Consider the following 57,671-nt stretch of genomic DNA (forward strand, 5'->3'; position numbering starts at 1 on the left):
AACCCGGCACCTCAATCGAATGGACCGACCTGCACATGCCCGTCTTCAACACCTGAACGAGAAGTCTAAAGCAATAACTTTGGTTCCTATATGCCTATTTATCGGCTGCGCGGTTGTGGTGAGGCTGCGTGGCTGTGGGGTTGTGGGGCTGTGGGGTTGTGGGATGAGGGGTATGGAGATGTGGGGCTGCAGAGCTGCGCGGCGGCTGTGGTGCGGCTGCGGGATGACATGGGGACGGGCGAAAACAAACGACGGTCAGAGAAACAGATAGGGAAACAAATAGCGGCTTGACCGCTAGGGTCAAGCCGCATGAATCATCAGGATTTTGTTCGGCAATCAGTAGCTGCCGTTGGCAATCCAGTGATTGTAGGCTGCCGTGATGCCGCCGTAACGACCGTTGCAGTAGCCAACGAACCACTTGATCTGCGTCTGGTAATTCGTCTGCCAATCGGCGCCGGCGGATGACATCTTGGAGCCAGGCAGTGCCTGAGGCAAGCCATAGGCGCCGGAGGATGCGTTCGTTGCGTTGACACGCCAGCCGGATTCATGGGAGATGATGAAGACGAGGGCGGTGAAGTCGTTTTCCGTGTAGCCGTTGCTGATGAGATAGTCATGCGCCCACGACTGCATTTCGCTGGCAGGTGTCGTCACGCCCAGCGATGCGGAGCTGGAGCTGCCGCCTGATGTCGTGGATGCGCTGCTCGTCGTCTTCGTGCCCACGAGCACGACGCGATCTTGCGGAGCGGTCTTCACATACGAGCTCAGCGTGTTCTTCGACGTCACGGTGTCGCCGGTCTTGCTCACGAGGCTCACGGTTTCCATGACGCCCTTGGCGCCTTCGGACTCCACCTTCGTCGTGCCCTTGTCGAGCGTCGGGTCTTCCTTCGTGACCGTATTGAAGTCGATGTCGGAATCCTCGGTCACCACATCGGAGTCTGCGCTCGTGATGGTGATAACCGTCGATTCATCGACCGCTGCGTCGAGCCCGGGCGAGACGGTGTCGCCCTTGGCGAGCGTGATGTTGCCCGCTTCGAGCACGCTGCGCACGTCCGTGAACGCCGTGTCGGACGAGACGATTTTCGTCTGGCCGTCGATGACGACGGTGGCGAAGACCGTTGCGTCGGTGGCGCCGTTCTCATGCTTGGCGATGGCTTCACGAATTGTGTCACGGGATGCGGCTCCGGTGATGTCATTCACCGAGTAGGCATCCGCGGAGGAATCCGCAAGCACCGTGGTATGACGCGTGACCGCCGCTTCGCTGGAGGCTCCCATGGCGAGCACCGCCACGAGCGTCATTGCCGTGACACCCGTCACCTTCCACTGCCGAATGCTCAGCCGTTTGTAGAAAGGCTGCTTGGGAAGTCGATGGCTGGTAGACATATAGGTAAACTCCAATCCTTGCAGATCCTGCTGCCTAGCAGGTCTAACTGCCGGTGTTCCCGTTATCCCTGTGTATTTCGCATCAGCGGTTATCTGTACTGGTCAATAATCCTAAGCTCAACGCGTGACGTATGCAAAAAATGACGCGACCCAATGCTTGAAAACCGTTGGAATTTCAATGGTTTCACGCAGTGAATCGCGTCAGTGCGTTACATATGCGCGTGTTGCGCCGGCTGGATGTTTGCAGGCAACCAGCCGAGCGTTCACTGGGCGTCGGCGGCGTCGTCCGCTGCCTCGTCGGGAATCTCCAAGGCGATGGCCTGGCCGATCAGATCCTCGAGCTGCTCGGAGCCCAAGGCGCCGGCGCCGCTGTAGACGACCTGCCCCTTCTTGAACACGATGAGAGTGGGCACGGCGCTGATCTGCGCTTGCGCGGCAAGCTCTTGCTGCTGATCGACGTCCACCTTGCCGAAGAACACGTCCGGGTGCTGCTCGGAAGCCTGCTCATACACGGGGCCGAAGGCACGGCACGGCGGGCACCAGGTGGCCCAGAAGTCCAGAAGGACCACATCGTTTTTCTCTACGGCATCGGCAAGATTGGCGCTGGTGATCTCGTGGGTTGCCATAATCGCTCCTTACTACTTACTGCAACTACATACGTTTGCTTGTTCATTGCATGCGCGGCATGCATGTCTTTGATTGTGCTGTTGTGTTTGCGCGCGGCTGTGTGTTGCGGGCCATGCCCGGAAGCGCGGCCAGGCGTTGCTCCACCGCTGGGACAATCACTGAGGTCAATGTTCCTCGGCGGTCTGGGAAAAGTCAATGAAGCACTCGAAATTACGCTGCCAGCGGCATACGTGATGTCACGGCAACGATATTTGTGGCTCGCGCTATGAACACGGATAATGGGGACATGGCTGTTCTTAATGATGAAGTGCCGGATGATGATGACTTCGACGCCAAGCGCAAGCGCGGCGAGTTCGACCACATCACTCCGGACGATGTGGTGAATGCCGGCGGCACGCCCCCGGGGTGGCTCAGCGACACCGAGATTTCGCGTGTGCGCGGCGAAATCCCGATTCCCTACGTCGTGGTGGTGCCTGTGCGCACTGACGAAACGGGGCATGTGACGCAAGTGGGCACGCTGCTGGCGGTGGACGACGATGGCACCATCACGCGCACGCTCGTGGCGGGGCGCGTGCTGTTCCACGAGACGATTCGCAACGCGGTGCGCCGCAACATCGCCCGTGATCTGGGCGACCTCGCGCTACCCGTGCTGCCCGCCACCATGACGCCGTTCACCGTGGCGGAGTTCTTCCCGACTCCTGGCGCCAGCGATTATTTCGATCCGCGCCAGCATGCGATTGCATTGTGCTATGTCGTGCCGATGGCCGGCGATTGCAAACCGCAGGATGAGGCGCTGGACGTCGAATGGTGCAATCCGGAAGACGCGATGCAGCCGGACTTCTACGAACAGGTGCCCAACGGCTGCGGGCGCATCATCCGCGCTGGGCTTATGTGGGCGGGCATCGTCTGAAATTCAAGCGGTTTCCATGCTGGTGGGTAAAGTTGAAGCGATTGGACTCAAGCCTAAGGAGGGCACTTCAGGATGCGCATTGCTACGACCTCGTACCGAGACGGCGGCTCCATTCCTGTCGTTCTGCTTCATGCTTTCCCCATCGACCATCGCGTGTGGGATGATTGCGCGCAGGCTTTGATAGAGCAAGCCGACGCTCAGGGATTCGAGCCGTTCCCCATCTATGCCCCTGACATGCCGGGCGCCGGCGAGAGCCCGGTGCCGTCGATGCAAGACACCGGCGCCGTGGATGACGATGGCGCGTATGCCGAGGCGATGGACAACATGGCGCGTGCCATCGTCGATCAGGTGCTCACCGCCAATGGTCATGAGCGTGCTTTTTTCGTGGGCATTTCGATGGGTGCGTATCTGGCGCTCGCGATTCACCGTCTGTTCCCGCAGGCAGTCGCCGGTTTGGCAATCGTGGACTCCAAGTCTGCCAACGATGGCCCCGAGGCCCGCGCCGACCGCATTCGCATCGCCCATGAATGCTGGGAAACCCATAGCGTGGCATCGGTCATGCATTTTGCCCAGCCCCATGAGGGCGACTCGGACTTCAAGAAATCCGACGCGTTCATCAATACCTTCACCCGGTGGATCAATGAACAGACCCCTGCAGGCGTGGCATGGCGCGAGCTCATGGCAGCAGGCCGCCGCGACGAAACCGATCAGTTGGAAGCGTTGCGAGTGCCTGCCGGCTTGGTGAGCGGCGAAAGGGATCCTTCGAGCAACCCGGCGATGATGCGCACGCTGGCGCCGCTGATGCGCAACACCCACGTGGACTTCACGCAAATCGATGACGCCGGTCATTTCAGCTGCTTTGAAAAGCCCCGTGAGGTCGCGGCGGCATTGCTCACCACCTACCGGCGCGTGTGCGACGAGCAGATGCGTTTGCATCCGCAGGGTGATGATGTGGATGCTGCGCTCGCCCCGTTCACGAGCGCCACGGCGGATGGTGGCGCATCTGACGGAGGCGACGCAGCTGCTCCGACCGCTGCAGCCTCTGATGCGGCGCCAGTGTTCCGGGGGAGCCATCTTATTTCTCCGATTGCCATGATCCAGCCGTTGGCACGCCTGCCGCTGGCGCAGGATGTGGTGGATGACCGCACGGCGGACCGTGAGAAGCCTGGTTTCTTGGACGAGATCATGGCTGACCGCGCGACCCAGGTGTTCCTGGTGTCTCATGGACTGGTGGCGGTGCCCAAGGCGAGCCGCGCGAATCCGCGGCTGGCGATGCTTCCGGCGGATTATGTCGCCGACGCCATCGCACAGGCGCATGGTGCCGTTGTGATGTTCATGGGCACGCACACCGTGGGCGGGCAGCGCCATCATTATGTGGCGGTGGACATCTCCCGTTCGATGGACGCCGCGCCGGATGCGCGACATGTGAGCGCCGACAACGATTTCGGCACCATCGCCGACGATTCCTCCGCACACAAGCTGATGTTTGCCGAATTGGCGAGCAAGCGTTTCGATTGGTGCGATTTGCGTGATTTCGCGCCCGCCGCGCCGTCATTGGATGCTGGCCTCGCCGTGCGAGCGGTGAGCCTGGGCGCATGGCATGCCTCCCAGCGGTTCTGCCCGTGCTGCGCAAGCCCCGTGGAGCCAGCCAACTGCGGTTGGGCACAGCGGTGCACCAACAAGGCGGACGGCAACCGTCTGCTGTTCCCCCGCATCGAGCCTGCGGTCATCACGATGGTCATTGATTCGCATGACCGCGTGCTGTTGCAGCACAACACGGCGTTCCGCGGCAACCTGTATTCCGTGTGCGCGGGCTTCGTGGAGGCCGGGGAGAGCCTGGAACACGCAGTGCGCCGTGAGTGCGAAGAAGAAACCGGTGTGAAGCTTGCGGACGTGAAGTACATGGGGTCGCAAGTGTGGCCGTTCCCCGCATCCCTGATGGCGGGATTCGTGGCGTATGCGCAGAGCGAGGACGTGCATGTGGACGGCGTGGAAGTCGCCGACGCACGGTGGATGAGCCGCGATGACCTGACCGCCGCGATTGCCCGTGACGAAGTGACCCTGCCGGGTCGCGCCGCAATCGCACGATATATGTTGTCCCAATGGTATGGCAAGGAGCTGTGATGGGCGAGGACGAGAACAACGACTACCTGCAAGCCGGCCCCGCTGACAGCGGAACGCATGGCGAGGCTGCCGCCAAGGCGCCGGAAGAGATGCCGCCTGTTGTGCCGGTGAGTGCGAATCCTGATGCATCGGGGGCGGATGGCAGCGCTTTCGCTGTTCCTGAGGTGACTCAGGACCCTGAGGCAACGCAGGCCTACAATCCGTTCGAATTCATCGACGAACCGGCGCCGCCGGTCCCTCCCGCACAGCCTGCGGCACCGCTGTCGGTCCCGCCTTTGACGCCGTCGGAGCAAGCGTCGCGGCCCGTGCCAGCCGCACATCCTGTGCAACCGGCGCAGCCGGTGTTGCCCGCGCAACCGGTGCCGCCTGCACAGTCGGGACAACCGTCGGCATTGGAGGAGACGCAGGCCTTTGTGCCGTTGTTCGCTCAGACGGAATCATTTACGCCAGCGGCTGACGAGCAGCCCCAGTCGTTTGCACCCACGGTTCCTCCGGTTCCCCAGGCTCCTATCCAGGCTTCGGTGCCTCCGGTTCCTCAGGCTCCGGTTCCCCAAGCTCCGGTTCCCCAGGCTCCGGTTCCCCAGGCCCCGCTGACACAGCAGGTTCCCGAGCCCACGCCTGCTGAGCAGACGCAAGCATATGATCCTTTCTCTGATGAGTCGTTCGCTGGTTCCGCGGTGACGGATTCTCAGGATGCGAACGCGCACCTCGCGGATTTCCAGTCCGAGACCCCGCACAGTGCCGATGCGTCGGAAGACCAGATGGCAACCGGCGTTCAGAGCATGGCTGATCTTCGGGATACGTCTGATATTCAGGACGCCTCCGATGAGTGGAATTCGATCATGAATGAGCCGGAAGAGGCGACAAGCCTTGCACTTCCCGGCAAGCAAACCACCCAGCGCAAGCGCATGACCACGTGGGCGATCATATTCGCCGCAATCGTGCTGGTGATGCTCGGCGGCATTCTGTTCCTCCATTTCCACTACGCCAATCGTGTGGCGCCGGGCGTGAGCCTGGGCGGAACGGACCTGGGCGGCATGACTGAGTCGCAAGCGCGTTCCGAAGTCCAGACGATCGCAGGGCAGACCACCGTATCGGTGACAGGCGGGGACACCACCGTCGTCTCCACGCTCAATGACCTGGGCGTGACAGTGGATGTCGACAAAACCGTGAGCGACATACTCGCCACCAAACCGGCGAATTCATTCGGTGGATTCTTCGAGCGCATCAATCCTTTCGCTCGCCGCAGCGCCGCCCTTGACGCTTCCATCGACGAAAGCACAATGCTCACCTACCTCACGGATGCGATGATTGACGAAGACCAGCGTTTGGAAAACGCCACCGTCGCCTACAACAAGGACCTGTCCCGCTACACCTACACCGACAGCAAAGACGGCAAGACCGTTGACCTGACCCCGGTGAAGGACGCGGTGTCGCAGGCGCTCGCCGATCCTGGAACCGCACATTCGGCGACGACCACCGTTCGGGATGGCACCGCCACCGTGACGACGCAGACCGCATCCAGCATCTGCGATCAGGCGAACCAAAGGCTCAACAATCCGGTTGTGCTGCGCACTGACGGCGGCACAAGCATGACGATTCCCGTTTCGACGGTTGCGTCGTGGATTACCTTGACGACGGATCTTGACCAAGGTTCGATTTCGCTGGATTACGATTCATCCGCCATCGACCAATACGTGGCGGATTCCGTCTCGGGGCAGCTCAACCGCGACGCCACTGATGAGATCATCGTCAAAGACAGCACCGGTAAGCAGCTGGGCACATTGCAAAGCGGCAAGAAAGGCGTGCAGGTCAACGACACCTCCACCGTCGGTTCGCAAATTCTGACCATTCTCCAGGACGGCAACGGTGGCAAGATCACCGTGGGCGCGCAGGTCACCGATTACAAGACGCAGACGCAGACACGCAATCTCACCGGCGCCAACGGTGACATGTGGGTGCAGGTGGACTTGACGCAGCAGACGCTCACCGTTTCCAACGGCAGCACCGAAGTCAAGAAGATCGACATCTCCACCGGCACTGCTGGTTCTGCTACGGTCACCGGCACGTATTTCGTGTGGGATCGCGCGGAGTCCGGCGCTGTTGTGGGCGAAGACACCGGGTCCAACAACCCGCAGTGGATTACGTATTACAACGGCGACGTGGCGATCCTGGGCGCTGACTGGGATCAGGAGTCCATTACAAAAGGCATGCCGTCCACGCACGGGTGCATCTACATGTCGTCAGCCGACGCCAAGTGGGTGTATGACAACGTGAAGAATGATGTCGTGGTGGTGGTCTCCGGTGGCACTCCCACCCAGCCGGCGCGCAACGACGACTCCGACAAAGACGACGATTCCGATAAAGACAACAAGGATTCCGACAACAAGGATTCCGACAACAAGGATTCGGACAACAAGGATTCGGACAGCAGCAAGGACAAAGACAAGGCCAAGGACAACAACAATAACAACACGCCGTCTGCCTCTGCGTCATCCTCGTCCGCGGCGCCATCGTCATCAGCTACACCAACGGCGTCATCGCATTGATGCCGTTGGTGTAGCTGACCCAATCGAGTAGGCTGGAGCCATGACACAGACACAGCAGCAGTTGCCCCAGGACCTTCTCTATTCGAAAGGCCATGCCTGGGTGCGAGAAGAAGCCGACGGCACCGTCACGCTGGGCATCACTGCGTATGCCGCGGACCAGTTGGGCAAGCTTGTGTACATAGACATGCCTTCGATTGGGGATGCGCTGGAGGCGGGCGAGGAATCGTTCGACATTGAATCGGGTAAGTCCATCTCGCCGTTTGTGAGCCCTGTCTCCGGCGAAGTGACGCAGGTCAACGACATGGCGGACGAGGATCCAACGATTGTCAATGCAGATCCGTATGGCGACGGATGGTTGGTGAAGGTCACGTTGGACGGCGGCGCGCCTACTGCTGATGACGGTCTGATGAATGCTGATGAATACGAGGAATTTGCAAAAAGCCAGGGATGAGGCAACGGCATTATGACACGATTGGGGAGATTTCACAGGAAGAGGCCTCACAAAGGCTTCTCCCTGCAGCCTGACTCCGAGACCCTTGCAAAGATACCCAAGGCTGAGGAGCTGGCTCGCAAACTGGCCGGCGCCAGTCTGCACAGCGACGATTCAAAGACCGGTGTGTCCCACGCCGCCGGTTCGTCTGACATAGCTGCACCGGACGCTGCATTAGGCGGGGGCAAGGGCGCGCCGGTCAAAGGCATGCCGGGTAGCAGTGCGTCGGAAGCGCCGGATGCCGCGGTGGCAGACGCCGAGCGCGGGCAGGCAAACGCTGCGGCGGATGCTGCGCAGGCGGCGGAATCGCCGACGATGGAATTGCCGATGACGAAAGCGCAGGATGGCTCCATCGTCGACCTGATGCCGGATACCCCGATTCTCGCTCGGCGCGTGGAGACGCTGTTCGACAACGTTTCTGACGAGGAAAGCATTGAAAACAAGCCGACGCCTGTGCAGTTGGCGCGTCGCGCCGCCACTTTCGGCTTTGGCCTGTGGACCCGGATTTCAGCGCGCGAAGCACGTCGCATGGGATGGATTCCGCGTGTGGAACCATACGTGGGATATGGCACGACGGTGTTTTCGCGGCTTATCTGCCGCACCACTTACGCGCCGCAAGGCCAGGAGCGGCGTCCGGTGCACGCAGGCATCCGGCAGGCATTCATGGTGCCGGCCGGGCATGTGCGCGTGGCGGTGAGCATCGACGGGGTTCCCGTGCTTGCAGTGCAGATCGGTTCGTCGGAGGCCTTCGACCATCTCGATCCGTCGCTGGTGCGCAGCAGTGCGTCCATCGCATCGGACTCCCAAGGCTACCTCGACCTTCTCATCCAACGCCGTCTGAAGCCCGGCGTGCATGATGTCGAGTACATGGTGGGCAACCGCAACGCCGTGCATTCCCAGCTGATGGTGATTCCCACCAATGCGAGCGTGGGAATCATCTCGGATGTGGACGACACGATCATGATTACCGACGTGCCGCGCCTGTGGAGCGCGGTGTTCAACATGCTGTTCCGCAGCCCCTACCGTCGCCGCGCCGTGCCGGGGATGCCTGATTTCTATCAAAAGATGCGGGAAGCGTTGCCAGGCGCGCCGTTTTTCTATCTGTCGACGTCGCCATGGAATGTCGAGAGCAGCATTCGCCACCTGATCCGTGCGAACGGCTATCCGCAGGGGCCGCTGCTGTTGCGTGACTTCGATCCGCGTCCCAAGACCTTTGTGCCCACGGGCGTGCAGCATAAGCTGGAGTTCGCCGATCAGCTCATGAGCGATTTTCCCAATATGCGTTTCATTCTGCTGGGGGATGACGGCCAGTCCGACCCCACGACGTATGCGACGATCGCGAAGAAATATCCCGGGCGCGTGGCGGCAATCGGCTTGCGCCAGGTGCGCCGTCGCGGTTGCATCGACTCCGCCCAGGCGATGCCTCAAGTGGATGTGCCCGTGTTTTATGGCACGACGGGCGATGTGCTCGCCCGCGCGATGATGCCGTTCATATATACGTTGGCGCAGGAATGGAAGCGATGACGCGATGAGCAATGATGATGCGATGAACAGCGGTGACGCGATGAATAGCGATGATGCGATGAATAGCGATGATGCGATTAACAGCGGCGATGCGATGGCCAGCAACGGTGATGAATCCACGCAACACGGGGCATTGCCCGCCGCCACCGCTGCAGGGTATCCCCAGGCGCGGCGTGAACCCAGCCGCCGCGAGGCGCAAGGCGATGTGTTCGTCGACTCCTATGAGTGGATGCGCGACAAGTCATCGCCGGATGTGACGCGCTACGTGACGGAGCAGAACGAGCTGTTCGCCCGCCGCATGGTGCCGTACCGTGATCTGACGAAGACGTTGACAGGCGAATTGCGCGGCCGTGTGCACGAAACGGATATGTCCGTGCCAGTGCGGGTGCATGGCTACTGGTACTTCGGCCGCACGCACGAAGGCGAACAATACGGCATGAGCTGCCGCGTGCCGGTGCAGGGCGACGATGACTGGACCGCCCCGCACGTCGACCCCGATGCGCCGCTGCCTGGCGAGGAAGTCATCTTCGACTCCAACAAAGAGGCGCAGGGGCATGATTTCTTCCGCGTGGGAGGCATGGACCTGAGCCGCAACGGCCGGTGGATGCTCTATGGGGTGGATGTGCACGGCGACGAACGCTATGACCTGCGCATACGCGACCTTGCCACGGGGCAGGACCTGCCTGAACACATCGATGGTGTGGCATCGGGTGGCATGATCACCCCGGACGGACAATGGGTGTTTTACACGAAAGTGGACGAGGCATGGCGCCCATATTCCGTGTGGCGGCATCGCGTGGGCACGCCCGTGTCCGAGGACCAGGAGGCGTGGCGTGAAAACGACGAACGCTTCTGGGTGGGCGTGGGAATGTCTTTCGATGAGACGCGCATCGTCATCGAGACCGATTCCAAGACGACCACCGAAGTGCTGCTGCTGCCGGTGGACGACCCCACTGGCGAATTTGTGCCATTCATTCCCCGTCGGCAGGACGTGGAGTATGACGTGAGCTTTGCTTCTTTTGAAGCTGAGGGTGCTGAGGGTGCTGAGGGGGTCGCTGGTGCCGGCACCATCCCCGTTGCTCTGGTCATTCACAACGTCACCAATCCCAATTTCGAAATCGACGTGATTGACATGCGGTCGCACAAACCGCCCTACGCCCTTGGCGAAGGGCAGGTGATTGCGGTCGGCAGTCCCGCGGGATGTGAGAAAGCTGACGCATCGCAGCGCGCGTTGCCGGTGGACACGCCCTTCACCGATCCGCGCAATCCGGCCATTTTGCAAGGGCTTTCCGGCTTGCGCATCGACGGCATCGGCATGTACCGCCATTTCGTCACATTGGAATATCGCGCGGATGGCATGCCGCATATCGCGGTCATGAAGAAATCAGCCGCGCGCCGTGCATTCCTTGACGGCAAACCGTGGGAGTTCACGCCCGTGTTGCCAGATGTCGCAGATTCCGCCGCGGACGCCAGCGCGTGTGAAACCAAGCTCTACAACATCGGTTTCGTAGAGAATCCTTCGTATGAGGCGCCGTCGGTGCGCTACTCCTTCATGAGTTTCACGACCCCGGTGCAGTTGCATCAGCTGGATGTGCTGACGGGCGTCGACACCGTGCTCCGAAAGCGCGAAGTGCCAACGTACGATGCGTCGGCATACCGTGAAATGCGCGTATGGGTGCGTGCCCGCGACGGGCAGAACGTGCCGGTGTCGCTGGTATGGCGGCGTGGCATGGCTCCGGCGCTCGACACTGCCGCGGATGATGTGCAGGCGCGGCGTGCAGCGGGTGCGGCAAGCACACAGGGATCTGCGGAATCTGCAGGGTCTGCGGAATTTGCAGGATCTGCAGACACCGCGCCTGCTGATGAGCTGCATATCGTGGCACCGTCCGTGGAATCGATGATTGCGGCGAATCGTGCGGCTTGTGCAAACGCCGCAGGGGATGCCCAGACGGCGGATGCGTGGCTTTCGCAGGATAATCCGCAGGCTCCGGCGATGTTCGTCACCGGCTATGGCGCTTATGGCATCAGCTCGGATCCGGGGTTCTCCGTGGCGCGCCCCAGCCTGCTCGATCGCGGCGTGGTGTATGCGCTTGCGCATGTGCGCGGCGGCGGAGAGATGGGCCGCGCATGGTATGAGCAAGGTCGGCGTGACCATAAGATTGCCACTTTCACCGATTTCATTGACGTCACGGCTGCCTTGCAGGCGCAAGGATGGGTGGCGCGCTCGCGCACCGTGGCGTGCGGCGGTTCGGCGGGCGGTCTGCTCATGGGGGCGATTGCCAACATGGCGCCGTACCTGTATGCCGGCATCGAGGCGGATGTGCCGTTCGTCGACGCGCTGACATCCATGCTCGACCCCGACCTGCCCCTGACTGTGACGGAATGGGACGAATGGGGCGATCCGGTGCACAACCCCGCGATCTACCGGTACATGAAGTCGTATTCGCCTTACGAAAACACGATGACCGCCGCCGAACGCAATGCCCGCTACGGCACGACGCACTTCCCGCACATGTTCATCACCACGTCGATGAACGACACGCGTGTGCTGTATGTGGAACCGCTCAAATGGATGGCGCGCCTGCAGGAAGGCGCAGTCGGAGCCGATGCAATCGCACGTATCGAAATCGAAGCGGGGCACGGCGGTGGCAGTGGCCGCTACCACCAGTGGGAGCAGGTCAGCGAAGAAAACGCCTGGACCCTCGCCACCATGGGCATCACACGGTGACGGTATGAGGGCTGCGGTGGCGCCACCGCACGCGGCATTGGTGGTGCTGCCGCGCGGCGCCGATGACGCTTGCGCGGCGTCTGATGGCGCCGCGTGTCCAGCAGGCGATACGTTTCGCCGCCGCACCCGCCGCCGCGCCTAAGCTCGGTGTTATGGCACAGAAGAAGACATACAACATCGCCGTCATTCCTGGCGACGGCATTGGTAAGGAAATCACTCCGGAGGCTCAGGCCGTGCTGGAAAAGGCCACCGAAGGGGTCGTGGAATTCAATTACACGAACTTCGACCTGGGCGCCGAGCGCTACCTCAAGGACGGCACGATTCTGCCGGACGAGGACCTCGAGCTCATCAAGAAGCAGGACGCCATCCTGCTGGGCGCCGTCGGCGATCCGCGCATCAAGGCAGGCATCCTTGAGCGCGGCCTGCTGCTCAAGCTGCGTTTCGCGCTTGACCAGTACATCAACCTGCGTCCCTCCAAGCTGTACAAGGGCGTCACCTCGCCGCTCGCCAACCCTGGTGACATCGATTTCGTCGTCGTGCGCGAAGGCACGGAAGGCCTGTATTGCGGTGCTGGCGGCGCAGTCCGTCGCAACACCCCGAACGAAGTGGCGACCGAGGTCTCCATCAACACGTGGTTCGGCGCTGAGCGCGTGGCACGCTACGCATTCCAGCTGGCCATGAAGCGCAAGAAGCATGTGACGCTCGTGCACAAGAAGAACGTGCTGACGAACGCCGGCGACATGTGGCAGCGCGTCGTTGACAAGGTCGGCGCGGAATTCCCCGAAGTCGAGCATGATTACCTGCATGTGGACGCCGCCACAATCTTCCTGGTCACCGATCCGAGCCGTTTCGACGTGATCCTCACCGACAACCTGTTTGGCGACATCCTCACGGATGAGGCCGGCGCAGTCGTCGGTGGCGTGGGCTACTCCGCATCCGGCAACATCAATGCGACGAACGAATACCCGTCCATGTTCGAGCCGATTCACGGCTCCGCTCCCGACATCGCTGGCAAGGGCATCGCCAATCCGACCGCTGCGATTCTGTCGACCGCCATGCTTCTGCGCCACCTTGGCTTCGACGAGCAGGCAGAGCGCATCGACGCCGCAGTGCAGGCCGACATCCTGGAGTCCGGCTCCACGAAGCGCAGCACGCACGAGGTCGGCCAGGACATCCTCGCCCGCCTGTAGCCTTAACCCCCACCATGCCCATGGTTCCTGCCTCCCGTCGCATGGCTTGTGCCGAGACTTGCACATCCGCTGCGTCTGTCACTCGCGGCGAATGCAAGACGCTCGGCGGCAAGCTCATAGGGGTGAGCCTGGGGTGGGGCAATGACATACGCCCGGAAAGCGCACGCATCGATGGCGATTTTTTCGCCACGACTGATGACGCCGCTTCCCGGGCGCTTTGCGTGCTGCAAGACGCAATCGTGGCGGCGCTCGCAGATCCCCATGCCGATGCCGTCGAGGCATTGCAAGCGCGTGTATTGCCTGCATGGCGTGAATTCGCCATAGGGCAGGTCTTGGTGGGCGTGGCTCCTGAGGCCGTGGTGATTGCTGCGGCGCGCGCCTATCTGGCAATGACGCCGGGTGGTGAAATGACGCCGAGCGACGAAATGGCACCGAGTGGGGCAACGGCGTCAGATGATGCGATGACACCAAGTGGTGAGACCGCGGATTCCGCGCAGCCGCTGCCTCAGTTGCTGTCGCAGCCGCAGCTGGGGCAGCCGTGCGATTCGTGCGACGACCACACCGGGCGAATGGCAGTCCCGACGCCATTGCAATCGCGGTGGCAGGAATCGCCATGGGGCGTGGTGACCGATCCTGAGCCATTGGCGCCTCAACGACAGATGGACCTCGATGCGACGCTCGCCCAGCGGGTCGCCGATGGTGAATTGCCGCCATTCGTGCGGTTTTGGCGATGGGGTGGCAAGGCGATTGTGCTGGGCGCCTACCAATCCGAGCAGGCGCAGGTCAATGTGCAGGCGGCGCAGTGCGAAGGATTCCACATCGTGCGCCGCTGCACCGGCGGCGGCACGATGGTGGTGGAACCTGCCGATACCATCACGTATTCTCTGTATGCGCCGCTGAGTTTCGTGCGCGGGCTTGACCCATTGCACGCCTACGCATTATGCGACGAATGGCTGGTGCATGCCTTGCGTGACCTTGGCGTGCACGCCTCCCATGAACCGGTCAATGACATCGCATCCCCCGCAGGGAAGATCGGTGGGGGAGCCTCGCGCCGTTTTCTCGCACGTTCCGGAACCGCTGGTGGCGGCTGTTTTCTGCATCATGTGACGCTTGCCTATGACATGGATGCGGCGATGATGGTGCGAGTGCTGCGCGTATCCGCCGAAAAACTGCGTGGCAAGCATGTGGCGTCGGCGGCCAAGCGCGTCGACCCGTTGCGCCATCAGCTTGCCGCAGCTGGCAATCCCATGACCTGCGCCGAGGCGACCATGGCTTTGCGTGAGCATGCGCTTGCCCTGCTTCCGGGCGCGCACGTGATTGCGGCGCACCAAATCTACGGGGCTACAATCGAAGAGAATGTGTGCACGAAACCCGACACGGCCTGACGGGGAAGTCAGGCGGCATGCCCCGCGTCTCGCCGCCACAAGCGGGCGAGAACCCGAGCCGAAAGGATTGATATGACAGCGTATACCGTTGAATCGCCGGCGAAGGATGCTTTCAACAAACTGAGCACCAATCTGTTTGCCTTCGGCTATCAAAAAATCGCGAAAAAAGCCCTGTTTGCAATGAAGCCGGATGATGCGCATTCCTTGATGATTGATTTCTGCCGTGCGGCGGGGCATAACAAGCCCCTCATGTGGACGTTGCGGCAGATGCTTGATTACACTGATCCGCTTTTGGAAACGACGGTGATGGGTGTGCCGTTCAACAATCCGTTCGGACTCACCGCAGGCCTTGACAAGGATTGCGACCTGCCCACCGTGCTTGATGCCGCAGGATTCGGCTTCGAAACCGTGGGAAGCACCACATCCCGTCCCTGCCCGGGCAACCCACGCCCTTGGTTCCACCGCCTGCCGCAATACCACAGCATGGTCGTGCATGCAGGTCTTGCCAACGATGGTTCGCGCACGGTCATCCGCCGCGCTGAGAAGGCGTGGACGCAGTGCGGCGAGATGCGCATGTCCATTTCGCTGGCCCGCACGAACGACCGTTTGTGCGGCGACCTGGACGAAGGCATCGAGGATTATTGCACGTCGCTGCGTCGCGCCGCCGGCCGCACCGACATCATCGAGATCAACGTGTCATGCCCCAATACGATGGCAGGGGAGCCGTTCACCGACGATCCGCGCAATCTCGACCGCCTCTTCACGGCATTGGATGGCATCGATCACCCCCAGCCGTTGCTGGTGAAGATGCCGCTCAACAAGACATGGCCGCAGATGCGCGATCTGCTGGATGTGCTCGCCGATCACAAGGTGCAGGGCGTGTCGTTGGCGAACCTGCAGAAGGACCGCACCGGGCTTGATGTGCCCAAGGATTGGCAGGGCGGGCTGTCCGGCTTGCCATGCAAAGGTGACAGCGACGAGCTGGTGGCGCAGGTGTATCGCGAGTATGGGCAGCGGTTTGTCATCGCCGGCATCGGTGGGGTGTTCACCGCTGAGGATGCATATCGCAAGATTCGCAACGGGGCGAGCATCGTGCAATTCGTCTCGTCGCTCATGTATCTGGGGCCGCAGAACATCGCCTCGCTGAAACGCGGATTGGCGCAATTGCTGCGGCTTGATGGCTTTAACAGCGTCGCCGAAGCAGTGGGCGTGGACGCATAGCCGTTTTCGATACGATGATGCCCGTCAGGCATGTGCTTGACGGGCATCATTCATAATGTTGCGGCGGCTGGTTTCCCGGTATTAGCGGGTGGTGCCGTAAGCCCCGCGCACATACTGCGGCTGGTACGGCGCATCCTGCTTGCTCACGCCCAGTTCGGCTGCGGCGCGCAGCGGCCAGTACGGATCGCGCAATGCCGCGCGGCCGATCTCGACGGCGCTCGCCTGGTCGGATCGCACGATCTTCTCAGCCTGCACGGCATCGGTGATAAGACCCACGGCAGTGGTGGGGATGCTCGCCTGATGATGCACCGCATCGCTGAACGGCACTTGGTAATTCGGCGCCGCGGGAATCGTCACACCGGCGATGATGCCGCCCGTGGACACATCCATCAGATCCACGCCATGCTCCTTGAGCGCATGCGACAGGGCGATGGTCTGCTTCAGGTCCCACGAACCCTTTTCGACGGACCAATCGGTGGCGGAGACGCGCACGAACAGCGGGAGCTCATCCGGCAGCACGCCACGCACCGCGTCCACGACCTCCACAAGCAGGCGGATGCGGTTCTCGAAGCTGCCGCCATACTCATCGGTGCGATGGTTCGACAGCGGGTCGAGGAATTCGCTGAGCAGATAGCCGTGCGCAGCGTGAATCTCCACCACTTGGAATCCCGCCCACACGGCGCGTTGCGCAGCGGCGCGGAATTGGTCGACGACAGCATGAATCTGGTCGGTCGTCATCTCGACGGGGATGGTGCACTTGCCGAACGGGATCGGCGACGGCGCCAGCGGCTGCCAGCCACCCTTGTCGGACGGCACGGTCTCGTTGATGTATCCCAGTGAGAACGAACCGGTGGAGGCCTTGCGCCCGCCATGGTTAAGCTGCACGCCGGCCACCGCGCCGGCCTTCTTCACATCCGCGACAATCCAGCGCCAGGCGTCGATCTGCGAGTCATCCCACAGACCCACATCATTGGGCGAGATGCGGCCTTCCGGCGCCACAGCGGTGGATTCCGCGATGATAAGGCCGAAGCCGCCCATCGCACGCGACACATAGTGCTGGTAGTGGAACGGCGTGGGCTTGCCATCCTGCGCGAACACGGAATACGTGTCCATCGGCGGCATCCAGATGCGGTTGCGGAACGTCACCGAACGCAGTGTCAGCGGTTCGAACAGCTTGGGGGATTCGCCGTCGGGCAGTTCTGCGGCATCCTCGTCGCGCGTGGCGAAGCCTTTCTTGGACTCCTTGGCGGCTTTGTCATCCTTGGTGTCCTTGGCCTTCTTGCCCTTCTTCGCCGCCTTCTTGGCGGCCTTGCGCTCAGCCTTGAGCTTTTCGCGTTCCGCCTTCTTGGCTTTCTTCGCTTTGCGTGCGGCTTCCTGCGCCAGCGCTTCCACGGATTCCACGCCGCTGGGCTCATCCACGGTCACGGTCTTCGGTGCGCCGCTGACCTCGTCGACGAGGTCCTGTTCATGGTGTTTGCTCATCGCATTCCTTTCTTACGCATTTCCCCACATAAGTATAGAGCCGGCGATTGTTCAATCACTGGAGTTCAACCGAAATTCACCTTGCGCGCAAGCGGCTGCGCAGGCGGTCGTGCGCATGGCGGCGCAAAGCCGGCAGGGGATGCGTCCACCATGCGCGGATATGCGAAGGGCCGCGCAACGGGGATTCGTTGCGCGGCCCTTTCATGGTGTCGCCGTTGTGCCTCAGGTTGCTGCCTCATGTTGATGCGCGGCAACCTGCTGGGTCAGCTGACCTTGACCTGCTTCATGCCGTAGCTGGTGGTGGTCGTCGACCACGTGCCGTTGGAGTTGGTGCTCAGCAGGGATTGGTCCGCCGTGCCGTAGTTGTCGTCATGCTGCACCTTGCCAGTGGCGATGTAGTTGTTCATGAATTCCTTCCAGATAGGCGTTGCGATGTAACTACCATCCCAGAAGGACCTCGTGCGTCCGTTGATCGTCATGCCGTCCCAGGATTCGAGCTTCTCCTCGTTGCCTGTTGCAACATAAGTGGAAAGCCCGGTGACGAATCCACCGGTCAACATGTACCAGTTATCTGCGGTACCGGTCTTGGCGAAGGTCTTGACATTGTTGTTGAGCTTGGCTGATGTTGCCGCGCCTCGCTGCACACCTTCGTTCATGATGTACGCCACGGTCTGCGCGACGTTCTCCGGAACCGCCTGCGAGCAGTTGGCGCTGGGCACGGCCATGTCCTGGCCGGAGGAGTTCGTCACGCGCGTGATGGCGATCGGATCGCAGTGCACGCCCTTGGCGGCGATGGTGGCGAAGACGGTCGCCATCGTGAGAGGCGAGGCGCCGTTGTGACCACCGATGAGGTCGGTCGGGGCGATCGTGTCATGGATGTCAGGCGTTGCCGCGCTGGAGTTCTTGTAACCCATGGACGTGGCGGTGTCGGCGATCTTGCACAGGCCCAGACGCTGGCCGAGCGTGGCCTGCGTGGTGTTGTGCGACATGATGAGTGCCTGCTCCGGGGTTTCGGGGTTCACGGTACCGCCGCCGAAGTTGTGCACGCTCCATGTGGTCTGTGCCTCATGGTTGCACTCGAATCCGCCGGTGTCATACGCCATGGCGGTCGGCAGGGGGACTCGTGCGCCATATCCGTTGGCGAGCCATGAGGTGAGGTTGATGACCTTGAACGTCGAACCGGTCTGCCAGCCGCCGCCGCCCCCGTCCTTCTGGTCAACGGCGTAATTGATGGCGGTCTCGGTGCCGTCGGCGGTCGCCAGCGCGTTGTATGTGCGGTTGATCGCCAGGGCGATGACCTTGCCCGTGCCTGGCTCCACGGACGCCAGCGCCGCTTCAAAGCCAGAGGGATCGTTTTCCGGAATTCCGTTGCGCACCGCTTGGTTGGCGAGGTTCTCGGCATCCACGTCCATCGTTGTGTAAATGGTGAGGCCGCCCTGATACAGCAGCTTCTGGCGCTCTTCGGCGGTCTGGCCGAATGTGTCGGAATTCTCGATCTGATGCACGACGTAATCGCAGAAGAAGGCAGCGTTTCCAGCGGTCTGGCAGCCGACGGGCACGTCCTTGACATGCAGCATGTCGCTCATGTTCTCAGCCTTGGCGGCGTTTGCCTCGTCCTGCGACACGAATCCGCATTCGACCATCAGATCAAGCACGATGTCTCGTTGTTTTTGCGCTGCGTCCGGGTTCACCGTGGGGTCGTATGCGGCCGGGTTCTTGGTGATGGACGCAATCGTTGCCGCCTCGCCGAGAGTGAGGTCTGCGGCAGATTTCGAGAAGTAATGCTCGGCGGCGGTCTCCACGCCATACACGCTCGTGCCGAACTGCGCGATGTTCAAGTATCCCTGCAAAATCTCGCTCTTGGAATACTTCTGCTCCAGTTGCAGCGAAATGAGCATTTCCTTGAGCTTGCGGGCAATGGTGTCTTCGGAAGCGTGATACGCGCCGATCGGATCGTCGTTCTCCGTCGCCTGGTTGATGAGCATGTTCTTGACGTACTGCTGCGTCAGCGTCGAACCGCCCTGCGTGTCGCCGCCCTTGACGTATGTCTGCACGAATGCGCGCAGCACGCCCTGCACATCAACGCCGGAATGCTGGAAGAAGCGCCGGTCCTCGCGTGCTACAACCGCCTGCTGCATGTACTTCGAGACATGAGACAGGTCCACGACGATTCGGTTCTGCGTGTAGAACGTCGCGATGAGCGTCGTGCCGTCCGCCGCATACATCTTGGACTGCTGCGGCAGGTTGTTGGGGTTGAAGTCGATGTTGGAGACGGCGAGCGACGGGCTTGCCGATTCCGCCACCTGGTCGGTGACCATCGCGAACGGCAGCAAGAAACCAGAGGTCACGAATCCGCCTGCCATGATGCATAAAACATATGCGAGCAGCAGAACGAAAACGTTCTTGTGTTCCTTGGCTTGCTTTTGCTTCTTCTTAGACATGTGCCCCATTTTATGGGTGGAGCTCTACCTTTTGAGTCGGGAAGAGGCAATTTTCAGCCAAATGCAAGACAAACGGCACAATCTCTCCACATTTGGCGTCGTATCTGGAACTCTCCGGGGAATTTGCGAAAATTTCGGCGAACGCCAGCATCACGCGCGGTGTCAGCGGTGTGCACGTCGGATCAATTGCCCGGGCTGATAGATGACGATGGTGCGGCCTTGCCGCGCAATCCATCCGCGATTCGTGAAATCCATGAGCGCCTTGTTGACTGTTTCGCGCGAGGTGCCCACTAGCTGCGCCAGTTCTTCTTGCGTGAGGTCGTGGGGCACGGCGATGCCGGCTTCCGTCGGCTTGCCGAAGCGCTTGGCAAGATCAAGCAGCGTTTTGGCAAGGCGGCCGGGCACATCCATGAACACAAGATCAGAAATGTGCTCGTTGTTGAGCCTCATGCGGTTGGCGAGCACCTGCAGCATGTCCACGGCCACGCGCGGATGGTCGTTGAGCCATGAAAACAGGGTGTCGTGATCCAGGGATGCGATGGAAACGCCGTCGATCATGGCGACGGCGCTCGCGGTGCGTGGGCCACCATGGGGGTCGAACACGGGGATTTCGCCCAGAATCTCGCCTGCCGCCGATATCGACAGCAGCTGGATGCGGTGGTCGTCGGATTCGCGCGTGAGCTTGATGCGCCCGCGTTCGATGACGTACATGCGCTTGTCGGTGTCGCCTTGGCGGAATATGAACTCCCCCTTGGCATAGGTGTGATGCTGCATGTGAGGAATCAGCTGGGCGGCTTCGTCGGGCGGCACTTGGGCGAACAACGCCGTGCCTAGCAGAAGATCGGCTTCCTCGAAGGGCAGTGCGTTGGGCGCGAGCATGTGCAGGGGCTGTCGTGGACGTTGCGTGTCGGAGCGCTGTGCGCTCGCTGCTGCCGTTGCGGTGCCCTGTTGCACTGGCGACGCGGCGCCGCGCTGCATCGCGGGACGCTGCATGGCTGCCTGGTGCACGGCGCCCTGCTGTGCTGCGTTGTGCTGCGAGGATTGTGACGAAGTTACCATATGTATGTTCCTCCGGAAGCCTGACTCATACCATCCTAGCGCCGGGGCGACTGGCTCAGCGTGTAATGCAGTGTAAAGTAGGGGAAGAATTTCCGCAGGTCTGCGGAGACGCTCGGCCTCACGCCTTCCTCAGCGCGACACAAGCGTGCGGCATAGGCGCGCCGTCGAGGCACGCCGTCCTGCGGAGGGGAAACGCCAGACCGGGGAACGAGACCAGGGAACCATACTTCGGAACCAGACCAGTGAAAGCAGGGATGGGCATGCCATACACGAGCACGCATCGCGTCATCGTCATTATGCCGACTTACAACGAACGGGAGAACCTTCAGCCCACCATCGGGGGCATCATGAACAATTGCACGAACGTGGAAGTGCTTGTGGTCGATGATTCCTCGCCGGATGGCACCGGCAAGCTGGCAGAGCAGATGGCTGCCAAGAATCCCCGGCTCCATGTGATTCATCGCAAGACGAAGAACGGTCTGGGGCCAGCGTATCTGGCGGGATTCCAATGGGCGCTGTTGCATCAATACGATGTGGTGTGCGAAATGGACATGGATGGTTCCCACCGCCCGCAGGACCTTCCTCAGCTGATTCGCACGATCGACCAGCGCCCGGATGTGGATTTGGTCATCGGGTCGCGTCGCGTGCGGGGTGGTTCCACCGAGAATTGGCCGGTGTACCGCGATCTCATCTCGCGGTGTGGTTCGTGGTATTCGCGTCTGTGCCTGGGGGTGCCGGTGCATGACATGACCGCTGGTTTCCGCGCTTACCGTGCCAGCATCATGCAGCGGCTTCATCTTGATACCGTGCGCGCCAATGGCTATGTGTTCCAGGTTGATATGACCAGACGCGTGCATCAGGCGGGCGGCACGATCGTAGAAGTGCCGATTGTGTTCGTTGAGCGCACACGCGGCAAGTCGAAGATGAGCAAGGCGATTGTGGTCGAGGCCATGTGCGCGGTCACGCATTGGGGATTGCAACGGCTGTTCCATGCCGGCGACTACAAGCGCGCTCGCAAGACGAGTGCCGCGCAGCGAAAATAGGCGTAGAGCCCAGTCCGTTTAGCTGACGATGACGTTGGGCACGAGCTTTTTCGTCTCTTCCAAGCTCGCCTCGGGCAGCGCCGAATCGGTGATGATCGTCTCGACGTCATCGAATGTTGCGAAAAGCGACAGCGAGGTGTTGGACCATTTCGTGTGGTCCGCCAGCATGATGGTGTGATCTGCAATGGCGATGAATGCCGCGTTTGTGCTGGATTCCAACGAATTGGGCGTAAGGAACCCGCGTGGCACCGATACCGCATGGGCGCCGAGGAACAGCTTGTTGACGCGCAGTGAGCCAATGACCTTGTTGGCGATGGGGCCGATCAGGGATTTGAAACGCGTCGTGACGCCGCCCGTGACAATCACTTCCACGTCGCGGTTGTCCAAGCCCTCGACGAGGTCGGCAACCGGCAGCGAATTCGTGAGCACGGTGATGCCTGCGGATTTATCGGATTCAAAAAGATACTGTGCAAAAAGGTAAGTGGTCGAACCGCCGCCGATGCCAATGACATCGCCGGGGGAGACGAGGTCGACCGCCGCCTTGGCGATGGCTTCTTTGTCTCCGATTTCTTTATGGTTCGTCGCTGCGAACATCGGTTCGCTCATGAGGGTGCCCGTTGTGACGGCGCCGCCATGCACGCGCTTGAGCAGTCCCTTGCCTTCCAGAACGGCAATGTCGCGGCGCACGGTCATGGGCGACACGTCCAAATCCCGCGCGAGGTCAACGCAGCGCACGGTGCCGTGCGTGCGCAGCCTGCGCAGAATATACTGTTGCCGTTGGGAGGAAATCATAACAGTATTATGGCACAGAGTCGGCACAGAAACGAACGTTTTCGCCCGTGATTCCACCAACACCGCACAACAAAACGCCCGGCGCCTGGGGCATCAGCCCATTCGCGCCGGGCGTTGCAACCTGCAGCAGCCTGCAGTCAGTCGCAGAGTGCAATCAGTGGCAATCAGTTCTTGAACGAGTGAATCGGTGCGGGAATCCTGCCGCCGCGGTTCACGAACTCCTCGCAGCTCACGGTGTTGACCGGCATGATCGGCGCATAGCCCATGAGTCCACCGAACTCAGCCTCGTCACCCACGCCCTTGCCGGCGACGGGGATCACGCGCACGGCGGTCGTCTTCTGGTTGACCATGCCGATGGCGGCTTCGTCGGCAATAATGCCCGAAATCGTGGCGGCGGTGGTGTCGCCGGGGATGGCGATCATATCAAGGCCGACGGAGCACACGCACGTCATTGCTTCGAGCTTCTCGATCTTCAGGCAGCCGGAACGGGCAGCGCGGATCATCGTGGCATCCTCGGACACCGGAATAAACGCACCGGAAAGACCGCCCACATAGGACGACGCCATGATGCCGCCCTTCTTCACCTGATCGTTGAGCAACGCCAGCGCGGCAGTCGTGCCGGGGGCGCCGACTTCCGCGATGCCGCACTTCTCCAAGATTTCGCCGATGGAATCATGCTCGGCGGGCGTAGGCGCCAGCGACAGATCGATGATGCCGAAAGGCACGCCGAGACGCTTCGACGCCTCCTGCGCCACAAGTTGGCCGACGCGCGTGATCTTGAACGCCGTGCGCTTGATCGTCTCGCACAGCACCTCGAAGCTCTTGCCACGAGCCTCATCCAGCGCGCGAGACACCACGCCCGGGCCGGAAACGCCCACGTTGATCACCGCGTCGCCTTCGGTCACGCCGTGGAAACCGCCCGCCATGAACGGGTTGTCGTCGGGAGCGTTGCAGAACACAACGAACTTCACGCAACCGTAGCTGTCGTTGTCGGCGGTGTTGATCGAGGTCTGCTTGACGGCTTCGCCCACCATCCTCACGGCATCCATGTCGATGCCGGTCTTGGTGGAGCCCACGTTGACGGACGAGCACACGATGTCGGTCTCGGTCAGTGCTTGCGGGATGGATTCGATGAGCAGGCGCTCCGCCGGCGTCATGCCCTTGCTCACCAGCGCCGAGTAGCCGCCGATCAGGTCCACGCCCACTTCCTTGGCTGCGCGGTCAAGCGCATGGGCGATCTGCACGAAGTCCTGCGGCGTCTTGCAGCACGCGCCGCCCACGAGCGAGACGGGCGTTACGGTGATGCGCTTGTTGACGATCGGGATGCCGAAGTCGCGTTCGATCGCCTTGCCGGTGGCGACGAGGTCCTTGGCATACGTGGTGATTTTCGTGTAAATCTTCGAGCAGGTTTCCTCGAGATTGTCGGTCGCGCAGTCCAGCAGCGAAATGCCCATCGTGATGGTGCGCACGTCGAGCTGCTCCTGCTCGATCATTTTGTTGGTCTCGTGGACCTCCATGATGTTCAGCATTGCAAATCCTTTCGCGAGGCTCAGTTCCGAGGCTCAGATTTTCAGACGCGGTTTGTTAGACGCGATGCATGCCCTAAGGCTCAGACGCTCAGACGCGGTGCATGCGCGTGAAAATCTCCTCGCGCTGGCAGCGAATGCGCACGCCGATTTCTTCGCCCAGCTTGTCGAGGTCGTTGACCACATCGGCGAAGTCCGCAGTGGAGTTCGAGTAATCCACAATCATCATCATGTTGAAGAAACCGTCGATGATCGTCTGCGAGATGTCGAGGACGTTGATGTCATGGTCGGACAGGTAGGTGCAGACTTTTGCGATGATGCCGACGGTGTCTTGGCCCACCACAGTGATGATTGCCTTGTTCATTGATACTCCTGGATTATGCCTAGATGGTGCTGTGCAATAAGCTGTGCGCACGTGAATTCGCGGGCGCATTGGATGCCGCGGGCGGTGCCGGTGCGTTGGCGTTGCAATAGGCGCCGTCGATAGGCGACCGCAGTGTGCGGCGCTCGCGATTTCCATGCTTTTCTCAGTATATCGGCACCGTTGCACACCGTTACGTATGCCGTTTTACGTGTCGTGTGCGAGGGTGCGCGGCGCACATGCGCGCGGCACGCTGTGCCTTACTCGCCGCCCTTGAACCCCAGCTGCCGCCACGCCTCATAGGTTGCGATGGATGCGCAGTTCGCCAGGTTCATGTCGCGCTTGCGGTGGGCGGCATTCGTAATCGGGCGCATGGGCAGGCGCACCTGCTCGGCGACGTGCGGCCCGAACATGATGTCGTGCGGCTCGGGCACATTGCCCGGTTCCGGCCCGAACAGAAGGATGTCATCCGGTCGATACTCCACGTCAGTGTAGAGTTTGCTGCCTTTTTCAGTGAACGCGATGATGCGTGAATGAGGCATGCTGTCGACAAGGCTTTGAAAATCCGGGTGGATTACCACATGCGCCATGTCATGGTAATCCAAGCCCGCGCGCCGCAGCTTGGTGTCTTTGAAATTGAACCCGATTGGTTCGATGATGTGCAAGATCGTGCCGGTCATGGCGCACAGGCGGATCGCCGATCCGGTGTTGCCGGGGATTCGCGGCGAGTAGAAGCACAGGTGCGGCGTGGATGTGGGCGCTATGGCGGCGTCTGCGATGCTCAGCATCGCGTCGGTTACGGTCACGGGGTTGCCGTGGGCGTCGGTCACGAGTTCATCCGGTCCGTAGTTTGATTTGCGGTAGCCGTATTCGAACATTGCATCCACGTGGTTTTCCAGTGCAGCGCTTTCCGTGGTGCTTCTGTTTTCGCCGTTTTCAGTCATATGAGACACAATAAAAAGCATGACAGACACGCAGCCGCAGAAAAATTCCGCGCAATCCAGCCACTTGACGGCAACCGCCCACCAGGCGCGATCCGTTAGCACAGTGGCACCAGACCAAGCGGAGCGCAATGCGCGTGCGCAGCGCTGCCTGCCATTGCTTGCGCAGTGGTGGGATGCGAACGCACGCCCATTCCCGTGGCGGTTCGGGCGCACGACCCCATGGGGTGTGCTCGTTTCGGAGATTATGAGCCAGCAGACGCCCATGCAGCGCGTGTTGCCGTATTGGACCGCATGGATGCGCGCGTGGCCGACTCCGGAAGCGCTCGCGGAGGCAACTGCTGCCGAGGTCATTGCGGCGTGGGGACGTTTGGGCTATCCGCGTCGTTCGCTGCGGCTGCGTGAGTGTGCGCAGAGTGTGTGCAAGGATTGGGGCGGCGAGGTGCCGCATGATTACGATGACCTGCTGGCGTTGCCTGGCGTGGGTGATTACACGGCGAGTGCCGTGATGAGCTTTGCGTTCGGCGAGCGGGCGGCGGTTGTTGATACGAACGTGCGGCGTGTGCTGGCGCGTGCGATTGAAGGGCGTGAATCGCTCGGCGGCGCTGCGAGAGTGAGCGAGCGGCGTCGGATTGATGAGTATCTGCCTGCCGACAAGCAGCAGTCGGTTGTCTGGAATCAGTCGGTGATGGAGCTGGGGGCAGTGGTGTGCACGGCTGTGCATCCTGCGTGTGACACGTGCCCGATCGCCAGCGAATGTGCGTTTCTCGCTGCCGGAAGGCCTGGGCTGGGGGAGCGCCGCACGCGTCCCCGTCAGCGGTTCGTGGGCACGGATCGGCAGGTGCGCGGCATTGTGCTCAAGGCGTTGCGCGAGGCGGGGCCGGGTGCGCGGCTGGAATATCGGCAGGTGAGCGCGTTGTGGCAGGACGCCGTGCAGCTTGATTCCTGCCTGGCGTCGCTTGATGAAGACGGGCTTATTGTGCTGGGTCTCGGCAAATCTGTGTCTTTGCCGGTGTAGCGCCGTGGTGGTTGTGCGGGTGCCCATAGTGGCTGTGCTTGTTGGCGGTGCCATGGTGGTTGTGCCGTGGTGGTTGTGCCGTGGTGGTTGTGCCGTGTTGATTGTGCCGTGATGATTGTGCCATGATGACAGCGCCGTGATGTCAGTGCATGGTGTCTTTTAGACTGGGAGTCATGCCTAGGAAATCCCGCTTTACCCCTCAGCAGCAGCGTATGTATCGGCGTCGTCGCATCATTGCGTTTTTTGCAGCCATCGTCGTGCTCGCGCTGGTTGTGTTCGTGGTGATTTCCGACGTGCGATTCGCCGGCGCGGTGGGGCATGCGGTTTATGGCAAGCTGCACGCCGATGAGGCGAATGCAATCAGCCGTTCCAACGTGCCTGCTCCGGATCCCACCCTTGCCAAGGCGCATACGGCGGGAATCCCTGATTGCACGTCGGATGATGTGACGCTTACACTCGATGAGGCATCGAAGGATTCAGAAACGGGCAATTCGGCATCGAGCAGCGCCTCCGCGTCGGACGGCGCTTCCAATGGCTCTTCCTCCGATTCATCTTCCGTAAGTTCTGGTGCTTCCTCTTCGTCATCCGCCTCTTCGGATGCGGACTCGGACGATACAACCACAGATAATTCCACTGCGGAATATTTAGGCACGGCGTCCTTCGGCAGCGGCATCACCTTCACAGCGGTATTGAACCACAAATCCAAGCAGAATTGCCTGGTGAACGCAGCGTCTGACAGTGAGTCGCTGGTGGTGACGAGCGTATGGACGGGTGACGTCGTGTATGACTCGAGCGTGTGCGACACGGACCCCGTGTATCTGCTCATGCGCGATTCCGACGAAGACCGTCGCGCCATCAGCTGGGGTGCGTATGCGCAGACAACGGAGTGCGTGACGAACCCCACCTCCAGCGATGCCGTGCCTGCCGGGCGTTATGTGGTGCAACTGAAACTTGCGGGCGTCGATGGTGTGCAATCCGCACAAGGCGAGGTGTATGTCACGGCTGCTGCCAGTGGCAGCGACAGTGCTAGTGACAGTGCCAGTGGTGACGCTTCGGACAGCAGCAGCGGCAGCAGTAGTAGCGACAGTGGCAGTGCAAGCGATGCATCATCTGCTGTCACAAGCAGCAGCTCCAGCAGCACAAGCGACGATTCCACCAGCGCTGCCACGGAGTAGTCGGCAGGAACAAAGTAACTGGCGGAACAATAGGAGCAGGCGGCAGAATATGTGCCAGTCTGCGCCTGTTGATGCTTTTGCTGTGCCTGCTTTTGCGTTTGTTTCTTTTTCTGCCTCTGTGTCTGTTTTTGTTTCTGTTATTTAAGCCGTTCCTTTCGTTCTTGCCATTCCTGCCGTCTCTGACATCTCAGCCGTTGCCGATGTGTCTTGGCTGTCGCCGCCATTCGCTTGATGGTTGTCTGGTGGTCGCCTGATGATTGCTCGGTAATCACTCACTCGCGGTGACGCGGCGTCGCTGCTTTTCCACACCCAGCGCCCGCAGCGCCTCCGCCAGATTGCGCACTTCCACGAGTTCGATCCCGGGGATCGGGCGCCGGCCATCATAGCGACGGTTGCGAGGCACCACCGCGCGCTTGTATCCCAGCCTGGCAGCCTCCCGCAGCCTGTTTTCAAGTCGCGGCACCGGACGAATCTGCCCGGTGAGCGAAATCTCACCGAATGCAACGGTGCGCCGGTCAATCGGACTGTCAGTGGCAGCGCTCGCCAGCGCCGCGGCAATCGCCAGATCATCGGCAGGTTCACGCGCCGACCCGCCTGCAATCGTTGACACATACAGGTCATTCGCCAGCAGATTCAACCCCGCATGCCTATACACCACCGCCACAATCATCGCGAGCCTGTTTTGGTCAATGCCGTTCGTGGCGCGCCTCGGGGATGGCAGCACGGATTTCGTGACGAGCGCCTGCACTTCGATTGGCAGGCTGCGATGCCCGTCCATGGTGAACGTGATGCACGTGCCCGCGAGGTTATCGTCGCCATCGGACAGAAACAGCCCCGACGGGTCGCGCACTTCTTCAATACCTTCGCCGGACATATCGAAGCAGCCCACTTCGTCAGTGGGACCGAAGCGATTCTTGATGCTTCGCAGCAGGCGCAGTGCGGTTTGCGGCTCGCCTTCGAACTGGCACACGACGTCCACAAGGTGTTCGAGGGTGCGTGGGCCGGCGATCGAGCCGTCTTTCGTCACGTGGCCCACGAGCAGCATCGGCGTGTCGGTGCGCTTGGCGGAGTCAATGAGAGCGGTCGCGACTTCGCGCACCTGTGTGGAGCCGCCGGGGATGCCATCGACTTGGTCGGAGTAGATGGTCTGCACGGAGTCGGCGACCACGAGCCGTGGCTTCGTCTGTTCGATGAGCGTGAGCGCGGATCCCAGGTCGGAGGTGGATGCGATGAGCAGCTCGGGGCAGGTGGCGCCTATGCGTTGGGCGCGCATGCGCACTTGCGATTGCGATTCCTCGCCCGAGATGTAGAGGACGGGGGCGGTGGGGTTGGGAGCGGCGGTGCTGTTGGCGGAAGCAGTGCTGGAGTCAGCGGCGTCAGCGGTGCTGGAGTTGGCGGCGTCGACGGTGCTGTTGGTGGCGGCTGAATTGCCGCTTTGCCGGGCAATGTTCGCGGCGGTTTCCAGCAGCAGCGTGGATTTGCCGATGCCAGGTTCACCAGCCATGAGCACCACGGATCCCGGCACGATGCCGCCGCCCAGCACCCTGTCAAATTCCGAGAATCCCGTATGGATGCGCACATCCTCAGGGCTGCGTCCCGTTCGCGCCTGCGGTTGGCGAGAAGGCTGGCGATGGACTTGCGCATATTGCGTTTGCTGAGATGCTTGTGTCTGTTGAGATGCTGTGGCAGGTTGCGCGAAATCCTGTGATTGCAAGGATTCCTGCGATTGCCAAGGATCCTGCGATTGCAAGGATTCTTGGGTTCGCGGGGATTCTTGCGGTTGCAGGGATTCTTGGGTTCGCGGGGATTCTTGCGGTTGCAGGGATTCCTCGGTTTGTGGGGATTCCTGCGGTTGCAAATCCTGTGATTGCCAAGGATCCTGTGGCTGAGAGTCCTGCAGTTGCAAGGATTCCTGGGTTTGTGCAGATTCCTGGTTTTGTGCAGGCCGCACAGGTTGCACAGGCAGCACAGGTTGCGCGGATACAACCGTCGGCAGCGGGGCGTTCGCGCGGCGCGAGGCATGCGTCTTCGTGCGCGAGGGCGCTTCGTGGAATTCCTCGATGGTGCCCCATGAACCGCAGCTGGGGCAGCGTCCGAACCATTTCACGCCATTCCAGCCGCAGTCACTGCACACATATTGCACGCTTGATTTCGCCATACCCCGACGCTAACACGAACCGCCGCGTGACACGTGCTTTCATGCACCGTCCCACTGTTCGCTCGTCGGCTTCGCATGGCAAAATCGCACTATGTCTGATTTGAACCCGAATCCTTCCCAGCAATCAAGCACCGGTCGCAATGTGGTAGTCGCAGTGGCCGCGATTGCAACGATTCTCGCGCTAGTCAGCGCGTTTGCCTGGCCAGGGTGGGCGGTTCGCTCATCCAATCAGCCTGCGCCAAGCGCCTCAGTGCAGTCCGCGACGCCCTCGGTCTCCGCTTCGAGCCTGCCGGCGAACGCCAGCGCGCTCCTCAACGCTTTGCCCAATACCGTGGGTGAATTCGCGCGCCAAGGCATCACGAGCACCCAGAACTGGGCGGGCAACGGTCCCATCGAGGAATACACGGTGGTGTATTCCAATGGCGACAGCTCCCGCGACATCACGCTGGTGCTCGCCCAATGGGAGTCGTCCGATGATGCGACAAACACATACACTGAGCTGCGCAACGCCTTGAGCGGTGAGGTTCAGGCGCACGGTAACATCAAGGCTGCCAACACCACGACCGGCAAGTATGTGGTTGTGACGGACGGCGATGGTGACCCGACCGACTCCACCCAAGCCGAGGCGCTGTGGCGCAACGACACCGTTGTTTTCCAAGCATCGGGGGCGTATGCGTCGGTCCAGGCGTTTTATCTCGGATTCCCCATGTGATTTGGGCCGGTTATGTGTGAGCGGTGGCTGTCACATAGCCGGTTAGCGAGGGCATTTTCGGGTGTTTGGGGTTGTTTTCGGGCTGAATCCTTGCTATGTGTGAGTGGTTGCTGACGCATTGGCGGTCTGGGGTGGTTGTTGTGTGGGAGGGTCGTTGGGGTTGCTGGGTTTTGGATTGCCTTGGTTGGGCCGGGGCTGCTATGTGTGAGTGGCGGCTGTCACATAGCCGGTTTGTGGAGGCATTTTCGGGTGTTTGGGGCTGTTTTCGTGCTGAATCCCTGCTATGTGTGAGTGGTGGCTGTCACATTGCGTGCCGGATGGGGTGTTCTTCGGGCATTTTGGGCTGTTGCCGTGCTGAATCTTTGCTCTGTGTGAGTGGCGGCTGTCACATTGGCGGTCTGAGGTGGTTGTTGTGTGGGAGGGTCGTTGGGGTTGCTGGGTTTCGGATTGCCTTGGTTGGGCCGGGGCTGCTATGTGTGAGTGGCGGCTGTCACATAGGCGGTTGGCAGGGGCGTTTTCAGGGGTTTGGGGTTGTTTTCGTGCTGGATTCCTCGCTATGTGCGAGTGGTGGCTGGCACATTGCGTGCCGGATGGGGTGCTCTTCGGGCATTTTGGGGTGTTGCCGTGCCGGATCCTTGCTATGTGTGAGTGGCGGCTGTCACATAGGCGGTTGGCAGGGGCGTTTTCAGGGGTTTGTGGCTGTTTTCATGTTGGACCCCCGTTATGTGTGAGTGGTGGCTGACACATTGGCGGTCTGGGGTGGTTGTTGTGTGGAAGGGTCGTTGGGGTTGCTGGGTTTCGGATTGCCTTGATTGGGCCGGGGCTGCTATGTGTGAGTGGCTGCTGGCACATTGGCGGTCTGGGTGGTGTAGGTGGTTTGGGGAGTGGCTTGTTTTCGGGGATCCTTCGTGTGGCTGGTGTTGTTGTGGCGGTTATGTGTGAGTGGTGGCTGGCACATTGGAGGTCTGGGGTGGTTGTTGTGTGGAAGGGTCGTTGGGGTTGCTGGGTTTTGGATTGCCTTGGTTGGGCCGGGGGCTGCTATGTGTGAGTGGTGGTTGTCACATTGGTGGTCTGCCGGGGCGTTTTCCGGTGTTTGGGATTGTTTTCGTGCTGGATTCCCCGTTATGTGTGAGTGACGGCTGTCGCATTGCGTGCCGGACGGGGCGTTTCCAAGGGTTTGGGGCTGTTTTCATGTTGAATCCCCGTTATGTGTGAGTGGTGGCTGGCGGTGCTTGTGGATTGTTCCACGGTGAAATACACGGTGGGCGCACGGCGAGAAATATTTCAAGAAATTTTGTCGATTTGTCTCATGCGTCCGTGTTTGGTAGTACACTTGGGCAAGTTGGCATCGTGAACCACATGAACGGAGGCTGAGATGGGTTCGGTCATCAAGAAGCGCCGCAAGCGGATGAGCAAGAAGAAGCACCGCAAACTGCTGCGTAAGACTCGCCACCAGCGCAAGTAGTCTTTCGCACTCGCGATGTTGTGCATTCTGCGAGTAGCAAGCCCCTCTTCGGAGGGGCTTTTCTTTTATTTATTTTTCCGTATTGCCACACGGCAAGTGTTGTGCAGTCATGTGGCGCCGCGCCAGAGATGGCGGACGGCCCTCTGTGCGCTGACACCTCTGCAATGGTTCCTGTGCACAACGGCATATATGTACAGAGGGTGATTGTGGAATTCCGCAATCACCCTCTGTTTGTATTCGTGCGCATCGTTTGCATTTATGCGCATCCGCACGCACTTACGCGCGGCCGCCAATCACTTATTCGGATTGGTCAGCACGCGCGGACCAGCGGGATCGCCCACAATCACCTGGTCCACCATGTTGAGGAACAGGCCGTGCTCCACCACGCCCACGGTGTGGATGAGGTCCTCGGCGAGCTCCTGCGGATGGTCGATGCGCTCGAGGTGCAGATCCACCACGTAATCGTTCTCATCGGTGAGCACCGGATTGCCGTCGGCGTCGAGGCGAAGCGTCGGCTTGTAGCCCTTGGCCTCGAACTTGCGCACCACCTGGCCGGAGCCGAACGGGATCACTTCCACCGGCAGCGGGAACTTGCCGATCGTGTCGACGACCTTGGACTGGTCCACAATCCACACGACCTTGTTGGAGTTGATCGCCACGATCTTCTCCCACAGCAGGGCAGCGCCGCCGCCCTTGATGCCGTTGAAGTTCTTGTCGACTTCATCGGCGCCGTCGATCGTGATGTCGATGTGGTCCACATCGTCGATGTTTACGATCTTGATGCCATAGCCCTCGGCCTGCTTTTGCGTGCGGCGGGAGGTGGTGACGCCCGTGAACTGCAGGCCTTCCTCCTGCACGCGGCGACCGAGCTCATCCACGAGGAATCGCACGGTGGAACCGGTTCCCAGGCCTGCAATCATGCCGTTTTGGATGAGCTTGGCGGCTTCGATGCCGGCTGCCTTCTTGAGTGCGTCTTGTTGTGCCTTGTCCATTTTTCTCCTTTGTCTGTGAGAATCGTTTACTTGTAAGAATTGTTGCGCTGCGCCGGAGCCGCGTTGCGTCTATCCGTCGGCTATCCGTGCGACGCCTTCAGAACAGTGTTCCTTGTTGCATATTATTCCTTGTGGCGTCGTCAAGGCGTTTGATGACGGCCTCGAGCTTCGCCGCGGCGTCCTCATAACGTTCGGTGGCCTGTTCGAGGCGCTTGGATGCGTCGAGCAGCTGTCGGGCGGCGCGGTTGATGAGCTCTGCTTGGTCGGCGGTGCTCGGTGCATCCGACGGGAACAGCGGAGGCTCGACCACATGACGCTGTGGGGCTGTGCGCTGTGGGGTTGTGCCCTGTGCCGTTGTGTTCGGTGATGCTGCGCGTTGTGATGCCGTGCGCTGTGGCGCTTGGCGCTGCGGCGCGGCGGCTGCATGGCGGGTGTTGCCGGACGTGCTGCTGATTGTGCTGTTGATTGCGTTGCCGGCCGGGGCGTTGCCATTGCCATTGCCGCTGCCGGCTGCATCGATCGCTCCGGCATTGCGATTTCCGTAAGACGTGGCGTATACAGTGCTCGCGATGGTCTGGCTGATGGTGGCTTCGCCGCCTTCGAGCACGCGCATCACGTCATCGGGCACCTTGAGACGACTGGCGTAGGGGCTTGCAATCAGATCTTTCCACCCCTCGATGGGCAGAAATCCGTTGGAACCGTGTTGTTTGCATTGTTCTGCGAATCCGCGCGCGAGCATATCGCACTTTTCGTTGAATTCGTTGCCTGCATGGCCTTTCACCCACGAAAACTTGACCGGTCCTTCGCGGTGGGAGATTTCGTAGTCGATGGCCTTGATGATCGTGGCATTCTTGACCGGCTGCTTTTGCGAATTGTGCCAGCCGTTGCGCTTCCAGCTGCGCAACCACACGGTGGAGCATTTGATGGCGTATTGCGAATCGCTCTCGATGACGAGCGTATCCGCGCCCTTGTGGGTGCGCAGGGCTTGCAGCACGGCGCACAATTCGCCAATCTGGTTGGTGCCGTTGCCGGCGCCGCCTGCATCGCACCCGCCGCCAACGTGGTCAGCCCACGCCCAGCCCATCGCACCGTTGGGATTGCCCAGCGCGCTGCCGTCCGTTGAAACCGTGATAGTAGCCATGCGTTCCATCATACGGTTCCAACGCGAACTGCAAGCGCTGGCCGGCTTCGCACTGTGTAAGGAACACAACACGGGGTGCGCAAGAGTCCGGTGCGCGCAGATATCAGCGGGAATCCGTGCAGCGTGATGGAGAGGGAGGGTGTGAGTCAGCCGGATGGGGCAGCCGGATGGGGCAGCCGGGCCAGTCGGTTGGGGCAGTCGGTTGGGTCGGATGGGCCGGTCGGATGGGGCGACCGGCCCGACCGATTAAATCAGCGTTTCGACCAGTTCACGAATGACTTGGGCAAGGGATTCTTGGCGCTTCGCCGCCTTGTTGAGATTGTCTTCGGCATCTGCCACGCGCGCGGATGGCGGGATGCCTGCCGCCTTTGCATAACGCTCGGCAGCCTCCTGCTGTGCGTGCGTCGCCTTGCGCAGTGTGGCGGTGAGGTCGTGCAGCAACTGTGCTTGCGGGAATCCATCCTGCGAATCTGAATCTGCAGAAGGCTGGAAATCCGTGGAAGATAGCGAATCCACAGAGGGGCGCGTGCGTGTTGCGGTGGCGGTATCCGTGGTCTGGGTGCCCGTGGCTGCGGCATCCGTGCCGGACTTCGCAGCTGTCATAGCCGAGGCTTTTGTAACCTCGATCTTCGCAGCCTCGGCCTTTGCAGCCTCGGCTTTTGTAACCTCGGCCTTTGCAACCTTGGTCTTTGTGGCCTTGGTCTTCGCACCTTTGGTCTTTGCGGTGCCAGGCTTCGCACCCTCAGACTTCGCGACCGTGGTGTCTGCGGTATCGCTTCCTGCGGCGCTTCCTGTGGTGTTACCCGTGGGGCTGGTCGCGGCATGATCATCGGTGCTGCCCGCAGTTCCGCGAACCTCCACGGGAACGACCCCCACGGTATTGGCGGCGGCCACGGTCGCGCGGGAGGCGTCGGCCTTGGCGGCGGCGGAATTGTCGGGGTCGAGCGCCTGCATCATGTCATCGGTGCCGGTCTGGATCACGCGCCCTGCCAGTTGCAGCGGCACGCGCATCAGGTCTATCTGCGCTTCGGAGGGGATCTTCGACGGCGCGTGGAAGTCGCGGCACATCGTGGCGTATCTGCGCGCAAACCGGTCGGCCTGCTCATTGAATTTGTCGCCTGCGTGTCCCTTGACCCAGACGAAGTCGATCGGGCCTTCGCGTTCCTCCATCTCCATGTGGATGGCGCGGATCACCGAAAGGAAGTATGGCGCGGGATTGCCGTTGTCCTTCACCCACCCGGTTTGGGACCATGTGCTTTCGCGCTTCGTGGAATACTCGATCGCGGCGCGCGAATCCGATTCGATCACCAGTTTTTCGGCGCCCGGATGTGAACGCAACGCCTGCAAGATCGCGCATAATTCGCCTAGCTGGATGTTGCCGCCGAGCGAGCCACCGCAATCGTGCAACCCGGTGGTATGGTCCACCCATGCCCAGCCGGTCACGGGGCGGGCCCCGAGTAGAAAACTGCCGTCAGTGGAGATATGGATGGTATGCGTGCCTGTCATTGGTTCCACCTCGCGGCATGCAGGGATTCCTGGGCAGAAACGCTGTCGGTGTCCCCATAGCTGTTGAGGAATTGTTCCAGTTCCTCCGCCGCCTTCTCATATTCCAATGCCGCGGCTTTCGTGTGCTTGCGCGCCTTGCGCAGCGGCTTCTCGGATAGCGGCGTGATGGGGTTGCCGTCAATTCCCGGCGTGGCGTCCTTGGCATGCTTGAGCGCGGAATCATACGCCTGCGCCGTGGCCCGCAACGCTTGCGCGCTGGAGCGAAGATTGCGCACGGTGCTGTGCAACAGTTCGAGCAGTTGTGATTCCTGAGGTTCGTCCGCTTCCGTTTCTGCGGCTGCGTGGCGTGGGCGAGGCGGTGCCGGTACCTCGAGGACAGGCTCGAGGGCAGGCTTGCTGAGTGCCGGGTTGGGCTGGTGGGGCGCCGGCGTGGGCGTTCCTGAACCGTGTGATGACGCCGCAGGGGCTGTATGGATTGGCGCAGCGGAGCTCGCTGTCACGTTGCTGAACGTGACATTGTTGCGCGATGCCACGGCGTCATTCGCCGTTTTGCCGTCGCGGATGGTGCTGGCATTGTTCTTGCCGACGTTTGGTAGCGCTTCAGTTTGTTTGGTGAGCTTGTCGTTTTGCTTGGTCGTGTTTTGCTTGGTCGTAGGTTTGTTGACCTGTGCCGGTTTGCCGTTTTGTTGTTGGTTCAACGCCTTTGCGTTCTGCTGGGCTTTTGCGTTTTGCTGGGCTTTTGCAATCGATTCTTTCGAGATGAGGCGACGGCGGATCATCACGTCCATCGTTTCGCGCGGAATCCCCGTCGGTGCGCGCTTCGGGTCTTTGGTGAAGGCCTGTGATTGCTGTTGGGCGAAGAGCCTGGCGGTTTTCAGCGCCATCACAGGCGTTTCTTCGTCAATGGCATGGAAAGACACAGGGGCGTTGTGACGGCTGATTTCGTCAAGCACCGCTTGGATGAGAGGGAAGTTCTTGCGCCCGGACGGTGTCGTCGGTTTGCGTCCTGATCGTGCGGCGTTGATTGCGGCAATCGCCTGCTGGCAGTCGGTTTTGATGGCAAGGCGCTGAGAGCCGGTGTGGGAGCGGAGCGCCTGCAAGATTCCGGTGAGGGCGCCTAGGTAGACGGTGCCATGTGGGGCGCCGCCATATTTGTGGGTGCTCGCATCCGCCCATGCCCATCCCATGGCCTGGGAGTTGGTGGTGGCCTCGGCGTGTATCACAATGATCGTCTTGTCGGTGCTTTTCGTTTTCGGGCCGTCCTTCCTCACCGTGAGCCGCGCAACGCGCGGGGCATTCAGCGTCTCAGCCTACCCATTGCCCTAGAGCAGCGCCGATGAGCATGAGGGGCATAGATGGTCACGGATTAAGTAAAACGTTCGATTTTATTGGTCAACCTTATTTCTGTTCGAATGAAACACCAACGGGAATTCCAAGGTCCCCGAACTTACGTGTGAAGCTGTTCGATGGTATTCTGGAAACAGGGAATCACAAAAGCCTGCGGACAAATGGTGTTCGGGCTATCGCCGACGGTCGCGCGCATTGCGCCACTTCGTCAGGCTAAGCCAAGGGGTAGCTGCGACAGCCGTCGTAAAACCGTAATGAGGCGGTAGACGTGATGTTGGGAAGGAGGCGAACGGTTGTGCATATATTCATGCGTTCGACTTCTTCTGCCTGCGCTCCTTCTCGTCGCTCGCAGTTAGGCTCGCGGTCCAGCTCCCAACCCGGGGCATGGAGCTTCGCGCGGCATGCCATTGCTGCGGTTGTGGCGTTGGTGATGACATTGGCATTCGCGCTGATGCCGCTCGTCACAGCCGATTCCGCATCCGCTGCCGATACCACGCCCACCCCCACAGCCGCTTCCGCCGCTCCCGTTGATGCTTCCGACAACGGCGTGACCATCAAGCTGTTCGACTACAACACGGAGCGCCAGCCTTCCACCAGCTGGCCATTCACCGTGCCGTCCATCAACGACAATGACCATGCAATGAAGTTCGGTGATGTTTACGCCACCCGCTCAAATTTGTGGGGTGAGATTATCGATTACAGTTGCCGGCACCCGGCAATGAATCGGAACTGGAATTGCTGGACCGGGCGCCCGAATGAAGTCGCGCATCCCGGGATCGTCGCCAACAAGCTGACGGACGGATACCCCACGCTCAATCCCACGGTCACGAACAGCAGAGAAAGCCTCGACTACCTGTTCGGTGGCGCTACAGACAAGGCCGTCACCCAGTACCCCGTCTCGGGTGGTTTGCTGATGCTCAACTCCACGGGTGCCTACCAGTTCGACAGCAGCAAGCAATACGCCCGTTATGATTCCTCCACCGGCCGCTTCACGCTCACCAACGGGGCACGCAGCACACAAAGTGCAGTGCCCAATTTCACGCCGTTCAACAAACGTTCCGACACCTCATATAACTATTCGTTCGGCATGTCCATCGAGTCGAAGTTCTACATGCCCAAGGACGGCAAGATCAACGGTTCCGACATGGTGTTCACCTTCAGCGGCGATGACGATATGTGGCTGTTCATCGACGGCGCGCTCGCAATCGACCTTGGTGGCATCCACGGTGACCGCGGTGGCTCGATAGATTTCGCCACCGGCGCCATCACTTACGAACAAGGGGCGGCGAGCTGGTGGCAGGTCACGCGTCCCGCCACGCTCAGCGATGCGTTGCAGCAGGCCGGTCTGACATGGGATTCTTCGGATTTCAGCCAGCACACATTCAAACTGTTCTACCTGGAGCGCGGTGGCGGCGGTTCGAACTGCTATATGAGTTTCAACCTCCCCACCGTCCCCGAAGGCACGCTGGAACTGGGGAAGACAGTGGATTTCGGCAGTGCGGTGCCCATTGACGACACGGCTTTCCGCTTCGCCGCGTACCTTGATTACGACGGCACCGAGGGCGGCTCCAACTTTAAGCGGTTCACCGGCAAATACGACGTCGTGGATTCTCGGGGCGCGTTGGTGGCGTCGAATCTGGATGCCACCGATGGCGTGATCACGCTGCACAACGGTCAAGTCGCCCGTCTCAAGGCACCTCCGGGCAAGACCATTCGCGCCAATACGCGTTACTACGTCACGGAACTAGGTGTGGATGGCACCGATTACACCGCATCGGTGAGCGGCATGACGCTCACACGCAAGGCGGCAGGCATGAGCACGCCCACATTGGAAGTGCAGAAAGTGTCACATCTGGGCTTCGTCAACACGGTGGCTTCCGGCAATACGTTCACCGCGCACGTCGCCAAGCAATGCAGCAATTGCCCCGCCGATACCGTGAACTACATGCTGGTAACGATTGGCGGAGTGCCGTTCTCTGGCGCTTACACCGTCTCGGATACCGCACAAGCCGGCGGTATTGGCACCACGGAAAACACCACGAACGGCATCCTCACTCTCAAGCCCGGCCAAACGGCAACAATCCCAGGCATTGTGGGTGGCAATAGTGTGGCGGTGCGCGAAGTCGATTCCACCGGCGCGGCGTTTTCCGCCGCAGGATTCATGGCACCGCAGTATGCGATGACGGGCACTGCGCTCAGCGGCACGGCCTCCACGCCTGCCGATGGTGGTGTGAGCGGTACCGCAGCCAGCGGCAGCAAGCTGCCGAGCAACGCTTCGTTGGACGTCACCGTGACGAACCAAGCCAAAAGCGTGCAGCTGGGCGGCTTTGCCAAGCTGCACAAGACCGTGACCCGGGATGCAGGCACTGCAGACGCGCAGGCATGGCGTGACGGCGACACCTTCCGCTTCCGCCTCGTGCCGATTGACGCGCAGGGCAATGAGTCCTACGGACTGCCCATGCCGTCGGAATGCAATGGCGCGACCGCAGCCAAACCCTGCACCATCACCATCGCCAAGCCTGCGGCAGCCGCCAGCGGTGGCTCCAATGCCTTGGATGCAGCGACCGCTGATTTTGGCACGCTCACATTCGTCACCGTGGGCACGTTCCGCTACCGGGTCACCGAAGTCACCGGAGACACTGCGTTGCAACAGGTCTACCACTATTCCAAGGCGACCTACGACATCGTGGTGACGGTGACCGATGGCGCGGCCTCCGGCAGCGCGAACCCTAATGAATTGTCCGCCACGATGGCGGTCACCCGCACCGTGAATGACGACGGCACTCCCGCCGCCGACACAGTGGCGCAGAACGCGTTGCTGGAATTCACGAACACCAGTTTTCAGGCCCGCATGTTGCCCTTGACCGGTTCCCGGTCCGAGGCGTTGTGGACCGTTGCCGCGGCTGTGCTCGCGGCACTCACGCTCATCGCATGCCTTGTGTATGCGGTGGTGCGCAGGATTCTCAAACCCGTTCGTTGCGCGGAGGGCTCCGACGATCCGCTTCGGCATGCTGATTCATCCGCATTGGAGGAATCGCATGCCGCGGCAGACTCGTCACAGGCAGTCATTCAGCAGCAACCAGAGAAGAAAGCAAGGAGATAACCATGAAAACCTCAACTCATGCAGAAAAGGCCACTGCTCGCACTGCGGTGCATGGCGTTTCCCGCAGTTTCGTAGCGCTCATTGTCGCCGCGGTCGCAGCCATCGCCACGCTGCTGGCAATGGCATGGGCGCCTCAGGCTTCGTTGCCTGCAGCCCATGCAGACACCGGCACGAGCTCCATCACCGTGGTGAATGCTCAGAAGGGCCGTATATACAATGCCTACCGTTTCGCCACATTCTCGGATGTGAAAGCGGCTGACGGCTCGGATTCCACGGTCGCGTCGCTTGATGTGACGACGATGCCGTGCCCGGCAAGCTCCACCAGCAAGGAGCAGTGCTGGAATTACCAGCTCAAGAACGCTTATGTGAGCGCCAAGAACGAGAACACGTCGCTGCCTGCTTGGGATACCGCCTATGAAGACAACGTCGCTGCGTTTCTCACCAAGCTGACCGGTGACCAGCTCGCCACCGTTATCAGCTATTTAGATATGCCCACGGGTGCCACGCCTGATGGCACGGTCACCAATACTTCTGATGCTGCGAAGGACGTGACGATTTCTAGCATCCCCGAAGGCTGGTACGTGGTGGAGGATACCACCGATGGCGCGCGTAAGGCGGTTGTGGCTACCACAATCACGGCAAACGGCACGACCTACACGAAGTTCACGCTGAACGAAGGCGCCGGGCAGTCCGCCATCAACGATGCTCTGGGAAAGTTCTACGCCAAGGACGTTGATCCGCAGACGAAGCCGACCAAGCACGTTTACCTCGATGCAGGCCATACCACGGCGCAGCCGTTCGGCAACTTCAGCATTGGCGACACCTTGTATTACCACGTTGATGCGCATATCTCCGCGCACGCCGCCAATTACGACGACTATACGTTCGTGATTCGAGACCAAGCCACCCGTGGCCTGACGGTTGGCAAGTCCAGCGTGGTTCTCACTGAATCCGACACCCAAGACGGCACGGAAACCACCGTACCGACCACCGATTACACGGTGACGCTGACCACTGCCACCGATGGAACCACGACGATGGATGTGTCGGTCAATTCCCCGAAGGCTCATGCCGGCAAGTTCCTGCATCTGTCGTATTCCGCCACCATCAACGACGATATCGTCACTGCCGGCACATACACCACCACCGTGTCTACGAATGCGGATGGCACGGATGTGTCCAGCACCCAGGACGTTGCCGCGAACCGTGTGGAGAACCAGGCGCGCATCAACGCCAACAAGGAAGGATGGACGGCGCTTGACTCCGCAGTGGACTTCACCGGTTCCATCGCCTTCACGAAGGTGGGCGTGGGTGACCAGGCCAACGGGCTTAAAGGCGCCACATTCCAAGTGTTCAAGGGCGGTAGCGCAACGCAGTCCGACACCAACAAGCCGCTGACCTTCACCAAGGTGAGCGACGGCGTCTACAACTACGACCCGTCCTCCACGAACACCGACGTGGTGTCTGGCACTGACGGCACGGTCACGCTCCAAGGTCTCGCGGCAGGCACGCAGCCCGGCGCAACCCAGCAATACACGCTGAACGAGACCTCCACCAATGTCTCGCTTGGCTACGCGCAGTCAATCCTCGCGCTGTTCACCGTCGACCATATGATTTCGAACGACGGCATAGTGACGAACACCGTGAGCAATAGCACCAACAACCACCTTGGCTTGGCTTCCGGCGCTGCGAACGCCATCAAGGTGAAGAACGTGAAGAACTTCACCCAGCTGCCTCTCACTGGTGCAGCCGGCGTGGCGCTGTTCACGCTCATGGCGCTGGTGCTCGGCGGTGCTGCTGCCGTGCTGACGGTCAAGTACCGTCGCACTCGCCAGCAGCTTGACGAGAGCCTGGCTGATTGATTCCCGTCGCGCGGATTGCGTGATCGCTGGGGACGCGTGTAAGCGCGCGCACCACGGAACGCAATACCGAGCGCAACACACAGCGCAATACCGAGCGCAACACAGATGATGCATCAGCACAACACAAGCGGCGCGGAGCCAACGGGGACTTCTTCTGAGGTCACTGCTTTCATAGCGGTGCCTTTCGACGAGGTCCTCCGGCTCCGCGCCGCTTGCATGCGACGGCGCACCATCATGCGGCAGCTGCGTGTGCTCAAGACGGTGATTGTGCTGTTGGCGGTGGCGGCGCTGACCGTGGGGTTGTATCCCACGGTGGTGCAATTGCAGTCCGCGCGGCGCTTGCAATCCGTGGCGGTGAGTTCCGAGCAGGATGTGGCATCGTGGCCGGCTGACAAAGTGGATCAGGTGCTGGCTGCTGCGCGCGATTACAATGCTCGGCTTGCCCAATCCGGCCAGCCGCAGCTGGGCGAGGGCGCCGATCCGTTCACCACATCGGACGGGCGGTCGGCGGATGTCGGCGGTGCCGGTGCTGGCGGGGATGCCGGTGCCAGCGGCGCTGATTCCTCGGCGGCGGATTACGAATCCCAATTGGCAGGTTCCGGCGGCGTGATGGGCACAGTGCGCGTGCCCAAGATCAGCGTGGAGCTGCCCATTTACCATGGCACGTCGGACGCGGCGCTCGCATCGGGGGCGGGGCATCTCTACGGCACGTCGCTGCCGGTCGGCGGCCCCTCTACACATGCCGTGATTACCGGCCATCGCGGGCTTGCAACGGCGCAGATGTTCACGCGCCTCAACGAGATCGAGATTGGCGACTACCTGTACATCACCGTGATGGACCGCACGCTGGCATACGAGGTGGATTCCATCGACGTCATCGACCCCACGGATTCCTCACGCCTGCGTATCGTGCCCGGGCAGGATCGCCTGACGCTGATGACCTGCACCCCCTATGGTGTCAATACCCACCGTCTGCTTGTCTCGGGCCATCGCGTGCCCTACCCGGCGGATGCGCCGGAGCCCTCCGCAGTGGCGGATGCGCGTCGCGAGCTGCACGTCTTGTGGGCGGTGCTGGCGGCGTGCACGGTGCTGGCGTTCATGGCGGAACGTCGGCGCTCGCGGTGGATGCCACGGCGCCACGCCGCGCAATAGAGGCGTGGCGCGCGGGCGGCAACATGACCGGTGGCAGGGTGCCGCGGCCGGTGGCAGGGCGGCCGGTGATTGGGCTGCGCAGTGCCAGCGCGTTCGGCAATTCTGTTGTGTTCGGCTATTGTTGGTAGTGACACGTGGTTTCTGACAATGTATGTCAGGGGATTCCGCGGATCAGGCTGTGGCTAGGCATGCAATGAAGCGCAGGCTATACCATAGGGCGGTGGAATCTTCGAGCGGAGGCTCGAAAGCGGAGAGAGCGGTTACATTGGCTACCTGCCAACGCAACCAAAATATGGGAAGAGGCAATTATGAACATGGTTTCTCGTGCGCTGGCTCGTCGCCAGAAGGGTGAGAAGGGCTTCACGCTGGTGGAGCTGCTTGTGGTGGTCATCATCATCGGCATCCTGGCGGCTGTGTCCGTGCCGATCTATCTGAACCAGCGCAAGTCCGCGTGGAATTCGAACGCCGAGCAGGACGTGAAGAACGCGCAGATCGCAGTGGAAAACTGGATGGTGGAAAACAATGGCACGCTGCCTGAGACGTCAGGGTCAGACGAGTGGAAGTGCGACGGCGACAAGAAGGGGGGCTTGGCATCGGATAGCGAGGGGTCAGACAAACTAGTCGTGACATGCTCCCCGGGCGTGATCGTGGTTGTCAGGCCCGCTGAAACGCCTGCCGGCGAAACCGTGTATACGTCCTATACCATTCGCGGTTGGCACAAGCAGGGCACAAAGACGTATTACTACGATTCCGTAAATTCGTCCGCCCTCCAATCCACGGACGGCATCAATAAGAAGCCTTTCTAGGCGTAGTTGCGCTGTCGGTAGTTGCGCTGTCGTGAGGTGCGGTGCATGAGCGCGTCTGCATGGCTGTGGGGCCATACAGACGCGCTTTTTTCGTGGGGCGCGTGTTGCCTAGGTGGTCGTGGGGGTGTTCGTTTGTGTGCTGGTGGGTGTGTTCGTTGGGGTGTTCGAGGTTGGTGTTGTTCGGCGTGTCGTGTGTTGTGGCGCGGTTTTTCATCAATTGTGGTGGTTTTGTGAAGGTTTTGGTTTTTGCAATTCCTTCACATTCGGGTATTGTATGAGTCAGGTTCCGAGAAAGGAATCGCAACCAGACAGCGTTTGTCCGGTTGGTGGAGGGCTCCATAAGGGGTTTTCCGAAAAGGGATATCGAGGGATATCAGCGTTTCGTCCGTCCTGGGTTTGCCGTTGTCGGCTTCCCGCGGGTGGTACGTTTCGCAGTATAGGCGGCGGTTTTCCGCCGGGGAAGAGGCAATTATGAACATGGTTTCTCGTGCGCTGGCTCGTCGCCAGAAGGGTGAGAAGGGCTTCACGCTGGTGGAGCTGCTTGTGGTGGTCATCATCATCGGCATCCTGGCGGCTGTGTCCGTGCCGATCTATCTGAACCAGCGCAGGTCCGCTTGGAATTCGAACGCCGAGCAGGACGTGAAGAACGCCCAGGTGCAGATCGAGACCGCGATGACCAACAACAACGGCACCCTGGCGGGCCTTACCGGATTGACGGCGGGAAAGGCAGTGCAGTGCACCGGTGGCACGACGGGTGGCAACGCCACCTTTGGTGACCAGACGATCACCTGCTCTCCGGGCGTGACGCTCAGCGTGACCCCGAACGGCACGACGTACACGATTTCGGGCCATCATGAGAATGGCACGAAGACGTATACCTACGACTCCGCGACGAACTCCTCGGTGCAGGTCTCTGATGGCATTCCTACGGCCTGAGCCTGTGGGAGTGGCGGTTCTGTCATGATGGCGGGCGTGTGAGCGGGTCCTCGGCGTAGGGCTTGCAATCACGGTTCCCATCCCCAGGGGGTGTGCGGCAAACAGCCGCACACCCCCTTCTCATATTCCGGCGCTGCTGCCCACTGAACATTCATACGACAGATGTTCGAGGTATGTGCGAGGCATACGCAGCGACTGTGCGCCCCAACAATTATCCAATTGCGTAAACGCGTTGTCAGAGTGAATCGTTTTCAGGCTGAATCAGAGTGGATTCAGCCATTTTGCAAAATTTCTTGATACGATGTGAATAAGGCAAGTCTGGAACCAATGGAGACAGACCGATGGCGGTCTGCAGTGTTCGAGGCTTGAAGTTCCATGGAATCAAGGAGAATCTATGAGCACACATGACACGTCAGGCATCGCCGCAGCATCGGACGCGTCTGACACTCAGACCGTGATGGATGTGCGCCCCGGAGCACACCGATATGTTCGATTCAATGGTGCCGCCAAGAAGGTGGGGGAGTACGTTGCACAGGATTACCGCAAGCCTGTCGTGATCACCGGTGAGCGCTCATGGGAGGCGTTCGAGAAAGCCGGCGGCACCGTGGGGTCGGATGTGCCAGTGCTCCGTTATGACGGTTCGGTGACGTTCCGCAACATGGACGAACTCACCGAGAAGGTGCTCGATGAAGAAGCCGACGTGATTGTCGCCGTGGGCGGCGGGCGCCTGTGCGACACCGCCAAGGGCGTGCATCACAACACGAACCTTCCCCTCATCACCGTGCCCACGATTGCCGCTACATGCGCCGCATCATCATCAGTCATCATCGTGTATGACGAGAACGGCAAGCGCATCGCCGGCATACCGCTGCGGCATGGAGCGGAGCTCGTCATCGCCGATCCTTTGATCATTGCGGCGGCGCCCGAACGCTACTTGGTCGGCGGCATTGGCGACACACTCGCCAAGTGGTATGAAGCTGAAGGCATCCAGAGGCATTTGACGAATCCCGAGCCCGCCGACACCCTGGGCCTCATGGCAGCCAAGGTGACGCGCGACTATCTGGTGCGTGAAGGCGATGAAGCCATTGAATCTGTGCGCCGTGGTGTGTCTGACGAAGTGCTGGGGCACATGGTGGATGTAATCGTGCACGTGGCATCATGCGTGGGCGGATTCGCCGGCAAGAATGGCCGCGTCTCCGGTGCACACGCCGTGCACAACGGGTTGACTGCATGCCCCGAGACACAAGTCTCCACGCATGGGCAGAAAGTCGCGTATGGCATTCTCGTGCAGCTTGCGGCGCAAAGCGAGTGGGCGGAGTTCGACAGGCTCGTCCCCACATATCGCAAGATCGGCTTGCCCTGCACATTCGCCGAAGTGGGCGCCGAGCCCACGCCGCAGAACCTTGCCAAAGTGGCGGAAGTCGCGGGCGGCTCCGAGTCATTCTTCAGGCAAGCTGTGCCTGATATCGACGAGGCCAGGGTGATTGATTGCATCAAGCGCGTTGATGAGCGTGCCGCTGCCATCGACGAGAAGCTTGCTGAAATCAGCAATGGCGTTCCGCTGGAATCCGAGCCTGCCGACACCGCCACTGACGTGACCGCTGGCCTGGCACAAGGCCTCGCCCAGTAACGCACACACCAAGTAGCGCACACAGTTGCACAATCCCAGTCGGTCTCTATACCGCTCGCCAACAGGTCATGGTGCTGTTGGCGAGCGGCTTTGCATTTATGTGGCCGTCAGTTTTAGCGTGTCAGTGCTGTTGGTTTTGCAGGCGCGCGTTGAGCTTGGCGGCGAGATTCATCGGATCCAGCACATCGGGATCATTGTCGCGCAGTGCCTTCGCAAGCTGGGCGACTTCCTCCATCGTGAGCTGGTCGTAGGCGCTCACGTCCGAAAGCAGGCCGTAATGCGTAAGACGCGCAAGATATGCCTTGACCTTGGTTTGATCATCTGACGTCAGTTCTTCTGGAAGCATGCGATTCCCCCTTCTGTTTGTGGCAAGCATAGTTGAACAGGCTGAACGAGTATGGTGATTGCTCATTCTAATCTGTATTCCACCATCGATGTGGAGGAAGCCTATACAGATACGTTGCCAATCGAATATCCGCCAAACTAATAACGGTGCCAATAACAACAATAATGAAAAACCTCTGCAGATTGCTGCATAACTGCGATCTGCAGAGGTTTTCGGCGGCACTTCTTGTGCTGTGAGCGCTGTCGGTTGTTAGCGCTGCGTGATCTCGGAGCCAATCACCTTTTCACTCAGCGCCTTCGGGCCGCGCGTCACGGCAACGGCACCGGAACGCACCAGTTCCACCACGCCGTAGTGCTCGAGCAGGTTCATGAGCGCATCGATCTTGTCTTGCGAGCCGGTCGATTCAATGGTGAGCGTCTCGGTGTTCACATCAACCACGTGCGCGCGGAACATGCGCACAAGCTCCAGCACGTCGGAGCGGTTCTGAGCGTTCGCGCTCACCTTGATGAGCACCAGCTCGCGCTCCACGGTGGTGGTGGGGTCAAGCTCTACGATTTTGAGCACATGCAGCAGCTTGTTGAGCTGCTTGATGATCTGCTCAAGCGGCGCCTGGTCCACGTGCGCGGTCACCGTGATGCGCGAGATGTCCTTGCGCTCGGTGGGAGACACGGTGAGCGAATCAATGTTGAACGAGCGACGTGCGAACAGGCCGGAAACGCGGGCAAGCACGCCAGGACGGTTCTCTACGAGCACGGACAGCGTGTGACGCTGAGCGCCGGGTTGCGATGCGGGATATGTAGCCATTGTCAAATTCTCCTCAAATTCACTAATCCAAAAGCCCGAATCGGCCCTGACTCAGAATCCCTCGGCCGAGAGCTTCGCATCATCGGCCTGCTGGGAGTTGTCGAGCGGATGCACGCCCTTGCGGTACGCCACCGTGTCGTTGGAAGCGCCGGCGGGCACCATCGGCCACACCATGGCATCCTGCCACACGCGGAAGTCGATGAGCACGGTGCGATCGTTGGTCTCGTTGGCCTTCTTGATGGCGGCGAGCGCTTCTTCCTTGGTGGTCGCGCGCAGGCCGAGGCAGCCGTAGGCTTCGGCGAGCTTGACGAAATCAGGGATGTTCACGAATCCGGATTCGCCCGGCGTATCGTCTGCATCCGGTTCGCCGTCGTGCAAGATCGTGGCGGAATAATGCTTGTCGTAGAACAGCGTCTGCCACTGGCGCACCATGCCGTAGACGGAATTGTTGAGAATCGCGATTTTGATCGGCACTCCGTCGAGCGTGGAGGCAGCGAGCTCTTCGCTGGTCATCTGGAAGCTGCCGTCGCCGTCGATGAGCCACACGGGCTTCTTGCCGTCGAAGTCGCGCTGCGAGCCGACCTCGGCTCCCAAGGCTGCCGGCAGGCCATAGCCCATCGTGCCGGAACCGCCGGAGGAAATCCACGAATTCGGCTTCTCGAAGTCCACGAGCTGGCTTGCCCACATCTGATGCTGGCCCACGCCGGACACCCAGATCGTGTCGGGGTCGGCGGCGGCGCTCAGCTGGGAGACAACCCACTGGGGCGACAGCGTGCCATCCGTGGGCTGGTCTTCGGGGCGGTCGTAGGTGGTGGGGTAGTTGGCGCGCAGGTCGTTGAGCGCCTTCCACCACGGGGCGAGGTCATGCGTGCCGCTCTTCACCTGTTCGTCGCGCAGCACGGGGATCAGGTCGTCGAGCACTGTGGCGACATCTCCCACAATCGGCACGTCCACGGCGCGGTTCTTGCCGATTTCGGCAGGGTCGATGTCGATGTGGATCACGCGCGCGGTTGGGGCGAAGCTTGCCAGCTTGCCGGTCACGCGGTCGTCGAAGCGGGCGCCGACGGCGATGAGCAAGTCGCAGCGCTGCACAGCGCCGGTTGCGGCGATTGTGCCGTGCATGCCGAGCATGCCGAGGCACTTGGGGTCGGAATCGGGGATGATGCCGCGAGCGTTGAGGGTGGTCACCACCGGTGCGTTCATGAGGTCAGCGAGGGCCTTGACCTGCGCCGAAGCGTGGGAGCGCATTGCGCCGCCGCCCACATACAACACGGGGCGGAACGACTGCGTGATGAGCTTCGCAGCATTTTCGAGCATACGGCCGTGGGCTTTCGTCGTCGGCGTGTAACCGGGGAGCAGGAGCTTCTGCGGCCAGGTGTATTCCATCTCGCCGGTTTGCGCGGTCTTCGTCAGGTCGATGAGGACGGGGCCGGGGCGGCCGGTTGTGGCGATGTAATACGCCTCGGCGACCACGCGCGGCACATCCTTCGCGTCGGTGACAAGATAGGAGTGCTTCGTCACCGGATACGTGATGCCCACGGTGTCGGCTTCCTGGAATGCGTCGGTGCCGATGGCATTGACGCCCACCTGGCCGGTGATCGCCACCATCGGGATGGAATCCATGTTCGCATCCGCCAAGGCAGTCACAAGGTTCGTCGCCGCAGGGCCGGACGTGACGATGCACACGCCGCAGCGGCCCGTCGCCACGGCATAGCCTTCTGCCGCATGGCCCGCAGCCTGTTCGTGACGGGCGAGCACGAAGCGGAACTTCGTGTCGGCCTTGATGGCGTCATACACCGGCAGAATGGCGCCGCCCGGGATGCCGAAGACATCCTTGACACCCAGATCCTCCAACGCGCGGACCAGCGCCTGGGCGCCGGTCATCTTTTCGCCTGCGGACTTCGTGTCGCTTCCGGCGTTGTTCGTTTTATCGGTTCCCTTCGGGACCCCGTTAAATGCCTGCAATGGAGTGGGCTTAGCCATGTTGTCCTCTCAGATGGCTTGTATGCGTGCCCCGCCGGTGCAATGCCCGCAGGCAATGAAAACGCTGAAACTTGAGCGTTCATCGCGCGCGGATGTCGCTTCGGCGTGCGGCGCAAGGTGCTTCTGTGCTTGCTCTCAGGGTCTGCAGCTCATCGCATGGCGTCATGCCATGCAATGTCGTCGGGCGTGCAGACGCTTTCCCAACGTGCTGTGCAATGCACGGCGCCTGTATGGCGCACGATGCGCACTACGCATCACGCCGACCGTTGCCGCGCCATGCGCCACCTTCGTGTACCTGGCGTATGCGCGGATAGTCTTGTGCCCGGCTTCTGGCTGGGCGTCGTACTGAACATCTTAGCGTGTGGCATGCCTGCCGCGTGCAAGCGTCCGGCTGCTGTGCACAGGTGCCAGCTGGCTGCTGTGGGCGGGCGCCAGCTGGCTGCGTCATGCGGGCGCCACCAGCCGCGTCAGTCGATATCGGAATCCTTCTTCGGATGCTCGCGCTCGTCAAGCCTCTTCCAGCCGATTTCCGCCGCCGCCAGCTGCGCCTTGCGCTTCGTGGGGCCGGTTGCGGTGGCGATTGGCTTGGAATCGTTCCCGATGAAGGCATGCGCGGTGAACACCGGCTTCTCCTGCGGTCCGGAGACCTCCATGCGGTACGTCACTTCACCGAGCTTCATTTCGTGCGCCTTCACGGTGATGGACGTCTTCCAGTCGAGTGCCGGGCCGCTGTGCGCGGTTTTGTCAAGCGTCTCGTCGATGAGACGGTGCACGGTGGACCTCGCCCCGTCAATGCCATGTTCCACGAACACGGCGCCGATGAGGGACTCCACGATGTCGCATTGAATTGACGGCTTGTTGGCGCCGCCGCCATCCATCTCGCCATGCCCCAGCAGAATGAACGGCTGGATGTGCAGGCGATCGCGGGCAATCGCCGACAGCGCCTCCTCGGATACCGCCGCCGCGCGAATCTTCGCCATCTGCCCTTCGGAGAAGTCAGGATGGCGCTTGAACAGCGTTTCGGTCACCACGAGTTCCAGCACGGCGTCGCCGAGGAACTCCAGGCGTTCGTAATTATGCACTCCGGGGTTTTCGTTGGCGAATGACCGGTGCGTCAGCGCCGTGACGAGCAGGTCCGGGCTGATGGTGTTTCCCAGCTCGCGGAAGAGCTCGTGCGTAGCCGGCGGCAGTTCCACCATGATGTTGTCAGAAATCTTGTGATAAGCCATTTCGCTCTCCTGTAATGCTCTGTTGTTTCACCGGATGTCTGCGCGCGCCGACGATGGGGCGGGGACGGCGGTAGGAATGGGGCCGACGATGGGGGTAACGCCGGCGGCGGGGATGGGGCCGACGGCGGGGATGGGGCCGACGGCGGGGATGGGGCCGACGGCGGGGATGGGGCCGACGGCGGAATAAAAGAAAAGCCCCGCCACCCGTCGATGGCAGGGCTTTTGATCGTTGCTACTCGGCAAGGCGAGAATCCACAGCTGCCGGATAGTTGCGGCCGCGGTAAGCGCCGCAGTTCGGGCAAGCGGTGTGGGGGAGCTTCGGGGCTCCGCAGCTCGGGCATGCCACCGTTGCGGTAGCGGTAGCCTTCCAGGTGGAACGACGCGTATGCGTGTTCGCACGCGACATCTTGTACTTAGGCAGTGCCATAGTCTTTCCTCAATTCGAATTGTTGGAGCTTAAGCCTTATGGAGTATACCACATATTCCACAATTTGCCACTTCGCGTGGTGGGTGCGCTCACGCTATGCGTGCAAACCGTCTGTTGCCTCAGTCTGCGCTGCCATCCGTGTCGTTGCGCTCCTCCAGCTGCTTCTTGAGCGCTTCCAGATCCGCCCAGCGAATGTCATGCTTCTCGTGCGAATGATCGGGATTTTCGTTGAGATCCACGCCGCATTCGGGGCACAGCCCCAGGCAATCGGGCTTGCACAACGGCTGCGCGGGCAGCGATTCCACGAAATAATCGCGCAGCAGCAGCTCCAAGTCCATGATCGTGCCGTTCTCCGCCAGGGGGTAGGTGTCGTCGCCCTCATCCTCCTCGGCGTCGATGTCTTCATCGCCGAAAGGCTTGTCTTCAGGCGCCTCATAGGGGAAGTACGCGGTGAACTGCACCGGCCAATCCTGGTCGATGCGCTTGAGGCACCTGCCGCACGAACCGGTGACGGATGCCGTCGCGGTGCCGCTGATCAGCAGCCCTTCCGCCAAAGAGTCAATGCGACCTGTCACATGCACATCGGAATCCTGCTGGATGCCGAAGAAATCGTCGCCGATGCCGGTGGGGGCGGGCATCACGACGTCAACGTCCTGCGTCAATCCAGGGCGCCTGCCCACTTGCGCCACCTGAATGGCCCACGGGGATTCGGTGGGATGCTGTGCCATGATGTCCTCAACTTTCTGATTGCGCCTGGCGCAATCGTCTGTTTGTCGCGTCGTCTGTCTTGTCTGTTCGCCGTGTCGTTGTGTTGTTGTGTTGCAGTGTCGTCGCGTCGTGGTGTCGCGCGGCTGATGGTGACATACGCGGGTGATGTTGCGCACCGCCTGCATGTGCGGGGCCGTGCCTGCGCAGCGCGGCACCCGCTTCGCGTCACTGCTGGTCGTCGTCGGCGAGCTGCGCGTTCAACGCCTCAAGATCGCGTTGTGCCGCGGCCTTACGCTCGCCAATCACACGGACGCCTTCGTTCACGCTTGCCGAAATGTGTTGCAGTTGCTGAGAAAGCTCGCCCATGACGTTCTCGCAGTATTCGTCGGCGCCGATGGTGAGCTTGTCGGCCTTCTTTTGCGCCGCGCTCATGATGGCGCTCGCCTTGTCGTTCGCAATCGCCACCACGTTTTCTTGGCCTGCGAGGAACTCAGCGCGCTCCTCGGCGGCGCTGATGATTTTCGCGGCTTTCGCCCGGGCGTCCGACACGATGGAATTCGCCTCGGTCTGTGCATCGTCAAGGCGGTAATTGGCCTGACGCATGAGGTTCGAGGCGTGTGAGAGCTGCACGGGCAGCAGTTTCTTGAGGTTCGTCAGCTCGTCCACGAGGTTCGTGCGGTTGATGCGGGCCTGGTCGTGGTTGAACAGCCCGCCCGGTGCGGCGTTCACCTCGTCGATGAGAGAATCGATCAAATCGAAGGCGGTGCTGAATTGATTGCGCATCGAGCGGTATTCTTCGGATTCCGTCGGGTCTGAAGGATTCGCGGAATCATCATCCAGATAATCGTCCGGATCGTCGGAATCGACGCTGTAGGACGACGCGCGAGGGCGGGACTCGCCGTCCGCCGCCGCGTAATCGGTCAGATGGATGCGCTTGCGGGAGCTGTCGTCGCGTCGTGTCGCGCCCGAGACATCGCCACCTTCAGCGTCGGTCGCGCCGTCGTCTGCATCGTCGGATTCGGAATCGCTGGAATCCGCGGCGGATGCGTCCTCGCTGCCGGCACCGTCGTTGGCATCGCCATCGAATTCCATGTCAGCGCCATCATCGTCGGGGGCGGTGTAGGAATCCAGCACATCCTGCGGACCGGTGGAAGGGGCGAGCGCAAACGCCTCGGTCTCGACGTCATCGGTCGCCGCGTGGGAATCGTTGCGGGAACCGTCGGCGGTATCGGATTCCTGCACCGGGGCATTGCCGTGGGCGCGCGTGCCTTCCGCACGTTCACTGCTGGACTTGCTGCTGTCAGCCTGTGCGGCAGCGGCGGTGTCGCTGTCGTCAATCGCGTCGCTCATGCGCGGCTCCTTACTTGGTTCCTATGGGTCGTTGGTTCACGCGAACGTGCCATGGTGCGGCGGCTTGGTGCAACGGTTTGGTGCAACGGTTTGTTGCAACGGTTCGTTGCAGCAGATCGATGCGGCGGCTTGGTGCAGCGGCTTGGTGCAGCGGTTCGTTGTGGCGGTTGCCTGCCATGGCATTTTGTGCGTGCGGCTTTCTGCTGTCTCTATTATTGCGCCTCGTGCGGTCTATGCAGTGTGATTCCGGACGTTTGTGTCGCATGGCGTAATGCGGGTCGCGCGGGGTGTGCCGTGCGCTGGCAACACGTGGAAGGTTCCGTCACGCGATGCAGTCCATTCACGCGGTGTTTCCACATCATGCTGCCAATTCACGTCATGCCGTCAGCTCACGCCATACCGTCAATTCGCGCGGTGCTGTCCATACATGCGGTGCTGCCATATCATGCTGCCAATTCACGCGATGCCGCACGCGCGGTGTCATTCATGCGGCGTTGTCACATCATGCTGTCAATTCACGCGATGCCGCACGCGCGGTGCCATTCGCGCGGTACCTTTCACGCGGTGCCATTCGCGCGGTACCGCGCGCGCGGTACCTTTCACGCGGCGTTGTTTACGTCTTGCGCTGGTTCACCAGGTGCTGTCAATTCACGCCATGCCGTCAATCTCCACCGCGCGCGTCAGCAGCGGAATCACCGAATCGGGCACCATGCCGGTCACATCGCCGCCGTGCCGCGCCACATCCTTCACGATCGAGCTGGAGATGTGCTCCTTGAGCGGATCGGCGGGCAGGAACATCGTCTCCACGCCGCTGAGCTTGCGGTTGACGAGCGCCATGCCCAGCTCCGCTTCATAATCGCCGTTTTGGCGCAGGCCCTTGACGAGCACCGTGGCGCCGACCTTCGTGCAGTATTCGGTGATGAGGCCGGTCCAGCTGGAGACGATGACGTTCGTGAAACCGTCGTCGTCGAGTGCGCGCCGCAGCATCGCGGTGCGTTCCTCTTCGGAGAACAGGGGGCGCTTGGCGCCGTTGACCGCCACCACAACATGCACGTGGTCGAAGAGCTTCGTGCAACGTTCGATGACGTCAAGGTGGCCAGAGGTAACGGGGTCATAGGATCCGGGGCAAACGGCGATTGTCATGCCCACCAGCCTACTCGGTGCCTCCAACGCCTGCCTCGCGCCGGCGGCGGGCGCTGGTGGCGGGCGCCGGTGGCAGCGTAGCGGAATGCACGGGTGTGAAATTGCTAGCTGTTACAAGGCGGACGGCATATCATGGGAGCATGACAGCAGATTCCTTGTATTTACCATCTGCCGGCAACACGTCGATTGTCGGCAGCGATGTGGCTATGACCGACGACGCATCCGCCCCGGCTCATTCTGATGGTGGCAGCACCGCCACCTTGGAGCGCCCTGACACCGAGACCAAGATCAAGCACAGCACCGATGACGGTGATTCCGATCGCTATGCGCACTACGTCGCCAAGGACAAAGTACTTGAATCCCGCCTGACGGGGCGTCCCGTGGTGGCGTTGTGCGGCAAGGTGTGGGTGCCCAAGCACGACGCGAGCAAGTACCCGGTATGCCCCGAGTGCCAGCGCATCTACGAACAGATGCGGGACATGGGGAACTGAGACAGCGCGAGGCCGAGCGGCGTTAGCCGAGGTGGCGCCTTGTTGAAGCGGTGCGGGCCGAGCGGTGCATGCCGAGGCTGAGCCTTGTTGAAGTGCTGCGGGCCGAGGTGATGCTTCATTGAAGTGGCGCGTTGCCGAAACGCCTGCATCCCCGGGCTTGGCATCCTTTTGCCCCGCCTGCAATTCCCCAACACCACCCAACCACCGCCGAGGGCGCACCACAGCACACCCTCGGACGCAATTAGCCTGCCAACAGCACCCACAGGCAGAGGCAACCGCCGCCGAGAGTGCACCGCAGTGCACCCTCGACGCTGATTACCAAGCCCAGCAGCCCCCAACCAGCAACACAACCACCGCCCAAGGCGCACCAGTGTGCGCCCCCGACGCAGATTGTCCCCGCCTAGCAGCCCCCAACACCACCCAACCACCGCCGAGGGAGCACCAGCGTGCACCCTCGACCCCCAATCACCCCAGCCACGACCGCAACCCGCAGTGGCAACCATCACCCATCTGCCACCGAAGGCGCAGCATCGCACACCCTCGGACTCAATTAGCCCGCCAGCAGCATCCACAGACAGAGGTAACCACCACCCAGAGTGCAATCCCATGCACCCTGGGTGCTAATCACCCTACCTACAGCGATCCCAAACAGGGCCAACCACCACCGAAGGAGCAGCGCCGCGCACCCTCGGACGCAGTTAGCCTGCCAACAGCACCTACAGGCAGAGGTAACCGCCACCGAGGGAACAACTCAGTGCACTCTCGGCGCCAGTTACCAGGCCCGGCAGCCCCAACCGGCAACACAACCGCCGCCCAAGGAGCACCGGCGTGTACCCTCGGCGCAGATTGTTTCGCCTGCAATTCCCCAACGCAGCCCAACCGCCGTCTAGGGCGCAACGCAGCGCACCCTCGGCGAAAAACCACCCCGCCCAAGACCGCAACCCGCAGGGCAACCGCCACCCATCTGCCACCGAAGGCGCATCATCGCGCACCTTCGGACGCAGTTAGCCTGCCAACAGCACCCACAGGCAGAGGCAACCGCTCTCGAGGGAGCACCCCAGTGCACCCTCGACGCTGATTACCAGGCCCGGCAGCCCCAACTGGCAACACAACCATCACCCAAGGTGCACCGGCGTGCACCCTCGGCGCAGATTGCCCCGCCTAGCAGCCCCCAACGCAGCCCAACCACCGCCCAGGGCGCATCAGCGCGCCCCCTCGGACGCAATTAGCCCACCGGCAGCTGCCCTCAACAAAGGCAACTGCCACCGAGGGCACAATCCCATGCACCCTCGGTGGCAGTTACCCCACCAACAGCACCCACGGGCAGAGTCAACCACGCCCGAGGGGGCAACCCAGCGCACCCTCGAGAGCAGTTACGCAGCCTGGGGCGCAAACCATCGCTGACTAGATGTTCAGCGTCTCGGTGTTGATCGCCGGATCGCCTTCCGAGAGCGACAGCGCGCTGATAGGCAGCTCCGCCAGCTCGGCCTTGTGGTAGTCGCGCGCGGCGAACAGCGCATCGCGCGTCATCAGGGACTCATCCACATCGCCATGATCCACGGCGCAGATGAGCAGATCCTTGGTGTCGCCATACTCAGCGGGCGCCTTCCACGAGTCAAGCGCCTTCTGGCTGCCCGCCAGCACCAGCTCGCCTTGCGCCAGACCGTACTGGTAGGAACGCAGCGCGCGCTTGCGCCACCCGGTCGTCGCCTTGCCGAAGGACTTCTTCGCCACCGGCGCCATCTGTCCGGCGCCATTCTCGCGCTCCACCAGCTTGTACACCATGTTGCAGGTGGCGCAGCCGGAGCCGGTCACGAGGCGCGTGCCCACGCCGTAGGAATCCACGGGTGCGGTCGCCAGCGCGGCGATGGAATACTCGTCCAGGTCGTTCGTCACCGTGATCGTGGTGCGCGTGGCGCCCAGCGAATCCAGCTGCTTGCGCGCTCGCTGCGCCATCGTCGCCAGATCGCCGGAATCAATGCGGATGCCGCCCAGCTGCGGGCCGGCAACCTCCACGGCGGTGCGGATGGCGTCCTCGATGTTGTACGTGTCGGTGAGCACCGTGGTTCCCTTGCCCAGCGTGTTGATCTGGCTGACGAAAGCGTCGCGTTCGGTGTCGTGCACAAGCGTGAAGCAGTGCGCCGCGGTGCCGATGCACTTGAGGCCGTACTTCTTCGCGGCGGCGAGGTTTGCCGTGCCCGCGAATCCGCCCACGATCGCGGCGCGCGAAGCTGCGATGGCCGCCCACTCGTGGATGCGGCGTCCGCCCATGTCCATGCACGGACGGTTTCCGGCGGCGGACGTGATGCGGCTCGCGGCGGTGGCGATGGCGGAATCATAGTTGAGCACGGAAAGCAGCAGCGTCTCCAGCAGCACGCACTCGCCGAACGTGCCCTCCACCTGAAGGATCGGGG

The 57,671-nt window shown here is 61.2% G+C and carries 45 protein-coding genes and 2 pseudogenes (1 of these 47 running past the window's edge); 22 read left to right on the forward strand and 25 right to left on the reverse strand.

The features are described 5' to 3' along the window. Positions 1-336: 336 nt before the first annotated feature. Positions 337-1,380 carry a resuscitation-promoting factor gene (locus CLV65_RS05470; RefSeq protein WP_244569249.1) on the reverse strand — a complete coding sequence of 348 codons (1,044 nt, stop codon included), beginning with the start codon at positions 1,378-1,380 and terminating at the stop codon, positions 337-339. A gap of 263 nt (positions 1,381-1,643) precedes the next feature. After that, positions 1,644-2,006, reverse strand: a complete 363-nt coding sequence (trxA, locus tag CLV65_RS05475; protein ID WP_094691878.1) for a thioredoxin — start codon at positions 2,004-2,006, stop codon at positions 1,644-1,646. Between the two features lie 287 nt (positions 2,007-2,293). Between trxA and CLV65_RS05480 the strand changes: the two genes are divergently transcribed. The 10 genes and pseudogenes from CLV65_RS05480 to CLV65_RS05525 all read left to right on the forward strand — a co-directional run bounded on the left by CLV65_RS05480 (position 2,294) and on the right by CLV65_RS05525 (position 16,128). Further along, a complete protein-coding gene (locus CLV65_RS05480) occupies positions 2,294-2,917 on the forward strand; it encodes a DUF4916 domain-containing protein (protein ID WP_094691879.1) in 624 nt (207 codons plus the stop codon). A 72-nt stretch (positions 2,918-2,989) separates the two neighbouring features. Beyond that, positions 2,990-3,793, forward strand: a pseudogene (locus tag CLV65_RS05485) (alpha/beta fold hydrolase); the annotation flags it as partial. Positions 3,794-4,009: 216 nt separating this feature from the next. Beyond that, positions 4,010-5,041: an NAD(+) diphosphatase gene (gene nudC / locus CLV65_RS05490; protein WP_094691895.1), complete on the forward strand. Its 1,032-nt coding sequence runs from the start codon at positions 4,010-4,012 to the stop codon at positions 5,039-5,041. Beyond that, a complete protein-coding gene (locus CLV65_RS05495; RefSeq protein ID WP_100346278.1) occupies positions 5,041-7,590 on the forward strand; it encodes a L,D-transpeptidase family protein in 2,550 nt (849 codons plus the stop codon). The genes nudC and CLV65_RS05495 overlap by 1 nt, the downstream gene beginning before the upstream one ends. Positions 7,591-7,630: 40 nt before the next feature. Beyond that, positions 7,631-8,041 (forward strand): glycine cleavage system protein GcvH, encoded by a 411-nt coding sequence (gene gcvH / locus CLV65_RS05500; RefSeq protein ID WP_094691881.1) that lies wholly within the window; start codon positions 7,631-7,633, stop codon positions 8,039-8,041. A 354-nt stretch (positions 8,042-8,395) separates the two neighbouring features. Continuing rightward, complete coding sequence (locus CLV65_RS05505) at positions 8,396-9,604, forward strand: App1 family protein phosphatidate phosphatase (RefSeq protein WP_420848430.1); 1,209 nt, start codon at positions 8,396-8,398, stop codon at positions 9,602-9,604. Positions 9,605-9,608: 4 nt separating this feature from the next. After that, complete coding sequence (locus tag CLV65_RS05510) at positions 9,609-12,332, forward strand: S9 family peptidase (protein WP_244569253.1); 2,724 nt, start codon at positions 9,609-9,611, stop codon at positions 12,330-12,332. A 152-nt stretch (positions 12,333-12,484) separates the two neighbouring features. Next, positions 12,485-13,522, forward strand: a complete 1,038-nt coding sequence (locus tag CLV65_RS05515; protein ID WP_094691898.1) for a 3-isopropylmalate dehydrogenase — start codon at positions 12,485-12,487, stop codon at positions 13,520-13,522. 20 nt (positions 13,523-13,542) lie between these two features. Continuing rightward, on the forward strand, positions 13,543-14,907 hold the full coding sequence (locus CLV65_RS05520) for a lipoate--protein ligase family protein (protein WP_144441913.1): 1,365 nt from the start codon (positions 13,543-13,545) through the stop codon (positions 14,905-14,907). 72 nt (positions 14,908-14,979) lie between these two features. Further along, positions 14,980-16,128, forward strand: a complete 1,149-nt coding sequence (locus CLV65_RS05525; RefSeq protein WP_094691883.1) for a quinone-dependent dihydroorotate dehydrogenase — start codon at positions 14,980-14,982, stop codon at positions 16,126-16,128. A gap of 81 nt (positions 16,129-16,209) precedes the next feature. On the opposite strand, the gene CLV65_RS05530 is transcribed toward CLV65_RS05525, so the two are convergent. The 3 genes from CLV65_RS05530 to CLV65_RS05540 all read right to left on the reverse strand — a co-directional run bounded on the left by CLV65_RS05530 (position 16,210) and on the right by CLV65_RS05540 (position 20,930). Further along, a complete protein-coding gene (locus CLV65_RS05530) occupies positions 16,210-17,610 on the reverse strand; it encodes an NADH:flavin oxidoreductase/NADH oxidase (RefSeq protein ID WP_094691884.1) in 1,401 nt (466 codons plus the stop codon). A 263-nt stretch (positions 17,611-17,873) separates the two neighbouring features. Further along, positions 17,874-20,051 (reverse strand): transglycosylase domain-containing protein, encoded by a 2,178-nt coding sequence (locus CLV65_RS05535; protein ID WP_094691885.1) that lies wholly within the window; start codon positions 20,049-20,051, stop codon positions 17,874-17,876. Between the two features lie 162 nt (positions 20,052-20,213). After that, positions 20,214-20,930 carry a Crp/Fnr family transcriptional regulator gene (locus CLV65_RS05540; RefSeq protein ID WP_094691899.1) on the reverse strand — a complete coding sequence of 239 codons (717 nt, stop codon included), beginning with the start codon at positions 20,928-20,930 and terminating at the stop codon, positions 20,214-20,216. 440 nt (positions 20,931-21,370) lie between these two features. Here CLV65_RS05540 and CLV65_RS05545 point away from each other — a divergent pair, with 440 nt between their 5' ends. Continuing rightward, the gene (locus CLV65_RS05545; RefSeq protein WP_244569255.1) at positions 21,371-22,153 is read left to right on the forward strand and encodes a polyprenol monophosphomannose synthase; all 783 of its coding nucleotides are present in this window, start codon (positions 21,371-21,373) and stop codon (positions 22,151-22,153) included. 18 nt (positions 22,154-22,171) lie between these two features. Here the strand turns inward: CLV65_RS05545 and CLV65_RS05550 are convergent, their stop codons facing one another. From CLV65_RS05550 to CLV65_RS05565, 4 genes are all read right to left on the reverse strand, one after another. Then, positions 22,172-22,963: a DeoR/GlpR family DNA-binding transcription regulator gene (locus tag CLV65_RS05550; RefSeq protein ID WP_211278444.1), complete on the reverse strand. Its 792-nt coding sequence runs from the start codon at positions 22,961-22,963 to the stop codon at positions 22,172-22,174. A 146-nt stretch (positions 22,964-23,109) separates the two neighbouring features. Further along, positions 23,110-24,474, reverse strand: coding sequence for a PFL family protein (locus CLV65_RS05555; RefSeq protein WP_094691888.1), 1,365 nt, complete (start codon positions 24,472-24,474; stop codon positions 23,110-23,112). An 88-nt stretch (positions 24,475-24,562) separates the two neighbouring features. Next, positions 24,563-24,835: an ACT domain-containing protein gene (locus CLV65_RS05560; RefSeq protein WP_094691889.1), complete on the reverse strand. Its 273-nt coding sequence runs from the start codon at positions 24,833-24,835 to the stop codon at positions 24,563-24,565. 257 nt (positions 24,836-25,092) lie between these two features. Beyond that, positions 25,093-25,776, reverse strand: a complete 684-nt coding sequence (locus tag CLV65_RS05565) for a tRNA (cytidine(34)-2'-O)-methyltransferase (RefSeq protein WP_244569256.1) — start codon at positions 25,774-25,776, stop codon at positions 25,093-25,095. Positions 25,777-25,795: 19 nt separating this feature from the next. Here CLV65_RS05565 and CLV65_RS05570 point away from each other — a divergent pair, with 19 nt between their 5' ends. Together CLV65_RS05570 and CLV65_RS05575 are read left to right on the forward strand one after the other, a co-directional pair. Continuing rightward, positions 25,796-26,791: an HhH-GPD family protein gene (locus tag CLV65_RS05570; RefSeq protein ID WP_094691891.1), complete on the forward strand. Its 996-nt coding sequence runs from the start codon at positions 25,796-25,798 to the stop codon at positions 26,789-26,791. Positions 26,792-26,964: 173 nt separating this feature from the next. Then, on the forward strand, positions 26,965-27,966 hold the full coding sequence (locus CLV65_RS05575; protein WP_144441914.1) for a hypothetical protein: 1,002 nt from the start codon (positions 26,965-26,967) through the stop codon (positions 27,964-27,966). Positions 27,967-28,234: 268 nt separating this feature from the next. On the opposite strand, the gene CLV65_RS05585 is transcribed toward CLV65_RS05575, so the two are convergent. Together CLV65_RS05585 and CLV65_RS09025 are read right to left on the reverse strand one after the other, a co-directional pair. Beyond that, a complete protein-coding gene (locus tag CLV65_RS05585; RefSeq protein WP_244569258.1) occupies positions 28,235-29,545 on the reverse strand; it encodes a DNA repair protein RadA in 1,311 nt (436 codons plus the stop codon). A 513-nt stretch (positions 29,546-30,058) separates the two neighbouring features. Further along, positions 30,059-30,124 (reverse strand): annotated as a pseudogene (locus CLV65_RS09025) (hypothetical protein); the annotation flags it as partial. Positions 30,125-30,215: 91 nt separating this feature from the next. Between CLV65_RS09025 and CLV65_RS05590 the strand changes: the two are divergent. Next, positions 30,216-30,836, forward strand: coding sequence for a hypothetical protein (locus CLV65_RS05590; RefSeq protein ID WP_094691893.1), 621 nt, complete (start codon positions 30,216-30,218; stop codon positions 30,834-30,836). A gap of 1,375 nt (positions 30,837-32,211) precedes the next feature. After that, entirely contained in the window at positions 32,212-32,301 is a 90-nt protein-coding gene (locus CLV65_RS05595) for a 30S ribosomal protein bS22 (RefSeq protein WP_004268639.1), read from the forward strand. 293 nt (positions 32,302-32,594) lie between these two features. Here CLV65_RS05595 and rpiA read toward each other — a convergent pair whose 3' ends face one another. The 4 genes from rpiA to CLV65_RS05615 all read right to left on the reverse strand — a co-directional run bounded on the left by rpiA (position 32,595) and on the right by CLV65_RS05615 (position 37,163). Further along, on the reverse strand, positions 32,595-33,293 hold the full coding sequence (rpiA, locus tag CLV65_RS05600) for a ribose-5-phosphate isomerase RpiA (RefSeq protein ID WP_094691574.1): 699 nt from the start codon (positions 33,291-33,293) through the stop codon (positions 32,595-32,597). A gap of 97 nt (positions 33,294-33,390) precedes the next feature. Beyond that, positions 33,391-34,434: a ribonuclease H family protein gene (locus CLV65_RS05605; protein WP_094691578.1), complete on the reverse strand. Its 1,044-nt coding sequence runs from the start codon at positions 34,432-34,434 to the stop codon at positions 33,391-33,393. 246 nt (positions 34,435-34,680) lie between these two features. Beyond that, entirely contained in the window at positions 34,681-35,940 is a 1,260-nt protein-coding gene (locus tag CLV65_RS05610; RefSeq protein WP_094691573.1) for an RNase H family protein, read from the reverse strand. Further along, the gene (locus tag CLV65_RS05615; RefSeq protein ID WP_144441900.1) at positions 35,937-37,163 is read right to left on the reverse strand and encodes a hypothetical protein; all 1,227 of its coding nucleotides are present in this window, start codon (positions 37,161-37,163) and stop codon (positions 35,937-35,939) included. The genes CLV65_RS05610 and CLV65_RS05615 overlap by 4 nt, the downstream gene beginning before the upstream one ends. Before the next feature lie 554 nt (positions 37,164-37,717). Between CLV65_RS05615 and CLV65_RS05620 the strand changes: the two genes are divergently transcribed. From CLV65_RS05620 to CLV65_RS05645, 6 genes are all read left to right on the forward strand, one after another. Continuing rightward, entirely contained in the window at positions 37,718-40,390 is a 2,673-nt protein-coding gene (locus CLV65_RS05620; protein WP_158216104.1) for a Spy0128 family protein, read from the forward strand. A 2-nt stretch (positions 40,391-40,392) separates the two neighbouring features. Continuing rightward, positions 40,393-42,252 carry an isopeptide-forming domain-containing fimbrial protein gene (locus tag CLV65_RS05625; RefSeq protein WP_094691570.1) on the forward strand — a complete coding sequence of 620 codons (1,860 nt, stop codon included), beginning with the start codon at positions 40,393-40,395 and terminating at the stop codon, positions 42,250-42,252. 105 nt (positions 42,253-42,357) lie between these two features. After that, positions 42,358-43,404, forward strand: a complete 1,047-nt coding sequence (locus CLV65_RS05630) for a class C sortase (protein ID WP_094691569.1) — start codon at positions 42,358-42,360, stop codon at positions 43,402-43,404. A gap of 308 nt (positions 43,405-43,712) precedes the next feature. Further along, positions 43,713-44,210: a type II secretion system protein gene (locus CLV65_RS09105; RefSeq protein ID WP_094691568.1), complete on the forward strand. Its 498-nt coding sequence runs from the start codon at positions 43,713-43,715 to the stop codon at positions 44,208-44,210. 471 nt (positions 44,211-44,681) lie between these two features. Further along, positions 44,682-45,146, forward strand: coding sequence for a type IV pilin protein (locus CLV65_RS05640; protein ID WP_094691567.1), 465 nt, complete (start codon positions 44,682-44,684; stop codon positions 45,144-45,146). Positions 45,147-45,540: 394 nt separating this feature from the next. Beyond that, entirely contained in the window at positions 45,541-46,776 is a 1,236-nt protein-coding gene (locus tag CLV65_RS05645) for an iron-containing alcohol dehydrogenase family protein (RefSeq protein ID WP_094691566.1), read from the forward strand. A gap of 121 nt (positions 46,777-46,897) precedes the next feature. On the opposite strand, the gene CLV65_RS05650 is transcribed toward CLV65_RS05645, so the two are convergent. The 9 genes from CLV65_RS05650 to coaD form a co-directional block, all read right to left on the reverse strand. Further along, positions 46,898-47,122: a hypothetical protein gene (locus CLV65_RS05650; RefSeq protein WP_094691565.1), complete on the reverse strand. Its 225-nt coding sequence runs from the start codon at positions 47,120-47,122 to the stop codon at positions 46,898-46,900. A 249-nt stretch (positions 47,123-47,371) separates the two neighbouring features. Continuing rightward, a complete protein-coding gene (gene ilvN, locus CLV65_RS05655; RefSeq protein WP_094691564.1) occupies positions 47,372-47,926 on the reverse strand; it encodes an acetolactate synthase small subunit in 555 nt (184 codons plus the stop codon). Positions 47,927-47,977: 51 nt separating this feature from the next. Continuing rightward, entirely contained in the window at positions 47,978-49,909 is a 1,932-nt protein-coding gene (locus CLV65_RS05660) for an acetolactate synthase large subunit (RefSeq protein ID WP_094691563.1), read from the reverse strand. Positions 49,910-50,376: 467 nt separating this feature from the next. Beyond that, positions 50,377-51,138, reverse strand: coding sequence for a ribonuclease III (gene rnc / locus CLV65_RS05665; RefSeq protein ID WP_094691562.1), 762 nt, complete (start codon positions 51,136-51,138; stop codon positions 50,377-50,379). A gap of 27 nt (positions 51,139-51,165) precedes the next feature. Next, positions 51,166-51,381 (reverse strand): hypothetical protein, encoded by a 216-nt coding sequence (locus tag CLV65_RS08865; RefSeq protein WP_169713392.1) that lies wholly within the window; start codon positions 51,379-51,381, stop codon positions 51,166-51,168. After that, on the reverse strand, positions 51,371-51,565 hold the full coding sequence (gene rpmF / locus CLV65_RS05675; RefSeq protein WP_094691561.1) for a 50S ribosomal protein L32: 195 nt from the start codon (positions 51,563-51,565) through the stop codon (positions 51,371-51,373). Before rpmF ends, CLV65_RS08865 begins: the two co-directional genes overlap by 11 nt. A 119-nt stretch (positions 51,566-51,684) precedes the next feature. Next, on the reverse strand, positions 51,685-52,293 hold the full coding sequence (locus tag CLV65_RS05680; protein ID WP_094691560.1) for a YceD family protein: 609 nt from the start codon (positions 52,291-52,293) through the stop codon (positions 51,685-51,687). A gap of 205 nt (positions 52,294-52,498) precedes the next feature. Further along, a complete protein-coding gene (locus CLV65_RS05685) occupies positions 52,499-53,623 on the reverse strand; it encodes a hypothetical protein (RefSeq protein ID WP_094691559.1) in 1,125 nt (374 codons plus the stop codon). Between the two features lie 648 nt (positions 53,624-54,271). Beyond that, on the reverse strand, positions 54,272-54,766 hold the full coding sequence (coaD, locus tag CLV65_RS05690) for a pantetheine-phosphate adenylyltransferase (protein ID WP_094691558.1): 495 nt from the start codon (positions 54,764-54,766) through the stop codon (positions 54,272-54,274). A 206-nt stretch (positions 54,767-54,972) separates the two neighbouring features. On the opposite strand from coaD, the gene CLV65_RS05695 reads away from it, so the two are divergent. Next, on the forward strand, positions 54,973-55,257 hold the full coding sequence (locus tag CLV65_RS05695) for a DUF3039 domain-containing protein (RefSeq protein ID WP_211278429.1): 285 nt from the start codon (positions 54,973-54,975) through the stop codon (positions 55,255-55,257). A gap of 1,404 nt (positions 55,258-56,661) precedes the next feature. On the opposite strand, the gene CLV65_RS05700 is transcribed toward CLV65_RS05695, so the two are convergent. Then, positions 56,662-57,671, reverse strand: the 3' portion of a protein-coding gene (locus CLV65_RS05700) for a nicotinate phosphoribosyltransferase (protein ID WP_338065599.1). The gene runs 334 nt beyond the window's last position; only the last 1,010 of its 1,344 coding nucleotides appear in the window; the start codon falls outside the window, past its right edge; the stop codon is at positions 56,662-56,664.

The sequence above is a fragment of the Pseudoscardovia suis genome, from assembly GCF_002797875.1.
GTDB classification, from domain to species: Bacteria; Actinomycetota; Actinomycetes; order Actinomycetales; family Bifidobacteriaceae; genus Pseudoscardovia; species Pseudoscardovia suis.

Coding starts and splice junctions, on each gene's coding strand:
- CLV65_RS05470 (WP_244569249.1), bottom strand. CDS start 1,380: ATGTCTACCAGCCATCGACTTCCCAAGCAGCCTTTCTACAAACGGCTG.
- trxA (WP_094691878.1), bottom strand. CDS start 2,006: ATGGCAACCCACGAGATCACCAGCGCCAATCTTGCCGATGCCGTAGAG.
- CLV65_RS05480 (WP_094691879.1), top strand. CDS start 2,294: ATGGCTGTTCTTAATGATGAAGTGCCGGATGATGATGACTTCGACGCC.
- nudC (WP_094691895.1), top strand. CDS start 4,010: ATGATCCAGCCGTTGGCACGCCTGCCGCTGGCGCAGGATGTGGTGGAT.
- CLV65_RS05495 (WP_100346278.1), top strand. CDS start 5,041: ATGGGCGAGGACGAGAACAACGACTACCTGCAAGCCGGCCCCGCTGAC.
- gcvH (WP_094691881.1), top strand. CDS start 7,631: ATGACACAGACACAGCAGCAGTTGCCCCAGGACCTTCTCTATTCGAAA.
- CLV65_RS05505 (WP_420848430.1), top strand. CDS start 8,396: ATGGAATTGCCGATGACGAAAGCGCAGGATGGCTCCATCGTCGACCTG.
- CLV65_RS05510 (WP_244569253.1), top strand. CDS start 9,609: ATGAGCAATGATGATGCGATGAACAGCGGTGACGCGATGAATAGCGAT.
- CLV65_RS05515 (WP_094691898.1), top strand. CDS start 12,485: ATGGCACAGAAGAAGACATACAACATCGCCGTCATTCCTGGCGACGGC.
- CLV65_RS05520 (WP_144441913.1), top strand. CDS start 13,543: ATGGTTCCTGCCTCCCGTCGCATGGCTTGTGCCGAGACTTGCACATCC.
- CLV65_RS05525 (WP_094691883.1), top strand. CDS start 14,980: ATGACAGCGTATACCGTTGAATCGCCGGCGAAGGATGCTTTCAACAAA.
- CLV65_RS05530 (WP_094691884.1), bottom strand. CDS start 17,610: ATGAGCAAACACCATGAACAGGACCTCGTCGACGAGGTCAGCGGCGCA.
- CLV65_RS05535 (WP_094691885.1), bottom strand. CDS start 20,051: ATGTCTAAGAAGAAGCAAAAGCAAGCCAAGGAACACAAGAACGTTTTC.
- CLV65_RS05540 (WP_094691899.1), bottom strand. CDS start 20,930: ATGCTCGCGCCCAACGCACTGCCCTTCGAGGAAGCCGATCTTCTGCTA.
- CLV65_RS05545 (WP_244569255.1), top strand. CDS start 21,371: ATGCCATACACGAGCACGCATCGCGTCATCGTCATTATGCCGACTTAC.
- CLV65_RS05555 (WP_094691888.1), bottom strand. CDS start 24,474: ATGCTGAACATCATGGAGGTCCACGAGACCAACAAAATGATCGAGCAG.
- CLV65_RS05560 (WP_094691889.1), bottom strand. CDS start 24,835: ATGAACAAGGCAATCATCACTGTGGTGGGCCAAGACACCGTCGGCATC.
- CLV65_RS05565 (WP_244569256.1), bottom strand. CDS start 25,776: ATGACTGAAAACGGCGAAAACAGAAGCACCACGGAAAGCGCTGCACTG.
- CLV65_RS05570 (WP_094691891.1), top strand. CDS start 25,796: ATGACAGACACGCAGCCGCAGAAAAATTCCGCGCAATCCAGCCACTTG.
- CLV65_RS05575 (WP_144441914.1), top strand. CDS start 26,965: ATGCCTAGGAAATCCCGCTTTACCCCTCAGCAGCAGCGTATGTATCGG.
- CLV65_RS05590 (WP_094691893.1), top strand. CDS start 30,216: ATGTCTGATTTGAACCCGAATCCTTCCCAGCAATCAAGCACCGGTCGC.
- CLV65_RS05595 (WP_004268639.1), top strand. CDS start 32,212: ATGGGTTCGGTCATCAAGAAGCGCCGCAAGCGGATGAGCAAGAAGAAG.
- rpiA (WP_094691574.1), bottom strand. CDS start 33,293: ATGGACAAGGCACAACAAGACGCACTCAAGAAGGCAGCCGGCATCGAA.
- CLV65_RS05605 (WP_094691578.1), bottom strand. CDS start 34,434: ATGGCTACTATCACGGTTTCAACGGACGGCAGCGCGCTGGGCAATCCC.
- CLV65_RS05610 (WP_094691573.1), bottom strand. CDS start 35,940: ATGACAGGCACGCATACCATCCATATCTCCACTGACGGCAGTTTTCTA.
- CLV65_RS05620 (WP_158216104.1), top strand. CDS start 37,718: ATGACATTGGCATTCGCGCTGATGCCGCTCGTCACAGCCGATTCCGCA.
- CLV65_RS05625 (WP_094691570.1), top strand. CDS start 40,393: ATGAAAACCTCAACTCATGCAGAAAAGGCCACTGCTCGCACTGCGGTG.
- CLV65_RS05630 (WP_094691569.1), top strand. CDS start 42,358: ATGATGCATCAGCACAACACAAGCGGCGCGGAGCCAACGGGGACTTCT.
- CLV65_RS09105 (WP_094691568.1), top strand. CDS start 43,713: ATGAACATGGTTTCTCGTGCGCTGGCTCGTCGCCAGAAGGGTGAGAAG.
- CLV65_RS05640 (WP_094691567.1), top strand. CDS start 44,682: ATGAACATGGTTTCTCGTGCGCTGGCTCGTCGCCAGAAGGGTGAGAAG.
- CLV65_RS05645 (WP_094691566.1), top strand. CDS start 45,541: ATGAGCACACATGACACGTCAGGCATCGCCGCAGCATCGGACGCGTCT.
- CLV65_RS05650 (WP_094691565.1), bottom strand. CDS start 47,122: ATGCTTCCAGAAGAACTGACGTCAGATGATCAAACCAAGGTCAAGGCA.
- ilvN (WP_094691564.1), bottom strand. CDS start 47,926: ATGGCTACATATCCCGCATCGCAACCCGGCGCTCAGCGTCACACGCTG.
- CLV65_RS05660 (WP_094691563.1), bottom strand. CDS start 49,909: ATGGCTAAGCCCACTCCATTGCAGGCATTTAACGGGGTCCCGAAGGGA.
- rnc (WP_094691562.1), bottom strand. CDS start 51,138: ATGGCTTATCACAAGATTTCTGACAACATCATGGTGGAACTGCCGCCG.
- rpmF (WP_094691561.1), bottom strand. CDS start 51,565: ATGGCACTGCCTAAGTACAAGATGTCGCGTGCGAACACGCATACGCGT.
- CLV65_RS05680 (WP_094691560.1), bottom strand. CDS start 52,293: ATGGCACAGCATCCCACCGAATCCCCGTGGGCCATTCAGGTGGCGCAA.
- CLV65_RS05685 (WP_094691559.1), bottom strand. CDS start 53,623: ATGAGCGACGCGATTGACGACAGCGACACCGCCGCTGCCGCACAGGCT.
- coaD (WP_094691558.1), bottom strand. CDS start 54,766: ATGACAATCGCCGTTTGCCCCGGATCCTATGACCCCGTTACCTCTGGC.
- CLV65_RS05695 (WP_211278429.1), top strand. CDS start 54,973: ATGACCGACGACGCATCCGCCCCGGCTCATTCTGATGGTGGCAGCACC.